Genomic DNA, 57,337 nt, shown 5'->3' on the forward strand with positions numbered 1-57,337 from the left:
TCCATTCAGTGTCCTCCGTCAAAGCGGCCGACGCGACTTGCTTGGCCCGCTGCCTGATCTTATGGGTTACTTGGTTGATCATGTCAGCGAGGTCGGGCCGGTTGGTATGAAGTGGTTCGGGGATGACGGCACGATCGCCGGCTGGCATGCGGGATGAGAAGTTGACGAGCCGGGCGTGCAGAACGGCTGCGACGTCCTTTGCATCGCCGCTTGTTTCCAAAGCGGCGGTCACAGTCCGCTGAGCCCCGGGCCGGCTGGCAGCGGTCGCTCGGCGCCAGGCTGCGACGGCCGCCCCCCACGAGGGGGATTGTTGCAACACCTCATCAATCTCCGAAGTGCGCGCCTTGATGAACCTTGTCAGGTCTTCGGCGGATGCGATTTGTGCGAGGTAGTCGTATTCGGCGCTGAGCCGGTCGAGCGTGTCGGCGCTTGACTGTTCGGCGTCGCGGACTTCGTGAGCGGTTCGTTCGGCGCCTTCGGCAGCGAGCACTTCGGCGAGGATCTCCTGCCATTGCGGCTGCAAGGAGGGGTCCAGCGGCTCGTGGTCGCTGGGGTCGTTTTCGCTGATGTACGCGTAATTGCCGGCACGTCCGCGCGTCATGCTGACGTAGAGAAGTTCGCGTGTGAGACGTCCTTGGGTGACGACGGTGTGGCCGGTGTCGACGGTGATTCCTTGGGCGCGGTGGGCGGTTGTCGCGTATCCCAGTTCCACGGCCGACTCGACATACTCGCGGTGCAGGGTGACGATGGCGCCGGTGTCCTTCCGGACCGCGGAGAGGGAGCCGTCGCGCTTGCCGGCACGTACGACGTCGAGCAGAGTGCCGTTGCGGATGAAGTCACCGTTGCTGTCGGCAACGGTGCGGTCGTTGCGGCGGGCGATGATCGTGTCACCGCGCCCGGCACACAGCGTGTCCGCCAGGAGTGCTGTCTGTTCGGCGTCCACAAGGCCCTGGATCACGCGGTCGGCCTGGGCTCGTTCGTTGAGCATGCTGACGGTGTCGTTGTCCGCGGCGATAAGGATGGACGACCTTCCCACACGGATGTCGGCCTGCCAGTTCAGATATGCCTGACCGACCATGTCCAGATAGGTTCCGTGCCGGATCCGCTGATGCCGGTCGTAGTCAGTAATCGCCGCGACGTCCCCGGCGCGGAGTTTCAGCGAGGCCTCGCGTTCCCAGGCGTTCTCGAAGCGCCAGATGGTGCTCAGCCGGGCGGTCTTGCCTTGCCGGTCCAGCCAGCCCAGGACCCCACCGGCGTCGATGGCATCCAGCTGCCCGGGATCGCCCACCAATAGGATCTTTGCTCCGGCGTCCCGGGCCTGTTCCACAAGCGCGGCGAGCTGAAGGGTCGACACCATCGAGGCCTCATCGACGACAACCAGCTGGTTCGAATGGAACCGCCACCGGTCCTGCTCGGCGGAGAGCCAAGCGGCTTTCTGTGCGAGCAGAGCGGTCTGCGGGCTTGACTTAGCCTCAGGATGGGTGAGCCGCCGCTCTGCATCGAAGAACCGCTCAGCCCGGCGACTGGCCCCCTCACCGGCGGACTCGTACAGCCACTTGGCGACATTCTCCGCGACCATGGACAGCTCCCGCCCCAAAACCTCGGCGCTCGCCGCCGCGGGCGCCAATCCGACTACGCTGCCGGGCCCGAACTCTGCTTCCCAGGCGGCCTTCACCGCGCCGAGGGCGGTGGTCTTACCGGTTCCGGCGGGTCCGACGACGGCGTCGAGCCGGTTTCCGCTTAGCAGGATCTCTGCAGCGGCGGCGCTCTGGTCATCGTGCAGCCCGAATTTGCCGTGGTCCTGGTAGCCGGCGAGTTCATCCATGGCGACCATTGGCCGGACGGCGGGGCCGCCGTCGTCGTTCCTTGCCCCCATGACGGTCTCCTCGCACGCGAGGGTGGTGGCGTCGGTGTAGAGACGGGACCCGTGGAAGTCGAAAATGCTCTGCTTGCCGAGGCGGAGATCGGGCTGCGCGTCCGCGGGGACGCTGTAGCGGTAGGCGTTGAGGGGGACCGATTGGGCTTCGGCGGCGGTGGCGACGGCGTCGATCAAGGCGTTGCGATCGTCCGGTGTGTGGCAGCGGATCGCGGCGCAGACCCGTTCGGCCTCGGCGAGGAGGTTCCAGCGGTTCCAGGTGGCGCGCTTGGTGGCGACCCGCTCCCGGGTGAGCGAGGCGACGGCGTCGACCCAGTCGTGGGTGAAGTCGGAAGATCGGAACGGGTTTGTCCGTGACCGCCGGATGGTGTTGGCCAGAACGAGCCGGGGCTCGAAGCCTTTGGCTGCCGCGCGTGCCCTCCACTGTGCGGAGAGCTCACGGAGCGGCGCAATGATGTCGGCTTTGGGGGTGCGGGTGGAGAGGGTTGCCTGCTGGCGGAGTTTGATGGTGGTGGTCGCCGTTGGGGGAGTGCCGTGGTCTGTGGTCCATGCGGCCACGAGGCGGTCGGTCTCCAGCTCGATGAGGCGGGAGCGGTTTGAGAATTCGCGGATCAGGCTGTCATCGACGCCGGTCAGCTGCGCACTCGGGTTATGCGTGGTGGCTGCGGGCTCGCGGATGTCGGTGTCGGTCCCGAGGCGGCGGTGGAGGGAGTCGAAGAGCAGTCCGTTGTAGTGTTCGCTGGCAGCGACGGCGGCCTTGTAGAGGGTCCGGGAGTCGAGGGTGACCCAGGCGCCGTCGGTGGTCCGTTGGACGCGGTTGGCGATGACCAGATGCGTGTGCAGCTGCGGGTCCCCGGCGCGCGACTCCCAATGATCAAAGGCGGCGGCGATGGCTCCCGTGGTGCCGATGCGGGCAACGCCATTGCGTCCGGATCTTGTGTGGATGACGGACTCTTCCAACCATTCCAGTGTGGCGGTGACGGCGTCGTGGTGGGTTTGAAGGATCTGGTCTTGGAGGGTCCGCGGGCTCAGCGCCCAGAGCACGGACACGGACTTGGGAACGCTGAACGTCAGATCGAATCCGGCGACAGCGCGGCGCGTGCCGGCTTGTCCCTGGCTGTTTTGGACGAGTGTGGGTTGGCCGTGCGGGCGGCCCAGGGGAGCGCCGGTGTCCGGATGGACAGTTTCGTCGAAGATGGCTTTGGCATCGGTTTCGGTGACTGGGTCGCCGCGGGCTCGGGTGATGCCGCCCAGGCCGCTACCGAGCCAGCGCCCCTGCGGTGTCCCGGCCTTCATGTAGTAGCTTGTGGCGTCCGGAGGAGTCGGCGACACATCATCCATCATCGTGGTCTTGAACAGGTACCTCAGACCCGACTGTGCGGAGAGCCTGGCGATGGACATGGTCATGGCCGTCTCCGTGTGCGCCGTCGGCGGTCTCGTTGCCCGTTGCCGCAGCTCGTAGAGCAGAATCGCTGCGAGGTGCGAGACTGTTCGAAGTCTTGACCACATTCACCGCAAGTCTTCCCATTCACGATCCTTCATCGGGGTGGCATTACGTCGCGACATGACGTGCCGTGAGACGATGCTCACGGCGACGACCTTTGGTGCCAGAGGTGTAGACGGCGAAGGGGGCGCTGGTGGCTTTGGGGTCGTTGGCGAGGTAGCCGGCGACGGTGCGTGCGTAGGCGAGTTCGCTGCCGTCGTGCTTTGGCAGGTCCACGCGGAGGGTGGCGCCGATGCGGTTGGTGTCGATCGTGATGCAGACGAGACTCTCGTGGGGCCAGAAGCCCAGGGTGTGGCCGATGAAGCTGAGGACATCGGCGGGTGTTTTGATGGTGAGCGTTTCCACGGTGATTCTCCTTGAATGGGCGGCCGGTTCAGTTTTCGGCGTCGTTCTAATAGCGGAGCCTCCGCTGGGTTGAGGGGCCGGAGTGCAACTTGGGGTACCGGGAGCGGTCCAAAAGTTCGGGAGGAAACAAGCGACGCAGGAGCGCCGAACGAAGTTTTGGACTGCGGACGGCGCGCAGCGCCCTGGTTGCGCAGAGGTCCAGCCCAGCGATGATTGAAGATCAGAATGACAAACAGCGATGATTCTTATGGCTGTCCATGGCGGGGTCGTGGCGGCGCGGCACGCGCCAGGGGTCCTGGGCCGTTTGAGGGGAAGCTAACGTCCGGGGTGGGTGTCCCTGAGCCCCGTTTGTGGCCGAGTTCGGGGTTTTCGACGACTGCTCGGTCGCGGGTACAGAGGCCGGGTTTCGGATAGGTTTGTGAGCGTGACGAACATTTCTGATGCGCCGGAGCCGACGCTGACCACCCAACCGACGTCGTTAGATCTTCTCCTCGGGCGAGCTGCCGCGGCGAGCATCGAGACCGAGGTCCGATCCTTCGAGGAAATGGCCCCTGGCCGTTCGCGCCACTATGTGCTGCTCGGACTGCCGAACGGAAGGCGCACGCGGCAGGTCACAGTATTTCCTCGGGACATGGAAGATTTCCTACGTATAGAATTCGAGAAGTACATCGTGCTCGGCGACTACGTGGCCGTCGTTGATACGGCATCAGGGCGCATCGAGGCTCAGGTAGTCGGAGGCGGGACGCCTGGGCGTCTCAGTAATGGTCGCGTTTTTCAACAACTCCCCGGTGTCGAGATTATTGCCGACGGCGACGCCGAGTTGGAGCAAGAAGCGTTTGAAGATGGGCCAGCGCCACGCCGCTTCCCTGCCGAAAACTGGCGACTTGCAGTCGAGCAGAGCGGAGTTTCCATCGAGATTTCGCCAGCGTCCGCCGAATTCGAGATTCTGCTCGAACGAGGGGTGACAATCAAAGTTGACGGCGTCACTACGTCCACCCATGAGGCGTCGTTGGAAGCACTCGAGCGTTACGCTGCTGCAATGCTCTTCGACCTTGACGTGGTATATGGAGTCCCGGTGCAGTTGGCCAAGCGACGGCGTGCGAACCGAAGGCGTCGTTACGAACGCCCAGATCACCCTCCGAAGTTTCCGCGCAATCGATATGCGGGGCAAGCGCTCGAGCTGTACCAATATGGCCGCGCGGCCGCGGGATTGCCGCTACTCGAATATCTTGCCTACTACCAGTCGCTTGAATACTTCTTCCCGTTCTTCGCCAGGGAGCAGACCGTTCACTCGGTCAGGAGTCAGCTCCTGCATCCGGGATTTGATGCACTGAACGACGTCGCACTGAATCGACTGATTAATCTCGCAGCTCCGGCCGCGAGGGGTGGCATGGCTGAGCGGGAACAGCTTCGGGCAACGATTCGCGCCTGCATGGACGAGGCTGATTTGCGCGAGTTCGTCGAGTCGTTGCCTGAGTACAAGGATCATTTTTGCTCGAAGAATCAGAAAGTGAAAGGTGTCGGGGCCTTCCAGCTGAGCGGCAATCAAGTTGACATACGTGACCAAGCCGCTGACCGTATTTATGCCATCAGATGCCGAATCGTCCATTCCAAACAAGATGGTGGTGGCAACAGCGAAGAAGTATTACTTCCGTCCAGCACTGAAACTGAGTCTTTGCAAGCGGACGTGGAGATGATTCGGCTAGTAGCACAGCGGGCACTTATCGCCCGCGCGGCCCGCGCATGACTCGAATCACTCTGATCCCAGACGCACTTCCCGGCGCGAGCACTTGACACGCCCGCGTGTCGACGGTGATTTGGGTTGTGCCCGCCGGGCGGCTAAGCAGACACGCGGCCAAGTCAATTTTGGGAGGTGTTCAAAGACGAGGTCATTGGTGAGGAAAAAGCCCGCGGTAGGCCACGACAAGGCCCGTCACACCCGTCAGGATAAACGGCCCCACCTACACCCTTGAACCGACGCCAACAGGATGCACCCTGATAATGGGGATCGTTATGGACCTGCCGGCGGGCTTCAAATTTGTTGAAGACCCGAGCCGTGGTGGGAGCCCGTCGCGCGCACCTCGCTGAACCGTTTGAAAGAGGTCCCTTCCGCCCGGCAGGGATGAGTTCCCCGATCGGCGATCTCACGTCTTGCCGTCACATTGACGTTCGGCGCTTCGAAAATCCGCCACTCATCGGTGCGGGTCACAGTCTGTCGCTAGCAAGGACTCAGCTCCATAGCTGAGAGTCCTTGGCTGGGAGTTCTGCCACGATATGGACGAGGAACTTGTCGGCGCGGCGATATGACTCTGTCGGTTCCCTCTGGGATTGTGTTAGCAAGACAAGGGCCAGTCGATCCTGGGGAGGGAGAGCGCATGTCATTTCCAGCCGACCTCACGGCTACGCTTTCGGGCACCTCTTTGCATCAGCTGTATCTATGGCGCAAGTCTGGCCTCCTCATCCCTGAAGTGAGCGCCGGCCGGCCGCCGCTCTATTCTTTCCGGGACGTCACGGCACTTCGCGCTATGGCCTATCTCCGAGCGCGCACGTCACTCCAGAGCATTCGAACGGCATTCGGTACCCTCCGCTCGTTTAACTTCAACGATCATCCCTCGGCATACCGATTCGAGACCGACGGCAGAACGATCGCCGTAACTGACGGTTCGGGCAACATCGTTGACCTTGTCCGGCACAAGGGTCAAATGGCGGCCTTCACTCTAGCTGACATCTTCCGCCCGTTTGAGAACCTCCAGAATCAGACGGTCGCGGATTTCGAGCACCCTCGGCCTCGCCTGAATGTGAACGGCGATCGCCTCGGCGGGTGGCCGACGATCGACGGTACCCGCGTACCCTACGACGTCGTAACCCAGTTCCTCGGCGAGCATCCCGACGAGGAGGACTTCGATGACCTTCACTACTACTATCCCGACGTCAGCCGAGAGGCCGCTGAGGATGCCGTCGATTTTGACGTCGAGGTCACGGCGATCCATCGGGGGTCCGTCGCTTGAAGTTCCTCCTTGATGAGTGTGTTTCGTACCGGCTCATGCCTTCGTTGGAGGCGGCTTTCCGCAATTGCGAATTCCACTCCGTGAAGTCGTTGAATTGGCGCGGCACGCTCGACCCGAAGCTCTTCCGCGCGGCCGCCGAAGAGTCCTTCGACGTCCTAGTCAGCCTGGATCACAAGATCCTTCGCCTCGACGACGAGCGATATGCATTACGAAAGGCGGGGCTACACTTCGCCGCGATCGAGCGCCCTCCTCTGGGCGTCAAGGGACGGGACTTCAACTCCCTCGTTCTCGCACAGCTTGTCTCATGCCTCACGCTTGTCTTGCGGACGTCCCCCGCCGCTCCGACCCTGTTCCGGCTCGGAGGCGTGCCACATGACCACACGAAGAGGCTCACGCTCGAGCGCATCTAGGCAGGTGACGCCGGAGCTCGACAAACTCCGAAGGTTTGAGACGCGGAATCAAGAGCTGCGAAATACAGTGGCGCGATCGGGCGATGAGACGCCGATCGATCGTCACAGAATGCCTCCACTAGGCGGTCAAATCCACAATTCCCGCGGGCCGGGTGGGCGCTAACTTCAACGTTTCTACAGATGTGCGACACTGCGCCTGCTGGGATCCCGGAAGGAGGTGATTCTAGTCAACAGGCTTTTGACTAGAATGTGTGTTGTACTCTTCAAGTCAGCAAGAATCGCCTGAAATTAAAGGAAAGTATGGACGTCGAGAGGTTTCGCGAGAGCCCGATTGGAAGTTTGGTGCCTATCCGAGGAACAGACGGGCTGAAACGTGAGTACGACCATTTCGCGTACGTTCCGCACCCGTTAGGGCCGGAGCCGGAGCTTAGCAATTCCGCTTGGCACGCTGTGAGTCGGGCTAACAGGGCTCTCGGTGCACTAGACAAAGCCAGCCGACAAGTGCCAAACCCAGCCCTCATCCGCATGCCGATGATCAGGCGTGAGGCCCAGAGCACGTCCGCTTTGGAGGGCACTTATGCTCCTCTTGACAGGGTGCTTGCCGTTGATGACACGTCTGATAAGCCGCGAAGTGCGGAGCTAGACGAAATCATGAACTATGTTGAAGTCGCTGATCGGGCCTTTGATTGGGTTCAGGCTGGCCGGCGGATCACCCCTGGCTTGCTTACTGATCTGCATCGAACTCTTGTGAAGGGGACCGCAGCGGACAATGCAGACGCTGGCGCTGTTAGGTCTGTACAGGTCGTTATTGGAAGCCGCGGCGCTGATCTCACGGAGGCTCGGTTCATTCCCCAACCCCCAGGTATTGAGCTGGATGCGGCCATCCGAGACCTGTTGGACTGGATAAACGAAGCCCCTGAAGGTGGGCGAGATCCTGTGATTGCTGCGGCCCTTGCGCATTACCAGTTTGAGACTATCCACCCTTTCAATGACGGGAACGGGCGCTTAGGGCGGCTTCTGATTGTTCTTGGGCTTATGCGAGACGCCGTTGTTTCGGAGCCGCTGCTCAGTGTCTCGCCTTGGTTTGAGGCCAGACGGGATGTTTATCAGGACCAGCTTGCCCGACTAAGTGAGACAGGAGATTGGTCCGGCTGGGTGGAGTTCTTCGCTGAGGGCATTGCCGCGTCGGCCCAAGAGACTGCCGCGCTCGTTGACGATCTTCTGGACGTCAGCCAGAAGCACATGGATACGCTTCGAGAAGCTGGGGCCACCGGCGTGATACTCGATGTGGCGGGATCCCTCTTGGCGAGTCCGATCGTCACAAAGGCAAGGCTGGCCAAGAAGTTCGGAAAGAACTACCAGACCATCAGCAACGCCGTGGTGAAGTTGCAGCAACTCGGGATCCTGGAGGACTATCCTTTCGAGACTTCGCAGAACACTTACATCGCCTCGGACATTTTTGGCATTCTGACGCGGAGATGATTCGCGCTCTAGCTGTAAGCGCTTCCACTAGAACATACGGGGAAGTATTCAAGTGGACTTGAATCAACTGCTCATGGTTCTAGTGAATCGTCTGTCTACTAGAACGGGTAAGAACGGATTCAATAGAAATTGAATGACGTGAAGATCTTTCTCTAGTCAATGGATCACAGAGCGGGAGGGGTGCGCTCCACACGACACAGGAGGCCCTCCACGGAGGACTAACCCGCGTATGTCTCGTTCTGTGGGCTTCCTTTGGCCGCGACGGGGGCTGGTCATGGACTCCCGTACGCCCACCGCAATGAAGGTCCAGACGGGACCGTCAAGGTCCACCCGCGGAAGGGAGGAAGGGAGCTAGACAGACTCTGCCTCCTTTGCAGTGGCCAACAGTAACCCGGCCATTGCAACCGACTCACCTTTAACTCACCTTAATGAACGGCAACCGATGACAAATCATCGTCTGTCGTTGACCACAAAAACCCCGAGAATCCGGGCGAAAACGACCAGAAACGAGGCGCACAGAGGCCTTGGGCCTAAAGCGGGGGTCGTCGGTTCGAATCCGACAGGGGGCTCTTGGTTTATCCCTCCCGTCCCCGGGTCGCCGCCGATCGCACGGAGGTGCTCAGGCAGGTTGGGCGACGGCCGCGGATGGATCACCGGACCGCCGTCGGGAGAGTTCTGTCTCAAGCTCGGTCCACGTCGGTGGGTTGGCTCCGGGGCGGCTCACGGTGATCGCGGCTGCCATGGAGGCGTTGCGGCCTATCCTTTCGATCACGGACGGGGCCAGGCCCTCGCCGGTTCGGTTCAGTAGTCCGTGGATCAGCGCGGACATGTATGAGTCGCCTGCGCCGATGGTATCGGCTACTTGTGTTGCCACCGCGGGGATGCTGAGTTGCGCGGCGGCAGTGGAGAGCAGGGAGCCGGCGGAGCCGGTGGTGATGACCGCCAGTTCGGCGCCAAGGCCCAGCACACGGGCCGCGATGTCTTCCAGCGGCATTCCGGGGTAAAGCCAGTGCGCGTCGTCATCGCTGAGTTTGACGACGTCGGTCAACGGGACGAGTTCTTCGAAGCTGGTTTTCGCTTCGTGGTGGCTGCCCAGTAGCGCGGGTCTGATGTTGGGGTCATAGGTGACGAGGCACGAGTCGTGGCATTGGAGCATCAGGGACCGGACAGCAGCTGCCCCGGGAGCGAGGAATGTTGCGATGGAGCCCGCGTGGAAGACCTTGGGAAGGAAGTTCGGAACGGCCGGGGTCAGGTCCCACCGGATGTCGAACTCATAGCTGGCGGAGCCATCGGCGGCGAGGGTCGCCGTCGCGGTGGCTGTCCTGTCCAGCGAGGTGGATCCGGGCAGCAACTCCACTCCGGCGCTGCTCAGGTGTTCCCTGATGAGCTGGCCGTGCCGGTCCTCGCCGATCGCGGTCCGCAGGCCTGTGCTGACGCCGAGGCGGCCGAGCCCATAGGCGACATTCGCCGGTGACCCGCCCGGATGTTCCACGGTGCCGGTGCCGGACTTGACTATGTCGATGAGTGCCTCGCCGACGACGATGACGTCCAGGACGCGCGGGTGCCCTGGATCCGGTTCAAGGGTGTTCATGGTTTTCCTTCTTCACGTATCCAGGCAGGACGTTTCGGTGTCTGGGATTGGGCGTGGTTCATGCAGGGAAGCGGCGGGGCAGGCTCTGTCTGTGAAGCCCAAGTGGAGGGTTCACGGACAGTGCCTGCCCCGGCCGATACGGCAAGGTCCGATTCCTATGCGGTGGCGGCACCCGTCATGATGGCGACGGCGTCGGTCATGTTGTGGGACTCAGGGGTGATGGTGGCGGCGCATTTTCCGAGGCGTTGGATGTGGATCCGGTCTGCGACATCGAAAACGTGCGGCATGTTGTGGCTGATCAGGATGACGGGCAGGCCGCGGTCGCGCAGGTCCCTGACAAGTTGCAGGACTTGGTTTGATTCGCGGACGCCGAGGGCCGCGGTCGGTTCGTCCAGGACGACGACTTTGGAGCCGAATGCTGCCGCGCGGGCGACGGCGACTGCCTGGCGTTGTCCGCCGGAGAGGTTCTCGACGGCCACCGTGACGTCCTGCAGGGTGGAGATCCCGAGGCGTGTCAGTTCTTCTTTCGCTCGCTTGCGCATCCCGTTGGTGTCCAGGACGCGGAAGAGTTTTCCGAAGATGTTCGGGAGGCGTTCTTCCCTGCCGAGGTAGAGGTTCGAGGCCACGTCCAAGGCCGGGGAGACGGCCAGGTTCTGGTAGACGGTCTCGATGCCGTGGGCGCGAGCGTCCTGGGGGCGCTTGAAATGGACCTGCTCACCTGAGAGCCGGATTTCGCCTTCATCTGGGATTTCCGCTCCGGTGAGGCACTTGATGAGGGTCGATTTTCCGGCGCCGTTGTCGCCGATGATCGCCAGCACTTCCCCCGGGTAGAGGTCCAGGCTGACCCCGTCCAGGCCCACAACCCGGCCGAAGGTCTTGACGAGGTTCCTGGCTTGAAGGATCGGTGTCCTGTTGGGTTCTCCGGACGGCACTGACGGGACTGAGGCTTCTGTGACGGTCATGACTTCACCTTTCGGATCCACTGGTCCACGGAGACGGCGACGATGACGAGGATGCCGACCGCAAGCGTCTGGTACAAGACATCGAGGCCGGCGAGGGACAGGCCATTGCGGAAGACACCGACGATGAGGGCACCGAGCAGTGATCCCCAGATGGAGCCGCGCCCGCCGAAAAGACTGGTGCCACCGATGACGACGGCGGTAATGGAGTCGAGGTTGAGGTCAACCCCGGCGTTGGGGCTCGCGGCGTTCACTCGGCCGATTTGGATCCAGGCACCGATTGCCAGCACCGCTCCGGCTGCCAGATATACGCTCATCAGCACGCGGCTGACGGGGATGCCGGCCAGCCGGGCTGCTTCCTTGTCATCGCCGACGGCGTAGACGTGGCGACCCCAGGCCGTCTTGCCCAGGATGAAGGCCACAACGCCGTAGAGCAGGAGCATCATCACCACGCCCGTGGAGATGCGGACCCCGCCGATGGGGAAGGTGGTGCCGGTCCAGGTCAGCAGCTCAGGCATTTTTGATCCGCGCACGGTGGCTCCGTTGGAGTACAGCAGGGTCAGTGCGATGAAGATGTTCAACGTTCCCAGGGTGACGATGAACGGAGGGAGCTTGAGCCGGGTGACCAAGAGCCCGTTCAGGGCGCCGGCGACCAGGCTCGTGGCGAGTCCTGCGAGGAGGGCAAGGATGGCCGGGACACCATTGTTGACGGCGGTTTGGGCAACCACCATGGAGGCCAGGACCATGACGGCGCCCACCGACAGGTCGATTCCTGCGGTCAGGATGATGAGGGTTTGGGCGATCGCCAGGGTACCGATGACGGCGACCTGCTGGGTAATCAGGGACAGGTTCTCGGGGCGGAGGAACCGGTCGTTGAGGATTCCGAAGACGATGACCGCCACGAGTAGCACGATGGCCGGGCTCAGGGCCGGGTAGCGGTGGAGAACATTCCGGATCCGGCTCAGCGGGGTGCTTCGGTCAAGGAATTCTTCGGCAAGGTCCGCGTGGGCCGGCGGCGGTCCCGCAGTTTGTTGCTGGGTCACATTTGCTCCTGCATTAAGCATTGAGGGTGTATCGGCGGCTGGTTCCGGGGCTGTTGGCCCCGGAACCGGCGCGGGTTGCTTACTTGCCCCAGCAGATCTGGGAAGCAGCGGTGGTGTCGATGCTCGTCAGGCCGGAAACGGCCTTGTCGGTGACGAGTGCGGAGCCGGTGTTGAAGAAGTCCAGTCCTGCGGACGTCGAGGGCTTCTTTCCCGTGGTGGCCAGGTCCTGGATTGCCTGGACACCGAGCTGTGCCATCTTCACCGGGTACTGCTGCGCAGTGGCACCGATTATGCCGGACTTGACGTTGTTCACGCCGGTGCAGCCGCCGTCGATGGAGACCACCAGCACGCCCTTTTCCTTGCCGGCTGCCTTTAGAGCCTCGTAGGCTCCTGCTGCGGCCGGCTCATTGATCGTGTAGACGACGTTGACGTTCGGGTTCTTCGACAGGAGCGTTTCCATCGCCGTGCGGCCGCCATCCTCGGCGCCCTGGGATGCCTGGTTGCCTACGATCTCGTAGTCGCCGCCCTTTCCGCCGGTGTACTTACCGGTCTTGGCCTCATCGCCGTTCTTCGTCTTGTCCGCGGTGTCGATACCCAGGCCGGTCAGGAAACCTTGGTCGCGGTTGTAGTCAACGGACACGACCTTGTCGCTGAACAGGTCAACCAAGGCAATCGTGGCCTTCTTGCCGTCGAGCTGCGCCGCGGTCCACTGACCGATCTGCTTGCCCGCGGCGAAGTTGTCGGTCGCGAAAGTGATGTCCACGGCACTGGCCGGGTCCGGCGGGGTGTCCAGGGCGATCACGAACAGCCCGGCATCGCGGGCCTTCTTGATCGCGTCGACGACGGCCGGACCGTTCGGGGTGATCAGGATGCCCTTGTCGCCCTTGGAGATGGCGTTCTCGATGGCCTGGATCTGGGTGTCCTCGTCGCCGTCGGACTTGCCCGCGGCAAGCTTCAGGTCGATGTTTCCGCCCTCTGCTGCCTTCTTCGCACCGTCCTCCATCGCGACGAAGTACGGGTTCGTGGTCGTCTTGACGATCAGCGAAACACCGACCTTGGCGCCGGAGGAAGCGCCGCCCGAGGCAGGGGCCGAAGAGCCGCCGCCGCAGGCTGTCAGGCTGATGGCACCAAGCGTCAGCACAGCACCGACGGCGAGGAAGCGGTTGACGGCCGGCCCGAAGGCTTTGGAACTCAACATTGAATCTCCTGTTTTGTATTAGGCACTTACCGGTGCCTGACAACGATGTCATGTAAGGTGTAACCCGGATCACAAAGGAGAGTCAATAGTTCTCCGAATAAGAAGGAGCAGGTCGTTGACAACGTTGTCTAACCGTTACCAAGCCGAACCCGCGAAACAGCGCCCCACCATGCGCGACGTGGCAGCGCTTGCGGGCGTGGGGATCAAGACCGTCTCCCGGGTTGTCAATGACGAGCCCGGGGTTTCGGAAGCGAAAAAGGTGCGGGTGCTCCGGGCCGTGGAACAGCTGAACTACCAGGTGGACCTGGCCGCGGGTAGTCTCCGCCGCACCGGCCGCCGGACCCTGTCCATTGGCTTGCTCCTCCCGAGCGTGGCCAACCCGTTCAGCGGGGAAATCCACCGGGCCATCGAAGACGCCTTGGCGGCACGTGGCATAGCCGTGTTTGCCGCGAGCCTGGACGATGATCCCGAACGGGAGAAAGCCCTCGTCGCCGCGTTTCTCCGGCGGCGCGTTGACGGGCTTATCCTTACCCCCATTGCCAAGAGCCAGGCGCACGTCATCCCGGAACATTCCCGGGACCTGCCGGTGGTTTTCATTGACCGCGAACCAAACGGAATCGACGCCGATGCCGTGGTGAGCGACAACGCCACGGGCGGGGTACGGGCGGCTGCTCATCTTCTCAGCCACGGCCATACCAGGCTGGCGTACCTCGGCGACCGGACCGACATCCAGACGGCGCGGGAACGCCGTCGGGGGTTCCTGGAGGAACTAGGTCGCTCCGGCATCGCCGTGTCCGAAGTTCCCGCCATTGAGAACCTTCACGATGAAGATGCAGCCCGCCGGGCAACCCACGAACTGCTCGACTCCCCGAATCCCCCCACCGCCATATTCTCCAGCCAGAACCTGGTCACCTTCGGCGCAATGAGGGCACTGAAGGAATCAGGCGCGAGCCACAAAGTGGCCTTGGTCGGTTTCGACGACTTCGCCCTCGCGGACATGATGGAACCGGGCATCACCGTCATCGCGCAGCACCCCGAACGCATCGGCAAACTCGCCGCCGAAAGGATCCTGGCCAGGATCGACGGCGACCAAAGCCAACCCAGCACCTGGGTTGTCCCCTCGGAGCTGATCGCGCGCGGCTCGGGCGAACTCCCGCCATCTGACTGACCCATCCAACCACTCAAAGAATTTCGTCTGAAAGCAAGGAACCCGCCGTGACCAAAACGTTGTACGCAGAATTCACCGTCAAGCCCGGCTGCGAAGCCAGGGTCGCGGAAATGATGCGCGAGCTCACCGAACACGTCCGCGCCGAGCCTGGAAACGTTGTCTTTTGGCCCTACACCAGGGAATCCCGGCCCAACGAGTACTTCGTGTTCGAGGTCTACCGTGACCAGGCGGCCTTCGAGGAGCACATCGGCGCCCACTACGGACGGAAGTTCAACGAAGAACTCGCAAACCTCATCGAAGGAGACGGATCCGAACTGACCTGGCTCCAAGCGATTCAATAGACGCCGATATGGTCTTCGGAGGGACACGCAGTCTTTTGCCGGAGAAAGGCCCGGTGGATACAACGGAAGCTACCGATACGTCCGTCCTTCAGACCGTCACGTCCGCAAGCACAACACCTGGCTGCAACCTGTCGTCGACCTGCCCTTCTCCGCCCGGAACGAATAGGCAGCTGGGCCACAAGGGCAAGGGTTCATCAAAGCTGTGGAATGTCGGATAGCAGGCCAGTGAGGTCAACGATTTCCCCGTTGACTGCGGCCTCCCGCACGGACCAGATAGCCGCGATTGCCGCGTCCTCGTTCTCAAAGGGCTCCGAGGTGAGCAGTACATGTCCGGCGTCCGTGACGAGCTGAAACCTCAGACAGGCACCCGCGTCGGCATGCAGATTGAATTGTGCGGGCATGGTGGCTCCCTCTTGTCTCCGGCTTTTGGTTCGTTGCTTCCGCCGGGATGTCCGCGCACATCCCGCCACTGTATTAACCCGGATCGGCTTGGATCGTGACGGCCGCTGAAAGTTCCTTGAAGAGAGAAAACTACGGGTCCAGTTCACTTGAACTGGACCCGTAGCGTGTGTGGAACCAGCAAAATTTACGCGGTAACACCACTTGGCTGCCGCGTCGATGTGAGGTCCTCGACGGCTTTCTGCATGTGTCGCTTTATGGCTTGTTGAAGTCCGCTCTGCTCGCGCCCCTCAAGAAGGTCCAGGATGTCTTGGTGTTCCTGCACCAGCAAATCTATGCGGGGATATGCGACTTCCAGGCTGAGGATACACATCCTGGATTCCGCGGCGAGTGTCTCGTAAATCCGGATCAGTCGAGTGTTCCCCGTGCCTGAAACGAAAGCGGTGTGGAATTGCATGTCGAGCCTGGCGATCGCCTGCCAGTCCGACGCCGCAACCTGCTTCGCCATGTTCTTGATGATGCCCTTGAGCTCTCGGCAGGTATCCATGATCTGGTCCTGACCAGAGCCGAGGAGAGTGTTGGCGGCGGCCAGTTCCACTGCCTCGCGTACGGCGTAGATCTCTCTGATGTCTTCGGGTGAAAGCTCCAGCACGAAAACGCCGCGATTACGCTTGCTCACCAGGATGCCTTCCTGGCACAGGCGTTGCAGAGCTTCCCTGAGTGGCCCCCTTGACGTGTTGAGCTGGCTCGCCAGGGCAGATTCGTTTACCTGCTGACCGGGCCTGAAAGCCCCTTGGACGATGAGCTCTCGGAGTTGGTCAGCGATCAGCTGCGCCGTGGGCCGGCCCTCCAATACGAACATTCCCTCCGGTGCCGCCATTGACATCCCCTCATTTCATACTTCGCCAAATTGAATCTATTAGACCGCTATTGCGGTGTACTTGTATTCCAGGAATTCTTCGATCCCGATCTTTCCGCCTTCACGTCCCAGGCCCGACTGCTTGACGCCTCCGAACGGAGCGGCGGGATTGGACACGATGCCGGTGTTGAGGCCGACCATTCCCACCTCCAGCTCCGCTGAGAACCGCATGGCCTTGTCCATGCTTTCGGTAAACACGTAGCCCACCAGGCCCCATGCGGTGTCGTTGGCCATTCGGAGTACTTCGTCCTCACTGTCGAAGGGCGTGATGGCTGCCACCGGTCCGAATATCTCCGTGGTCATCAGCTCGGATTCCAACGCCACATCCGTCAGGACAGTGGGGGAGTAGAAGTAACCGGGACCTTCCGGGCGGCTTCCGCCAGTCAGCACCCGTGCACCCTTGGAAATAGCGTCGGCAACGAGAGACTCCACTTTGTCCAACCCTGCCTGTTCGATGAGTGGACCCACGTCTGTGCCTGCCAAAGCGCCGTTGCCCACCTGCAATTCTGACATCTTTTTGGAGAACTTCTCGCCGAACTCCTCCGCAACGGAGCGGTGGACGAAGAAGCGGTTTGCGGCTGTGCAGGCTTCGCCCATGTTGCGCATCTTTGCCTTCATGGCTCCATCTACTGCCTTCTCTATGTCGGCATCGGCGAGCACAATGAATGGTGCGTTCCCGCCGAGCTCCATGGAAGAGCGCATGACGTTGTCCGCAGCCTGCCTCAAAAGGATTTTGCCCACCCCGGTGGAGCCGGTGAAGCTGATCTTGCGGGCGATTCCGCTGTCCGTCCAGTTTCGTACCACGCTGGAAGCGCTCGACGTCGTCACGACGTTCAGCACGCCGTCGGGAAGTCCGGCTTCCTTGAAAATGGCTACCAAGGCCAAAGAGGTCAACGGCGTCAGCTCGGCCGGCTTGAACACCATGGTGCACCCTGCGGCGACTGCGGGGGCGATTTTGCGCGCTCCCATGGCGAGCGGGAAGTTCCAGGGGGTGACCAATATCGAGGGCCCGACTGGTTCCTTGGTGATGAGGATGCGCGTATTTCCGTCCACGGAGGTTGTGTTGTCACCGCCGATCCTCACGGCCTCTTCCGAGAACCAGCGAAGGAACTCGGCTCCATAGGCTACTTCGCCCTTTGCTTCGGCGAGGGGCTTCCCCATTTCTGCGGTCATGATTGCCGCAAGCCGGTCGGTGTTGGCAATGACCAGATCGAAGGCACGTCGCAGGATGTCGGCCCGTTGACGCGGCGTTGATTTGCTCCACTCCGCTTGTGCGCGACCTGCTGCTTCGATGGCCAGGGCGGCGTCTTCAGGGCCGCCGTCGGCGACGTGGGCGATGACTTCGTTCGTGGCCGGGTTCTCTACCGGGAAGGTGGCGCCGTCAGCGGCGCTTTGCCATTTTCCGTCAATGAACAAGTCTGTTTGGAGAGTGGTGGGATCAAATGAGGGGTTCATGTTCGCTCTTTCAGTGATCAGGGAGACTAGGAAGTGGCCGACTTGAGCGCCTGCGTGAACTTGGACAGGCCTGCCTGGATTTCATCGCTGCTGACGTTCAGCGCGGGGATGAGACGAATGACGTTGCCATGTGGGCCGCAGGTGAGGAGCAGGAGCTCTTCCTTGACGGCAGCCTGCTGGACCGCGAGTGCGGTTGCTGCGTCTGGAATGTTGCCTTCGGCGGTGAATTCGACGCCCTGCATGAGGCCGCGTCCGCGCACGTTGCCGATTCCCGGGAATTCCTCCTGCAGCGCGTCCAGCCCTGCCCGCAGTTCGCCGCCTCGCAGCAAGGCATTTTCCACCAGGTTCTCCCTCTGAATGACCCCCAAGGTGGCGACACCTGCTGCTGCTGCAACCGCGTTTCCGCCATAGGTACCACCTTGGGAACCAGGCCAGGCCTTGCCCATCAAATCCGCCGACGCGGCAATTGCCGAAATCGGGAAGCCGCTTGCGAGGCCCTTTGCGGTGATGACCACGTCGGGGCGTATCCCGGCCCAGTCGTGCCCCCAGAACTTGCCTGTCCGGCCGACGCCGGCCTGGACTTCATCCAGGATGAGCACGATGCCGTGCCGGTCTGCCCGTTCCCGAAGTCCTTGGAGGAAGGCAACAGGCGTGGGGATGTATCCGCCGTCACCGAGGACGGGTTCGATGATGAAGCCTGCCGTATCAGCCGGGGTGCTGACGGTCAGAAGGAGGTGGTCCAGTTCCTTCAGGGCAAACTCAACAGCCGTGGCTTCGTCCCATCCGTACCGGTACCAATGCGGGAAGGGGGCTATGTGCACGCCGCCCATCAGAGGGGAGAATCCTGAGCGGAACTTGGTTCCGGCGGTGGTCAAGGACGCTGCAGCCACCGTCCGCCCGTGAAAGCCTCCCTGGAAGGAGATGATGTTGGGGCGGCCGGTTGCCATACGGGCCAAGCGGATGGATGCTTCCACGGCTTCTGATCCGGAAGTCGCGTAGAAGACACTGTCCAATCCTTCGGGCAGGATGCTGCCAAGGAGTTCCGTCAATTCCAGAAGGGGCTTGTGCATCACGGTCGTGTACTGGGCGTGGACAATCTTGCCCACCTGATCGCGGGCTGCGGCCACCACGTCAGGGTGGCAATGGCCAGTGCTGGTGACACCAATCCCGGTGGTGAAATCGAGGTACTTCTTACCGTCGGTCGCGTGGATCCAGCTCCCGAGTGCGTAGTCGACGACTACGGGAGTTGCCTGCTTCAGGATGGGGCTAAGTGCTGCCATGACTTCATACTTTCTTAGTAACTGTAGATTGTCAACAATACGCGATTCGGAGTCCACCCATGGAACCCATAAGAAATCGCTAGATCTTCTCGAACCTCTGGGGCCGAACGAAGTCCAGCCCGTCAAACGAGCGCTTACCAAGGGCTTCGCTGGCTGCGATCTCGCCGTAGCCGGAAGCCATTTTGAATCCGGCGCCTGAGAATCCAGTTGCGGCGTAGATCCTGCTGGAATTGTCCAAGAAACCCAGCAGAGGCTGGGAGTCCGCGGTGTAGAGGTCCGGGAACGCGTCTGAGCGAACGATGTTAGGAAAAAGGCCGGGGAAGAACTCACGTACCGTCTCGGTGGTTTCCGCGATCTCCGCTGCGGTGAGGTCCCTTGGCACTGAGTCAGCCGCCGGCGTTGGCGCGCCGCGACCATCCAGGGTGGCTTTTACCGTCACTCCGTCAACGCTCGGCGCACCGTACATGGAGCGGTCTCCGGAAATCCTGATGAAGACGGGGAATCTCTCCGGTGAGAACTCCGCCGCGTCCCTGGCCACGAACCAGGACAGGAATATCCGCCGCGTTTCGGTTGCCGCTTTCAGATAGTCGGGCATGAGCTTTTGGGACCAGCCGCCGGACGCGACGATCACGTTTTCGAAGGTCCAGGACTTGTCGCCCGAGGTGACGACCACGCCGTCGTCAGTTTCCCGGATGCTGTCGATCGACGTGTCGGTAACCACTGTTGCCCCGTTTGCCTGTGCGGCGGCAACTGCCGCCGTCACTGCACGGTCAGTGCGCAGGGCGCCGGCATGCGGATCGAACACAGCGCAGTCATCAGGCCGAAGGTTGTGCTGCGGATACCGTTCCGCCATGGCGTCGCGGCTCAGGATCTCATGCTCAGCCCCGTTTATCCGGGTCGTTTCGAGCAGGGCGGCGATATAGGTGCCGTCCACCGTCCCGATCGATAGCCCGCCGCAGCGCGTCAGAATGTCCTGGCCTGATTCCGCCTCGAGTTCGGCCCAGAGGCTGCGGGAACGCTGCAGGAGGGGGTAGTAGTCGGGTCTTCCGCGATAAATCATCCGGAAGAGGCGGGTGTCGCCGCCAACGGCGCTTCGGGCATGACCCGGTGCCTGCGCCTCGAATCCGACGACGGAATCGGTCAAACGGGATGCCTGCCACAAGGCCATGCTTCCGATGCTCCCAAGGCCGATCACGGCCAGTTTTCCGTCCATGGTTTAGAGCACCTGCTTTAAGAAGGCTTGGGTCCGGGGTTCTTTGGGGTTGGAGAGGATTTCCCGGGCGTCGCCACGTTCGACGATGTAGCCGTCGTCCATGAAGATCAGGGAGTCGGCCACTTCGCGGGCGAAGCCCATTTCGTGGGTCACGACCACCATCGTCATGCCTTTTTTGGCGAGGTCCTGCATGACTGCGAGGACTTCGCCGACCTTCTCGGGATCGAGGGCGGACGTGGGTTCGTCGAAGAGCATGATCTCCGGATCCATGGCCAGGGACCGCGCGATGGCTACACGCTGCTGTTGCCCGCCGGAGAGTTGCGCGGGGTAATAGTCCCCGAATCCGGCCAGGCCGACGCTTGCGAGCAGTTCGTGGGCCCGTTTGGCGGCTTGTTTCTTATCCGTGCCCTTGACCAGGACGGGTCCAGCCATGATGTTCTCGTGGGCTGTCATGTTGGGGAAGAGGTTGAACTGCTGGAACACCATGCCAACCCTGGTGCGCTGCTCGGCGAGCTTCTTCGGGGGCAGGGCGTGGTAGGCAGTGTCGGTTTCGTAGTAGCCGAAGTCCTCACCGTTGACTTTCAGGACGCCCGAGTCGACGGTTTCCAGGCCGTTGATACAGCGCAGGATGGTGGATTTTCCGGAGCCGCTGGGTCCGATGATGCAGCAGATTTCACCGCTGGCGATGTCCAGGTCGATGTCTTTGAGGACTGTTTTGGGTCCGAAGGACTTTCGGATCCGCTGGGCGAGGATGGTTCCGTCGGCACTCATCGGGCGATACCTTCCGGTTCTGTCAGCACAACCTTTTTCGCCTTCCGGGGAAGCCTGGAGGTTGCGCGAGAGTATTTTTGCTCGAGCTTGGATTGTGGGTAGCTCAGTAGCAGGGTCATCACGAGATACCACAGGCTGGCGACGATCAGCAGCGGGATGGTTTCGTAAGTGCGCGCGTAGATCAGCTGGGCGCTTTGCAAAAGCTCTGCGACGCCCAGCACGCTGACGAGAGAGGTTTCCTTGAACATGCCGATGACCTGGTTACCTGTCGCCGGGATGATCGAGGGCATCGCCTGGGGAATGATGACCTTGCGCATTTTCGTCGCGGCGCTCATCCCCAGTGAGTCCGCCGCTTCGATCTGGCCCTTGCCGACCGAGGAGAATCCGCCACGGATGATTTCTGCCATGTAGGCGGCTTCGTTCAGGGTCAGGCCGATCAGGGCTGCCGTGATGGGTGCCATCAGGGCGTTCAAGTCGACGGCGGTGCTGATGTCGGTGAAGGGGATGCCGATGGTCAGGTTCGGGTAGAGCGCTGCGATGTTGAACCAGAAGATCAGCTGCACCAGGACCGGTGTGCCGCGGAACAACGTGATGTAGACGCCGGCCGCGACCGCAACGGGTTTGATGCTGGAGGACCTCATGATCGCCAGCGCCAGGCCCAGGAGCGTTCCGAGGACCATGCTTGCTACCGTGAGGAAGATCGTGAGCATCAGCCCGCGGAGGATGGTTTCCTGGGTGAAGTACTTGGCAACCACTCCCCATTTGAAGTTCGGATTGGTCGACACGGAAACGAGGAGGCCCAGGCCAAGCAGGCTGCACACCACCCAGGCGACGTACTCGAAGGTGCTTCGCCGCCGGAGCCTCGGTTTGAGTGCTGAAGGTATCCCACTCATCTTGCTTTCACTTTCTTCGGAGATCAGGGACTGCATGACCTGCCCTCTAGTTCAGTTTGGCGTCAGTGATGGCACCTGATTCCAGACCCCAGTTCGAGAGCGACTGTTTGTAGTTCGGGCTGTTCAGGATCGACTGGACGGCAGCCTGAATAGCGGGTGTCAACGGCGAGCCCTTCTTGAGGCCGACGGATGTAAGGTCGCTTGAGCCGACGTTGATCTGGGGGGTGAGGATGGTGAACGTGCCCGGCTGCTGCTTCGCGGCCCACGCAAGGGAGGTGGTGTCGTAGAGGATGCCGTCGATGCGCTTTGACGCCAGCTGGGTCAGTGCCTCCTGGACGTTGGGAAGCGTCACGGCGTTAATGGCTGGCTGTCCCTTGGAAGTGCAGGTTTGATCCGAGAGGGCCGGGAGGCGCTTGAGCTGGCCTGTCGAACCGGCTGTGACGGCAATGTTCTTACCGCACAGGCTCTCATTGGTGAGCTTCAGCGGATTTCCCGCGCTCACGGCCACTGAGTTGCCAGCCTTGAAGTAGTCGATCATATCCAGAACCTTCAACCGCTCGGGTGTGGGGGACATGGTGGTGACGGTGAAGTCGTAGCGGCCACCGTCGATACCGGGAATGATGGTGTCAAACACGGTGTTCTCGAACTTCAGCTTCAGCCCAAGCTTCTTGGCCACCAGGCGGGCGATGTCCGGGTTCAGGCCGATCGGGGTCTTGTTGTCATCCGAGAGGAAGGTGGTTGGCGGGTAATGAAGGTCCATCGCCACCGTCAGTTCACCCTTGTCCTTATAGGACTGCGGCAGCAGCTTGACCGCAGCTGCATCGGGCTGGACGCCCTCAGAGATATCAGTGGTGTTCGAGGTTTTGCTTGTCTCGGACGGGCCACTGCTCGCTGTGCCACCGCATGCGCTCAGCGCAAGTAGGACGGCGAGTCCGGCTGCCGCAGTTTGTGCCTTGGTTATGGTCTTCATAGTGATTCCCTTCGAGGGTTTCTCAGCTGTGAGTTGGTCGCTGTAACGGGGAAAGATTGATTCAGTGCCTTGCGTCAACGCTTCCGGAGGGGGCTTCGGGGAGCGGTGTCTCTTGCTTGTCCTAGGCTTTAATGTGATCCGGATCTCTCCGCCATCTAATGCAATGCAACCCCCTCAACAGTAGATTGTCAACAATTTACAGAAACTTTTTTGAGTGGCCGGCCGGGGAGAGCTGTGTCAATCTACCGCGGCCAAACTGTTGACAATTTACAATTTGGAAGCCTAGAGTCGAGTCATCGAGCAGGATCTTCCAGCCTGCAGGGAACCCCTTCCCGGCTCACCGCGCTTCCCGAATCCTCGAATACGCAGGGACGGCGACCGCTTCCATTTCCTGACAAAGAACGGAACCGAACATGGCAGAGACCAATTTCCGGCCGAAGTACATCTCTTTTGATATCTACGGCACGCTCATCAACTTCGACATTGACCCCACGACGCGTCGCCTGCTGGATGGCCGCATCTCGGAAGAGCAGTGGCCGACCTTCAAGAAGCAGTTCCGTGGGTACCGGTTCGACGAGGTCCTGGGCGACTACAAGCCTTACGAGCAGATCCTGCAGGATTCCTTTGACCGCGTGTGCAAGCGGTGGGGCATCGGGCCGACCAAAGGTGCCGGCGCAGAGTTCGCTGAGGCCGTACGCGGCTGGGTTGCCCACGAGGACGTGCCCGCTCCGCTGAAGCTCATGGGCGACAACTACAAGCTGGTGGCCCTCTCTAACGCGGACACCAGCTTCCTGGACATCAGCATTCCGAAGCTCGGTGCAGACTTCCACGCCGTGTACACCGCTGAGCAGGCCCAGGCCTACAAGCCGCGCTACCAGGCGTTCGAGTACATGCTGGACACCCTGAACGCCAAGCCGGAGGACTTCCTGCACGTCTCCTCGCACACACGCTACGACATGCACCCAATGCACGACTTGGGCTTCCGGAACCTTCTCCTGCTGGACCGTGGTTATGACCCCGTAACCACGGGCTACGACCTCTTCACTGTTAAGTCCCTGGACGAGCTCAACAAGCACCTCGGTCTCTAGACCGATCCTGAGGCGAAAGGCCCACCGTGAAACTCACCCCGTACTGGCTGGACACGGCCGAACCGTCCGGAGACTACAGGCGTACCCCTGTACCGGAGAACGTCGACGTTGCGATCATTGGCGCCGGATTTACCGGGCTCTCCGCAGCCCTTGAGTTTGCCCAGCAAGGTGCAAGCGTCGCTGTCTTCGAACGCCATACTGTTGGCTGGGGCGCCTCCGGACGTAACGGGGGCATGGCAACCACCGGCCTGGCCATCAGTTTCAACACAGCCGTCAAGCGGTACGGGAGTACCCGTGCCGTGGAGATGTTCCGTGAGTACAACGACGCGATTGACAGCATCGAGAAGCTCGTCCAGGACAACGGCATCGACTGCGACTACAAGCGCTTTGGCAAGCTTTCATTGGCCTTCCACAAGTCCCACTACGAGGGGATGCTGAAGTCCCAGGAGCAATTGGCGAAACTTGCCGACTACCACGTGAAGGTCATTCCCGAGGCGGAGATCCACAGCGAAATCGGTACAGATTTCTACCACGGGGCAATGCTTGATCCGCTGGGGGCCGGCCTCCACGTGGGCAAGTTCGTGCACGGCTTGGCCGGTGCAGCCGCTGCTGCCGGGGCTGACATTTGCGAGAACGCCGGCGTCACCGAGCTGAAGAAAGTCTCCGGCACGATCCATGACGTACACACCACCCGTGGAATCACACGGGCCAAGCAGGTTCTGGTCGCCACAAGCGGATACACAGGCAATGTCACACCGTGGTTGCAGCGCCGCGTGATTCCGGTGGGCAGCTTCATCATTGTCACCGAACCCTTGCCGGAGGACGTGGTGAACCGCATCCTTCCGCACAGGCGGCAAGCCTCGGACAGCAAGATGCTGACTTACTACTTCCGGATCACCCCGGACAACAGGCTCCTTTTCGGTGGACGTGCTCGATTTGCGCTGTCCAGCCCGGATTCAGATGTCAAGAGCGGCGAGATCCTGCACAAGGCGATGACTGAGCTCTTCCCGTATCTTGCCAACGTGAAGGTGGACTACACCTGGGGCGGCTTGGTGGACCTCTCCATGGACCAGATGGTCCATGCCGGCGTGCACGATGGCCTGTTCTACTCCCTCTGTTACAGCGGCCACGGCGTGCAAATGGCCGCCCACATGGGCAAGAAGATGGCCCATTACATGGCCGGAGACAAGCAGGCGAACGTGTGGGAAGACCTTAGGAACCCGCCCGTGCCCGGCCACTTCGGCCCGCCGTGGTTCCTGCCCTTCATTGGCGGAGCTGCGAAGATTATCGACCGTTTCAGCTAGGCAAGAGAAGGTTCCCTATGAGTTCGTCAACAACCGTCGCTGGGGCGCGCCCAAAAACAGCCGAAGAAACGGCTTACAGGCGGGCAAGCATAGCCGCGCTGCCGGGTGGTGCATTCCTGGAAGGCCGTTGGGAGAGAGCCGAGATGATCCTGGAGGTCCGGGACCCCGAAGATGGTGTCCTCCTGGGAAATGTGTGTTCCTCGACCCCACAGGATGTACGGCGGGCCGTAGCCTACATTCATCGGCACCTCCAGGACGGTGAATGGCCCCTCCTGGCCCGCCGCGAGGCTTTGGAACGTGCGGCAGTGCTTCTGGCGGAGCAGTCCGTTCGCTTCGCGGAGATCATTGCCGCAGAAAGCAGCAAGACCATCAACGAGGCCGAACGTGAGGTGCGCCGCTGCACCGAAACGTTGCGGCTCTCCGCTGCTGCGTCCAGCGAACTCAATGGAGAAACCCTCGCTTTTGAGGACAGCATGGCCGGAGCAAACAAGATCGGTTGGTACAACCGCAAACCGGTGGGAATTGTCGCCGCCATCACGCCCTTCAATGATCCGCTCAATCTCGTGGCACACAAGCTGGGGCCAGCGCTCATCGGAGGCAACGGCGTCGTACTTAAACCCTCGGGCCGAACGCCGCTGACCGGGCTGGCCTTCGTCCAGCTGCTGCTGGAAGCCGGTGTCCCTGCCGGACGCATCGCGGCGATTGTCGCCGGACCTGGAGTATCCGAGGCGATCGTGACGGACCCGCAGGTGGACCTCATTTCCTTCACCGGTGGCCCAAAGACGGCGGACCGCATCGCTGCTGCCGCGGGTGCCAAGAAGATCCTCTCGGAACTGGGCGGCAACAACGCCACGATCGTCTGCGCCGACGCTGAACCAGCGAAAGCCGCTGAGGCAATCGTGGCCGGTGCCTTCGGAGTGGCCGGCCAGAACTGCCTTTCGGTCCAGCGCGTCTACGTCCACATTTCGCTGTTCGACGAGGTCCTCGAACACGTGATCACCGGGACCAAGGCGCTCCGCGTCGGGGCGAAGTTCGATCGCGGCACGGACATCGGCCCCCTCATTACCGAAGCGGAGGCACTCCGGGTGGAGGAATGGGTGGACGAGGCCAAGGCTGCGGGCGCCACCGTCCAGGTGGGCGGGCAGCGCTGCAACGCCTTCTACCAACCAACTGTTCTCACCGACGTGCCGGCGGACTGCCGGGTCATCCGCGAGGAAGTGTTCGGCCCGGTGGTCAGCATCATGCCGTTTATCCAAGCCTCCGACGCCATCCGCGCGGCCAACGATTCCGAGTACGGGCTCCAGGCTGGTGTTTTCACGGAATCCATCGATCTGGCCCTGGCGATTGCCGAGAAGCTGCATGTGGGGGCCGTGGTGATCAATGAGACCAGCGACGTCCGGATCGATTCCATGCCGTTCGGTGGTTTCAGGAAATCCGGTGTTGGGCGTGAAGGAGTCAAGCATGCCGTCCGCGAGATGACCGAACCCAAAAGCACCATCATCAAACTGGCCGAGCCGGCCACCGGGTGGCAGCAGCTGAAGGCCGCAGAACGGAATGCATCATGACCACCCATAAAATCGCGGTGATCGCGGGCGACGGCATCGGCAAGGAAGTTGTCCCAGCCGCCATCGATTGCCTTGAGCGGATTGCCCTGATCCATTCGTTGAACCTGGAGTTCACCTATTTCGACTGGGGATCGGACTACTACGCCGAGCACGGGCGCATGATGCCGCTTGACGGGCTCGAACAGCTGTCAGCGCACGAAGCGATCTTCCTGGGCGCTGTGGGCTCGCCGTCCGTCCCGGACGCTGAATCCCTCTGGGGTCTGTTGATTCCCATCCGCCGCGAATTCCAGCAATACATCAACCTCCGTCCAGTGAAAACGCTCGACGGCGTGAAGTCACCCCTCGCGTCCAAGGAACCGATCGATATCCTCATCGTTCGTGAAAACAACGAAGGGGAGTACTCGGAGGTCGGCGGCCGCGCCTACCGCGGGCTGCCCCATGAAACCGCGGTCCAGGAAACCATTTTCACCCGCCTGGGAGTATCGCGGGCCGCGCACTACGCCGCATCGCTCGCATCCTCCCGGAAGGGCCGACTGACCTCGGCAACCAAGAGCAACGGCATCATCCACACCATGCCGTTCTGGGACGAAGTGGTGGAAGAGACAACCCGCCTCTATCCCGACGTGACGCTCACCAGCGAACTTGTGGACGCGTTGGCCGCGCACCTGGTCCTGAAACCCTGGACGTTTGATGTCATTGTTGCCTCCAACCTACTCGGCGACATTCTCTCGGACCTTGGCAGCTCCGTCACCGGCTCCATCGGCGTCGCCCCGAGTGCCAATTTGAATCCCGAAGGTGACTTCCCTTCCCTTTTCGAACCGGTCCACGGATCGGCTCCGGATATCGCGGGCAAGGGCTTGGCAAATCCGGTGGGCCAGATATGGTCGGGGGCCATGATGCTTCAGCACCTTGGACACCCGGAAGCTGCCGAGCACCTCCAATTGGCCTTCGAGTCTGTCCTCCGGCAAGGCCTGGGTACCCGCGATGTCGGAGGACCGTCCTCGACGTCCGAATTCACCGCCGCTGTCCTGGCCGCCATTGACGCCATCGATGCCGTTGGCGCGATGGACGCCACCACGGAAAACAAGCCGGCGGCAGCAGCGGCGTCGTCATGACAGCTACTGAACGCAAGCGGCCCGTCGTCGCAGTCCTGTACCGGGAGGCTTTGCCGCCCCGGCTGCAGGAGATCGAGGAGCTGGCGCAGGTCCGCCTGACCAAGGCCGACGGGCTTGCCAAAGCGTTGGACGGCGCGGACGTGTTGTACCAGTGGCATTCATTCTCACCTGCCTTGAAGGAGAACTGGGCTGCAGCCTCGTCGCTGAAATGGGTTCATGTCTCGGCGGCAGGCGTAAGTCAGCTCCTCTTCGATGACCTGATCCAAAGCGACGTCGTCTACACGAACTCCCGGGGTGTGCTCAGCCGGGCCATCGCCGAATTTGCCCTTGGTTTCGTCCTGGATTTGGCCAAGGATGCGCAGGGCTCGTTCCGACTCCAGCAGCAACAACGCTGGCAGCACAGAACCACGCAAAAGATCCATGGTCAAAGTGCGCTGGTGGTGGGCATCGGATCGATCGGACGTGAAATCGCGCGCCTGCTCCGTGCCGTGGGCATGGAGGTCAGCGGTGCCGGACGCACAGCTCGCCCCGGGGACGATGAGTTCGGCTGGATCTACTCATCCCAAGACCTGCCCGGCATCGTCCATGACTTCGACTATGTTGTTCTCGCCGCTCCGCTGACTGCGGAGACCAGGGGACTGGTGAACGTCGACGTGCTTGCGTCCATGAAACCGTCGGCGCACCTGATCAATGTCGGCCGCGGCGAACTTGTTCACACCGGCGCCCTGACTGAAGCACTGGCATCGGGCTCCATCGCCGGTGCCGCCCTCGATGTGGTGCACCCGGAGCCGTTACCTGGGGGACATGCGCTTTGGAGCATGGAGAACGTCATCATCACCCCTCACATGAGCGGTGACGCTGAAAACTATCTCGACGACCTCAGCAAGCTGTTCTTGGAGAATCTGGGACGGTTCGTCAAAAGCGAACCATTGTTGAACGTGGTGGACAAGGCCCTCGGATTTGTCCCTGTTTCCTGATCCAGAAGGCGCCTAAGGAGCCGGAACATGCCAACTATTGCCAAGGCGTATATCGCCACTTCGGCTACGTCCGCACTGCAGCCCGGCATCATTGAACGCCGCGATCCAGGTGAGTTCGACATCAGAATTGCCATCAAGTTCAGCGGCATCTGTCATTCCGACATCCACACTGCGCGAGGCGACTGGGCAAACGTCAACTTCCCGGTCGTTGTAGGACACGAGATCTCCGGAATTGTTGAAGCTGTCGGAGCCAAGGTGACGCGTCACGCCGTGGGCGACCGGGTAGGTGTGGGCTGTTTCGTAGATTCATGCCGGAACTGCGTCTACTGCCTCGCAGGCGAGGAGCAGCACTGCCTGTCGGGATCGACGAGTACCTACAACTCGGTGGGCAGGGACGGCCGGCCCACTGCAGGCGGCTACAGCAACAGCATTGTTGTGGACGAGAATTACGTTCTGCGGATTCCCGAGGGCATTTCGCTCGAAACAGCCGCACCACTACTGTGCGCCGGGATAACCATGTACTCGCCCCTCCGCAATTGGGGTGCGGGCCCGGGAAAGCGGGTGGCAATTATCGGCATGGGCGGGCTCGGCCACATGGGCGTCAAGATCGCAACGGCACTGGGGGCGCAGGTGACGGTGCTCAGCCAATCGCTCAGGAAGCAGGAGGATGCGCTCCGTTTCGGGGCGGTGGCCTGCCACGCGACGTCGGATCCCGCCACTTTCGCGCGCCACCAAGGCTATTTCGATCTGATCATCAATACCGTCTCTGCGGACATCGACGTCGATCAGTACCTTTCCTTGCTCGCCTTGGACGGCACCCTGGTCATCGTGGGGCTGCCCTCGAAACCACTAACACAACGGGCCTGGTCACTGGCCAGTTTCAGACGAAATCTGGCCGGTTCAAAGATGGGCGGCATCAGGCAGACGCAGGAAATGCTGGACTTCTGCGCCGCCCATGGGCTCGGCGCCGAGGTGGAGGTGATTCCGGCCGGCAAAATAGCCGAGGCTTTTGACCGAGTCATTGACAGCGCGGTGCGGTACCGCTTTGTCATTGACGCCGCGACATTCTGATCTTCCGTAAAGGCTCTAGGCCAGAGGAAGAATCCTCCCTCGGGATTGGTCCATGTCGCCTCTGCGCTTAAATGCCGCTGCAGGGAGGAGGGTTGATGTCGGGCGTGCTGTATGTCTGGTTAGAGTCCGGCCCGGAGCGCGTTTTGGAATTGATTGACCAGCTCCTGGCGAAAGCCATCGATGTCACCCTCTAAAGCAAGTGACGCCAATTTCTCGTGCTCAACAGCGATGTCGTGGAGGTCGTTGTAAGTACGGTGGTCGACCGCGAGGTAGAGACGCAGCTTGTTTTCCCAACCGTTCCAAAGACTTTGCAGGGCGGCGTTACCCGAGAATTCGTAGAAGAGCCTGTGGAAGCGCAGGTGAGCGTCAATGCTGGCCGGGATGTCGTTGGTGTCTGTGGCTCGGTAGAGTTCCTCGATGGTTTGCTTCAAGCGAAGGCGCTCAGGACCGCGTAGCGTTTCTGCAGAGAGCTCAGCAGCGTAAGGCTCGACAAGTCTGCGGATGGATGCGATCTCGGCGACGTCGCGAGCACTTACCTCCACGACAAACGATCCCCGGAAGGGGATCTTTAGACTAGGCCTTCCTCTTCAAGCTTGGTCAGCGCCTCACGTAGTGGGGATCGGCTTATCCCGAGATCAGTAGCAATGTGGGTCTCACGTAGCTGTTCGCCGGGAGCCACAGTTCCGTCCAGGATTGCAGTACGGAGCACGCGGTAGACACCATCAGGCGTCGTGGTCCGCTGTTCTTGCCACTTGAACTTGCGGTCCATCGCCGCCTCCTTTGTCGATTGTCGATTATACAGTCTCCCGGTCTGACCCGGGCGGCCCCACGGTACTGCCGGACCGAGGTTTGTGATGGTCGACAATTACGGTGGTCGTTGCAGAACTCTAGAAGGTCCGAGTCCTGCAACGACCACCAACGGCCCGTCCTCGTGGCGTGTGGAGCCGCTGGCAAGGGAAGTCTTCAGGCATAGATGGGCTTGTCCCGCTGAGTTGCGGTGTTCCTCTACCAGGAGGTCCACCCTTGGACGATTTGTTCACGCAGCTGATCAGCGATCAGTTGCGCGGTGGGTCCTCCTTCCAGGACAAACAGTCCTTCTGGTGCCGCCATTGGCATCCCCCTCATTCAGTGCGCATACTCGATGATCGTCAGACATCCAGTGCGGTGTATTTGATCTCCAGGAATTCTTCGATGCCTACTTTGCCGCCTTCGCGTCCCAGCCCGGACTGCTTGACGCCACCAAAGGGTGCCGCGGGGTTGGAAACCAGTCCGGTGTTGAGGCCGACCATGCCGACCTCCAGTTCCGCAGAGAAGCGCATGGCTTTGTCCATGCTCTCCGTGAACACGTAGCCAACCAGGCCCCAATCGGTATCGTTGGCCTGAGCGAGGACTTCGTCCTCGCTGTCGAACGGTGTGATCGCCGCTACCGGGCCGAAGATTTCCGTGGTCATGAGTGCGGCGTCCGTGGAAACGTCCACCAGGATGGTGGGGGTGTAGAAGTAGCCCGGGCCTTCCGGACGGGTGCCTCCGGTCAGGATACGTGCGCCTTTGTTAAGCGCGTCCGTCACGAGGCTATCGACCTTGTCCAGGCCCTTCTGGTCGATGAGAGGCCCAACGTCGGTACCGGCCAATATGCCGTTGCCTACTTGCAGTTCGGACATCTTCTTGGCGAACTTCTCACTGAATTCCTCCACGACCGAGCGGTGCACGAAGAAACGGTTCGCTGCGGTGCAGGCCTCGCCCATGTTGCGCATCTTGGCCTTCAGCGCGCCCTCAACTGCCTTCTCGATGTCCGCGTCAGCCAGGACGATGAACGGGGCATTCCCGCCCAGTTCCATCGAGGAGCGCATCACGTTGTCGGCCGCCTGGCGCAGCAGCTTCTTGCCGATCTCGGTGGAGCCGGTGAAGCTGACCTTGCGTGCGATGCCGCTGCTCATCCAGGGATCTACCACGTTGGAGGCGCTGGAGGTCGTGACCACGTTCAGGACGCCGGCGGGAAGGCCTGCCTCCCGGAAAATCTCTACCAGAGCGAGGGATGTCAGGGGGGTCAAAGCCGCCGGCTTGAAGACCATGGTGCAGCCAGCAGCGACGGCAGGCGCGATCTTGCGGGCGCCCATGGCCAGCGGGAAGTTCCACGGCGTGACCAGGACGCACGGCCCGACAGGTTCCTTGGTGATCATGACCCGGGTGTTGCCGTCAACGGAGGTGGCATGGTCTCCGCCTATGCGGACAGCTTCCTCCGAGAACCAGCGGAGCATCTCAGCGCCGTAGGCCACTTCGCCCCTTGCTTCTGCAAGGGGCTTGCCCATCTCCGCGGTCATGATTGCCGCGAGCCTGTCAGTGTTGGCAATGACCAGATCAAAGGCGCGCCGCAGAATGTCAGCCCGTTCGCGCGGCGTGGACCTTGCCCATGCGGTCTGGGCGCGGCCGGCGGCCTCGATGGCCAGTGCTGCGTCTTCGGGCCCGCCGTCAGCCACGTGGGCGATGATTTCATTCGTGGCCGGGTTCTCGATTGGGAAGGTAGCTGAACTGGTTGCCATCTGCCAAGCACCGTCGATGAACAGGTCAGTGTGAAGAGGGGTGGGGTCAAATGAAGTGCTCATGTCGCTCTTTCAGTAGTGATGGAAGGAGATTTTTCGCCCCAGTGCGGTCCCGCCGCGCTTGCAACGCTTTGCGATGCCAGACGCATAGTTCTGGCTGACGGAGTGGTCTAGCTCGCCTTGAACCGTTCCGGTCGTACGAAGTCCAGGCCCTCGAAGGTCTGTTTGCCGAGGGCTTCGTTCGCGGCAATGTGGCCGTAGCCGGTGGCATTTTTGAAGCCGCCTCCGGAGAAGCCTGTGGCGCAATAGATCCTGCTTGACTCGCTGAACCGGCCCACCAGCGGGTTCCGGTCCTCGGTGTAGAGGTCCGGGAAGGCGTCAGAGCGCACGATCGTCGGGATGAGACCGGGGAAGAATTCCGAGACCGTTTCGATGGTCTCGGTGATTTCGGCCGTGGTGAGTTCCCTAGGGACGCCGTCGGGGTCGGGTGTTGGTGCGCCCCGGCCGTCCAAGGTGGCTTTGACTGTGACACCGTCGACGGCGGGTGCCCCATACATGGAGCGGTCCTCATAGATCCGGCTGAAGATGGGGAACCTGTCCGGTGTGAACTGCGCGGCGTCGCGGGCGACGAACCAGGTCAGGAAGATCCGCCGGGTCTCCGTCGCGGCCTTCAGGTAGTCGGGCATGAGCCGCTGGGACCAGCCGCCGGAGGAGACAATGACATTCTCGAAGGTCCAGGACTTATCGCCTGAGGTGATGACCACGCCGTCGCCGGTTTCGGTGATGCTGTCGACCGGGGTGTTGGTGCGGACTGTTGCCCCGTTGGCCTGGGCGGCTGCGACTGCCGCGGTGACGGCACGGTCGGTGCGCAGGACCCCGGCGTGGGGGTCGTAGACGGCGATGTCGTCGGGCCGGAGGTTGTGCTGGGGGTAGCGTTCTCCCATTTCCCCGCGGGTGAGGATTTCGTGGGCGGCCCCGTTGGTTCTCGTCGTTTCAAGGAGACTGCGGATGTAGGGTCCGTCGGCGGTGCCGATGGACAGCCCGCCGCAGCGGGTGAGGATGTCCTTTCCGGTTTCCGCCTCCAGTTCGGCCCAGAGATCGCGTGAGCGTTCCAGGATGGGGTAGTAGCTGCCGCTGCCGCGGTAGATCATGCGGAACAGGCGGGTGTCACCGCCGACGGCGCTTCGGGCGTGGGCCGGGGACTGTGCCTCGAATCCGGCCACTGAGTCGGACAGGCGGGAGGCCTGCCAGAGGGCCATGCTTCCGATGCTGCCCAGGCCGATGACTGCGAGTTTTCCATCCATCTCAAAGCACCTGTTCCAGGAACGCCTGGTTTCTGGCTTCTATAGGACGGGCCGGGATGTCCCCGGCGTCACCGCGCTCCACCAGGAAGCCCGCTGTCGCGGTCCGGACTTTGTTAATGGTCTTCATGATGCTTCCCTTCGAAGGGTTCAGGTGCAAGTTTTGGTTGACGGACTATTCGTGAAGTCCGGCGAGTCTGCTGCCGAATTTGGCCAGGAGTGAGGTTTTGGTGGAGTCCCTGCGTTCTTCCCACTGATCGGCAATGCCGAACAGCCGGTACATGCCGTGGACGCCGAGCCACCGGATCGGTTCCGGTTCCCACTTCCGTGCGCGGTACCCGACCCAGGGAAGTGCCGTGCGTTCTGTCTCTTGTTCGAAGGCGAGTTCCACGAGGGTTCGGCCGCCGACATAGGCTGCCGTGACGCCGTGTCCCGCATAGCCGGTGGAAGATCCGATTCCGGACGCCTGGTCCCAGTGCACGCCGCCGTTCCAGTCACGGGTAACGCCCAGGACTCCGGACCAGGCGTGATCCACTTCGAATTGGATGCCAGGGAAGAAGGAGCGAAGCTTTGTGGAGATCAGGTCGACCGTGGACTGGGCTGTTGAACCTGCGCCCCCTGTTCCGGAGCCGTAGCGGTAGGGCCTTCCCCGGCCGCCAATGGCGATGCGGCCGTCCGCTGTCCGCTGCGAATAGATGAAGGTGTGTGCGGAGTCGCTGAGGCACTGGAGCCCGTTCCACCCGATCTGCTGCCAGGCCTCTTCCGAGAGCGGCTTGGTCACGATCATCGAGGAATTGATCGGGATCAGGGTCCTGCTGCCAAGCAACTGTCCGGAATACCCCTCGGTGCAGACAAACGTTTTAGCCGCGGAGACGCGTCCGTTGTCCAGAGTGAGGGTCTTGCCGTCGATGCTGCCTACGCGGCTGCCTTCGTAGATGTTCACCCCCATGGCGGTCAGGGTGTCGGCGAGGCCGTAGACGAGTTTCGCCGGATGCATCCGGGCGCAGTGTTTGTAGAAGAGCCCGCCATGGACGGTGGAGATGTTGATCTGGCTCTGGAACTCGTTCCGGTCGAGCAAATGGACATCGTCTACCGTCAGCCCGTACTTCCAGTCGGCGTCACGCCTGGCTACCAGCCGGCCCAGCCCCGCCTTGGTGTGGGCAGCGACGAGGGCGCCGCCCTTGTTCTGATCCGCATTAATCCCCTCGACCTGAAGGATGTTCAAGACGGAATCGACGCCGGCGACAAACTCCTTCTGCAATGCCCGGCTGGCGTCCAGCCCTCCCCCGGATGCGCGGGCGAAGGTGGCCCGGTTTCCTGGGGGCATTGCTGAGAGCCAGCCACCGTTTCGTCCGGAGGCGCCGTAGCCGATCTGTTCAGCTTCAAAAACCGCGACCTTGAGTGAGGGTTCGAGCTTCTTCGCGAAATACGCGGCCCACAGGCCGGTGTAGCCGCCACCGATAATTGCCAGGTCTACAAAGTCCTGGCCGGTGAAGCGGGGGTAGGCGGGCCTGGTGGCCGCGAGTCCGGCCATCCAGAAGCCGAGCCCTCCGTTTCGGGGTGTTGCCGCAAGGGCTGTCATGGTTGTCCTTCGTGTCTGTGAAGCGTTGAGGTGTTCAGGCGGCGGTGTATCCGCCGTCGACGGGCAGGACCGCTCCCGTGATGTAGGACGATTCCGAGGACGCCATGAAAAGGATGGCATCGGCGATCTCTTCAGGGGTGGCCAGGCGCTGGAGCGGGATCTGGCCCTCGCGCTGGGCGCGGTAGGCCCCTGGGTCTTCCCTGCGTTGGAACGACGCTTCAATGACCGGGGTGACGGTCAACCCGGGTGCGACGACGTTGACCCGGATGTTGCGTGGCGCCCATTCAATCGCCGCGCCCTTCGCGAGCATGATCAGGCCACCCTTGGCCGCGGAGTACAGGACTTCATCGGGCTTGCCGACCATGCCGAGCCGGGAACTGACGAGGACGAACGAGCCACCGGTAGCGGGCATCAGCGGCGCGAAGTGCTTCATCACCAGGAACGAGCTGAGCAGGTTGCTGTGGAGCACGTTCTTCGCGTCCTCGTAGGCCATCTCCGTGAGCGGGCCGCTGACCTGGAGGCCGTGGTTGAGGACGACTACGTCGACGGTGCCGAAGGACTCGGCGGCCTGCCGGGCCAGGCTTTCGACGAACGCCTCGTCGTTAAGGTCTCCCGGGACGTATACGTCGTCGGGCTGGGCGCTGTCGATGTGCTCCCTGCGGCCGGTGAGCAGCAGGCTCGCGCCCTCGCGGCGGAAGTGGGAACATATTGCTTCCCCGATTCCGCTGTTGGCACCGGTGACCAGGGCCGTGGTCTTATCAAGTCTCATGTCAGTCACTCCATCGTGAGGTTGGTTGCTTTTGTTGCAGGCTGGGGGACGGACTTCCCGTCCGGGGTCTGTCAGTGAGGGGTCGGTCAGTTGAGGAATCCGCGGGCGTCGACCGGCCACCGTTCCAGCGTCGAGCCTGTGCTGTCGGTGACGATGTACTCCTCGAAATTGACCACCACCGGGCAGACGTGGTTGGGGACCACCGGAAGCACGGTCCCGACGCCCGGGCGGAACCCTCCGGGGGCAGGGGGAGGAATCCGTGGTATTCGTTGAGTTTGGACAGGGCGGCCGTGGTTCCGGCGATGCCGCCGAAGCCGATCTCCGGGTTGCCTTCGCGGCCGAGGGCTTTGGTGCCGATATCGAGGATGACCTGATCCGGAACCTGATCGCTGACCACCGTGCCGGCGACGAATAGCGCGATCTGATCCTCGGTGCAGGCGCCGAGCCGGGTGTTGTTGAGGTCGTTAAAGACGTACTCGCCGGGACGGATCTCGGTGATGACGCTGCTGGTGGAGAACTCCACGGTGGGTGTGGAGCCGGCGCTGACCACCTCCGGGGTGATCCCGGCTGCGGTGAGGCTGCGGACCGCGGTGGTGAGCGCGGCGTCCTGGTCTTCCGCGGCACGCTTGCGGGCGTCCGGCCCGGCGCTGCCCTGGCCCGGGTAGGTGAAGACACCCACTGGGACCAGGCCGCGGTTGCGTGCGGCCAGAGCGAGGTCGCCCGCGGCCTCGGCAGGAGCCCCGGAACGGCGGGCACCGCAGTCGACCTCAATCACGACCTGCAGCCGGTCAGGCTCTGGGCCCATCGCGTCGGCGAGGGCATTGATCGCCGCGACGTTATCGACGCCGACCCGCAGCCGGATGGTTTCGGCCAGTTTGCGGATCCGCGGCCCTTTCGTTCCCGAGGGCCAGATCGGGTAGGCGAGGAAGATATCGTCGAACCCGGCCGCGGCGAAGACCTCGGCCTCACCCACGTTGCCTGCGGAGATTCCGACCGCCCCCGCCTTAATCTGGTGCCGGCCGATTTCCACGCACTTGTGCGTCTTGACGTGTGGCCGGACATCGAGGTTGTGCCGGGCGGCGAAGGCCTGCATGCGGTCGATGTTCTCCTGCATCACGTCGGCCAGCACGATCGGCGCGGGAGTATCAATCCGATCGACGAGAGCCTCGAGTGCTCGCTGAATGCGGTTCACGATGTACTCCTCATGATTCTGTCTATGAATGATCGAGGGTAGCGATGCTGACTTCCTCGAGTGCTGAAGGTGCGGGACCCGCATCAGCGGGCCCCGCACACCGCCGCCTTGGAACAGCACCGCCAGCGTGCCCGTGCCTAAACGGCCGTGCAGACCATCTGGATCTCTAGCGGAGTGTTCAGCGGCAGCCCGGCGACACCAATCGCGGTCCGGGCGTGCCGTCCGTTCTCGCCCAATACCTCGATGAGCAATTCACTGGCCGCGTTGGCGACCTGCGACTGCAGACCGAAGTCCGGTGCGCTGGCCACGAAGACCAGCATCTGCACGATCCGGACCTGGTCCAGATCCCCCACGGCCTGCACAGCGGCGGCGAGGCAGTTCAGCGCGGCATGGCGCGCGAGTTCCTGCGCTGTCTCCAGGTCCACGTCCCGGCCGACAACGCCCTGACCCAGCAGCTCACCGTTCTTGAAAGGCAGTTGGCCCGAGATGTGGATGCTGGAGCCCACCGCACGGTGGTCCACGAAGTACGCGTTACTGGCGAGGACGGGTAGCTCCAGACCGAGGGTTCGGAGCCGTCCCGATGCCGAGTCGCCCTTTACGGTTTGAGGTAGTGGGAGACTCATGCCGCCCACCGTTTTGCTGTGGATCACGATCTCAATTCTCCGCTCAGGAAGCAGGACGCGGCAGGCCGAAGAGGACGGGGAGGTCGGCGATGTCGGTAATCCGCTCATAGCCAAGCCAGTGCTCGTCATGCTCGAAGCCGCGGTCCACGTACGCCTTGTTCTTGATGCCCATCACGGCCGCAGGTCGCAGGTCGTACATCGGGCTCGCGGAAACGTGCACGATCTCGTCGGGTACCGCGCCGAGCTTGTCGAACATGTACTCAAACGCCTGGAGCCGTGGCTTGTAGACGCCCATCTGCTCGGCGCTGATAACGACTTCGAACGGTGCCTGCAGGTTCTCCGAGAGGCGCACAGCATGCGCGGTGTCGCTGTTGGTGATGATGACCAGCGGGACTGCCTCGGCCAGGCGGTTCAGTGCCTCGGTGACACCCGGGTACGGGCCCCAGGTGGGGATGTGCTCGTAGACTGCCCGCGCGTCGCCCGCACGGAACTCGAGGCCGAGCCGGCGCGAGGCGCGTTCCATGGAGTCGGCGACAATCTGGTGGAACGGCTTGTACTCGCCGGTGCACTCGTCGATCCGGTACGCCTTGCAGGCCTGCAGGAAATCATCGGCGATCTCGGCGGGCAGACGGTCGCCCAAGACCTCACGGATCGCGTCGTTGATACGGAACTTGATCAGCGTTCCGTTCATGTCGAACGTAACGAACTTCGGCCTGGTTTCGAATGCCATGAATCCTCCAATAAATCGTTTCGTCGATTGTCGACGAAACAAGGGTGGTTGTTGCTGTCGATTGTCGACGATACTCTTCACTTTTGTTGATTGTCAACGATTTTAGGCAACGTATCCTCATACATTGCTGCGATGAGTATGACGAGGCTGCCCATCAGGCCTCCGAGTTGACGGATGCGGGATGGCCATCATGCCCTGCTCCCGCCACAGCCTCCTGGGCAGGTGCAGGCAGTGTCATGATGAGCAACTCCGCCGTCGGCAAGGTTCACCACTAGGCTCCGTCGCGCAGCCCGGCTTCAGAAATCCGCAGGCCGGCCTGTGCCACCAGTTCGGTCAGCCATGGCCGATGCCCTCGATAAAAGACCATCCCAGGTGGAAGGCCCTGCACGGTGGGAACGGAATCTGCAATGTCGATGGTTACCCGGCCGCCCGCCATTGGCGCGTTGGTGATATGCAGGTCGCCGTAGGAAGGCGGCAGCTTCGGGTCCATCCAGAAGCCGCCGCGGGAAACATGGGCGTCGTATCTCATCAGGCTAGTCACTAGTTGGATGGGTGAAGTTGCTGCCCACGCCTGGGGCGAGCATGCAGTCGGATAGGGCACGGGTTCGCTGTACTGGTCCCGGCTGAATCCGCAAAAAAGCTCCGGAAGGCGGCCTTCCGAGTAGTCGGCAGCTTCAAACAGGGCGGACGCAATCCGTTGAGCCTCCTCGACGAATCCGTAGCGCATCAGACCGGCGGCAATGACGGCGTTATCGTGAGGCCAGACGGAGCCGTTGTGGTAGCTGGCAGGATTGTAGGCGCCCATGTCGCTGGCCAGGGTTCGCACGCCCCAGCCGCTGAACATCTCAGGGGACATCAACCGTTCGGCGACCAGCGGCGCTTTGTCCTCGTCTACGAGGCCGACCCAAAGGCAGTGCCCCATGTTCGAGGCGCAGGCATCCACCTGCCGTTTGTTGCCGTCCAAAGCTATGGCGTAGTACCCACGATCGGGCATCCAGAACTGCTCATTGAACCGTGCCTTCAACTGGGCAGCCCGATCGGCGAGTTCGGTCGCCAAAGCTGCGTCTCCGTCGTCGTAGGCAATCCAAGCTCGTGCCATGTACGCGTCATAGACGTAAGCCTGAACTTCGCAGAGCGCGATTGGCGGTTCTGCGAGGGTTCCGTCAGCGAAGTTGATCCCGTCCCAGGAGTCCTTCCAGCCTTGGTTGATCAAACCCCGGTCGTTGAGGCGCTCGTACTCGACGAAGCCGTCGCCGTCCCTGTCTCCGTAGTTCCGGATCCAGTCCAAAGCCCTGTCCGCGTGGGGGAGCAGGGCGGCGATGGTGTCCTTGGCAAAGCCCCAACGGCTGACCGAGCCCAAGACCGTCACGAACAGCGGTGTCGCATCGATGCTGCCGTAGTAGATGGACTTGCCTCCCAGGGCCAGGCTGCTGGAGACGTCCAACCTCACCTCGTGCAGGATCTTGCCCGGTTCCTCCTCTGTCACCGGGTCGACCACCGCCCCCTGCCGGTCCGCCAATGTCTGCAGTGTGCCAAGTGCCAAGGATGGATCAACGGACATGGCCATCTCCGAGGCCCACAACGAGTCACGGCCGAACAGCGTCATGAACCATGGAGCACCGGCTGCCACGACGATCCTCTCCGGGTGGGTGGGGTCCTCGATTCGAAGGGCGCCAAGATCGTCGTAACTTCGCCGCAGCGTCCGTTCGATGGAGTGGTTGCCCATATGGAGAACGGGAATCTTGGCCACCCATTCCTGTCGGCGGCGGTCGCTGCGTGAGAGTTCGCCGACGGCGGGATGGACAACAGCTGCCGCCGGCACCATTCCGTCATGCACCGGAGCCACGGTGAGCACCGTTTTCCATTGGCCACGTGGCGGGATGGTGGTTCGATACGTCAGCGCCTCCGGGGCGACATCCGCACCTTCGGATTTGATGACGACGGCCTTCCGGATGTCCTGCCAACTTGCACGGATGGTGAGTTCATGTTCGCCCAGCTCGCGTGATTCGCTCCATTGGCGCTGGATCCGGGCTTCCTTCACCTCGAATACGTCCGCGAAATCGGAACCTACCCTGAACGAGATCAAGCATTCTGTTGGCTCCGTGGAGTGGTTGTGCACCGTGACGTGCTCCAGGATTCCAACCCCGACTTCACGAACGCGCTCCACGATGAGGGGACTGTCCCCATATCCGTCCGACCGGATAATTCGGCCTGCAAAAACGGCCCGGTAAGGCTCCTTGGCCTGGGCCGCCAGTGGCTCCAGTGACTGGCCGTTGATGGTCAGGTTCCAGCGTGACAGGATGCGTGTGTCCTGGACGAACACCCCGTGCGGTGAATCCGGGTGGATGTCCCCGTTGGGCAACGAGATGCAGAACGACGTACCTTCCACGAGGGTGACCGTCCCGGCGCCGAGCGGGCCGGCCGCCGTGTCAGCATTCCATCCAGCCATTGTTGGCTCCTTCAAGAACCCCATGCCAGGCAGTCCCGGCCTTTCATCAGGCGCCGACCGTCCCTGCTGCATCCTCACACCGACGCTACTCCTGCGCGCGGATGCGGGCCAGAGAGGTCGGGGCATGCGCCGCGCCTGACCGGGAGATTTTCCATCTCAGCCCTATCGTCGATTGTTGACAATTGCTAAGGTTAGGTTTGTGCTCTTCCGAAGACGGGAGGCACTTTCGAGGGGCGCAGTCCCAGAAGGAGTAACAATGGTCAAGGCCACTGTCATGAGCGATGCAAACACAACGAACCCGGGCGAGCACAGCCCCAAGGCAACCTCCAGCACCCCGGGACAGACGGAGGTGTCGTTGCGTCTTTGGGCCCGCGAAGGGCTGAAGACGGGCATCTGGGAGGTCACTCCAGGAACGTTCGCGAGCACCCGGCCGGGCTATGACGAGATCTGCCAGATCCTGAGCGGCACAGCGACCATCACGGAAGAAGACGGAAGCAGTTTCGAAGTCGGTCCGGGTTCCCTGTTCGTAACGCCTGCAGGGTGGCAAGGCACCTGGACGATCCACGAGACCCTCCGGAAGATGTGGGTTGTGATCGATCTTCCCGCCCAGTAGCCGCGGTCGGATCGGACGAAAAGCACCGGCCCCGGGACAGAAGCGACTGTTCCGGGGGCGCGAAGGACGGGCCAAGGCGCCCCGCCCGTTACGTGTCCGCCTGAGTTCGGGGGATGCTGGTCGAACCCCGTGTGATGAGCCGGGTCGCGAGCTCAATCCTGGGCCCGTCCGCATTTGCGTCGATGCCATCTCGCTGATTCGTCAAGCGCAGGAGCATGCGAAAGGCGGTCGCCCCCATTTCCTGAATGGGCTGCCTGACCGTTGTCAGTTGTGGTGTCGCCCAAGTCGCCTCGGGAACGTCATCGAATCCGACGACGCTGACGTCACCGGGGATGTCGAGCCCGAGGTAGCGCACCGCGTCGTAGACGCCGAGGGCCATCATGTCCGATGCAGCGAAGATGGCCGTAGGCCTGTCCTTGCGGCTCAGGACGTCGACGGCGAAATCGCGTGCCTCGTCACGGTTCCAGTCGGCAGCGCCAACCAATCCAGGCTCGACATGCAGGTCCGTGGCCGACAGGGCCGAGCGAAAACCGTCGAGGCGCGCTCGACTATAGAGGTGGTTCTTCACTCCTCCGATGAGGGCGAAATGTTTGTGCCCGAGGCTCAGTAGGTGCTCGGCCGCAATCCGTCCGCCTTCCCAGTTCGCCACGCCCACGCTGGCGGCACTACGCGGAGCAGGGCTCATGGGGTCGATGAGGACGACCGGTATGCCAGCCGCGTCGAGGGCGCTCAGCTGCGTCGACGTGGGATCGACCAGGACGACGATGGCTCCGGTTGAGGGGCGGCGCAGGAGGCGGCCCACCCAGTCGCGGCCCGCGCGGGCGATCGTGAGGACCACGTCGCAGTCTGCGACCGCAGCGGCTTCTTCGACGCCGGTGAGGATGCTGTTGGGCCAGGAGCCACCGATGTTGCTCACCACAAGGTCGACAAGGCGAGGCGCGTTCGCGGGCAGCCGCCCCACAGCTTGTGATCGCTTGGTCTTCGCGTAACCCATCTCTTGGGCGATACGGACCACGCGCTCACGCGTTACAAAGGACACGTCTGTTGCTCCGCGGAGAACCTTTGACACTGTCGGTGTGCTGACCCCAGCTGCGGCTGCTACGTCGGCCAAGGTCGGGTTCTTGCCATCCGCCGCTGGACTGATGTTTTTGCGCAAAAAAATTATCCTTTGATCTCCGAATCGCGATATGTATACTCACTCTGCGCAAAACGATAATCGAAAATTGCGCAACTTTTCAAATTGCTATGACCCGGTGGCGGGTCAAGGAGGAAAGTCGATGGAGACTTCACGTCTTACTACATCAAGGCGGGGCTTCTTGGGCCTCGTCGGAACCGGCGCGGCCGTCGCCGCTCTTGCGGCTTGCTCGACCGGGGGTGGTGGCGGTGGGGCAAGTGCCAGCTTGAAGTTCTGGAACATGCCTTGGGGTACTCCGGCGTTCAACACGCTCGACAGCAAGATCACCCTTGGCTACAAGCCGGAGTCGGGGCTTCCTGCTGCGTCGTATCAGTCAATCCAGTGGGCAAACTTCAACCAGACTTTCTCGTCTGCACTCGCATCGAAGACCGGGCCCGCCGTCTCCTCGGGCGGCGGAACCCAGGCGTTCCAGTTCGCTAAACAAGGCTTTATCGCTCCCGCGGACGGCCTCATCGAAAGCTGGAGATCCAATGGCATCTACGATGACTTCCTGCCCGGAGTCCTCGACACGATGAAGACCGAAGCCGGATACGTCGCCGTTCCGTACAACCTCGACATGCGGGTGAACTGGTACAACAAGGAGCTCCTCGAAAAGGCAGGCGCGACCCCTCCCACCGACTGGCAGTCCTACCTCGACGCGGCGGCCGCTCTGAAAAAGATCGACGTGTACGGGTTCGCGGCCAATGGCAACGCCAGTGGCGGCAACGCCTTCCAGATGATCGTGGGCCTGATGATCAACAACGGTGGCGGCATTTTTGACGAGGAGCACAAGCCGAATTTGGTGACGCCCGCGAACATCGAAGCGCTCGAGTTCGTGCGCGAGAACATCAGCAAGGGCTACATGGACCCTGCCGCCATCAGCTACACGGCGACCAACGCGAACTCGCAGTGGAAGGCCGAGAAGTTCGGCATGGGCTTCGACGTCCCCAACCTCGCGGCCAACGTCGGTGGAGCGGCTGCATCCAAGTTGGTGGTCGGCGATCCGCTCACTAGCGCCAGCGGCAAAAAGGGCGCCCTGTATTTCCCGAACAACATCATGATGTACAAGAACACGCCCAGCCAGAAGGGCTCGGAGGCGTTCATGACCTATTACTACCAGAACATGAAGTCCCTATGGACCCAGAACACCGGCATCGGCCTCCCGGTTCTGAAATCCATCGCGGCGACCCCGGAATTCCAGTCGGACCCAAACGCAGTCAAGATCGTCAAGATGTGGCAGCCCATCGCCAAGACCTGGGCAGCGCCCGGCGGAACCGCCCTTTTCTCGAACATTTCTTACGTCGACAGCACGCCCGCCATCTCCGACTTCGGCCAGAACGTTCTCTCAGGTAAGTCTCCGAAGGACGCCCTGACGACATTCCAGTCCACGTTGACGTCGCTCATCAAGGACTGATCCATGACATCCACGAGCATCGCCGAGAGCGTCAAACGTGCACGCCGTGGCGTCGGACCGGCCGGGGCGGGACGCAAACCCGGTCCGGAGCCCGCCGGTCGGGCCAGGAAACGGTTTACACCGCGCACCTGGACACTCATAGCATTCGCGGCACCATCGCTCATCCTCCTTCTGCTCCTGAACGTCTACCCGCTCGTCTATGCCTTGATTCAAGCACTCCATGACGGCACCCTTCTCGAAACCGGGCCCTTCGTCGGATTGAAGAATTTCGGCGACGTACTCGCTCAGCCCTCGTTCTGGTCGGCGACGTCATTCACAGTCGTCTTCACGGTCGTTGGCGTGTTCGGTTCCTGGCTCGTCGGACTCGCGCTGAGCCTGCTGCTTCGCACCCACATCCCGGCCGGCGGACTGTTCAAGGTACTGCTTCTCCTGCCGTGGATCGTCCCCACGGTTGTCTCCGCGACCTCGTGGAACTGGCTGGTTGCAACACCCCAGAGCCCGCTTCCGGTGCTCGCGGAGCATCTAGGCTTCGGAAACGTGCTCTTCCTGGCGGACCCGGTGCTCGCGCAGGTCGTCGTCTGCCTCTTCAAAGTGTGGATTTCGTTCCCGTTCATGATGATGATGATGTCGTCGGCTCTCGCCTCAGTCGACACGAACGTCTACGAGGCGGCGAAGGTCGACGGGGCGACAGGGTGGCAGTCGTTCCGGCTCATAACACTCCCGCTGATTGCGCGCACGACGTTTGTGTCGTGGATTCTGATGACGATCTTCTGCGTGAACGACTTCCCGACGATCTTCCTGCTCACCGGCGGGGGTCCGGCACATGCGACGACGTCGCTGGTCCTCCTCGCCTATCTCACCGTATTCCAGAACTTCCAGACCGGGCCCGGCGTCGCCATCGCGTTCCTGATGACGTTCGTCCTCGTGGTGATCTCGGTCGTTCTTTACCGCCAGATCCGAAAGGTCAACGTCGAATGATTACGACCACTGCTCCTCAAGAAGAAGTCAGAACGGGACTCAGGGACAGGGCCGGGACTGCGGCCGACCGCCAGACCTCTCAGGACATCCGTGAGAGAGGCAAGTGGCCCCGCTTCGTCTTGATCCTGCTCATGACCGCCGTCGTCCTGGTCCCGATCGTCGCCGTCTTCGGACTGTCGCTGACACCGTCACTCGGCTCGAATGCGGAAGGTCTCACCTTCGAGAACTTCGGGAACATCTTCACGCAGACGGCCGTCCTGACCTGGCTCGGCAACAGCCTTGTCATCACCGCCTTCACCGTTGTTGTCGCCGTCGCGGTCGCGGCTCCCGCCGGTTACGTTCTGTCCAGGGCCCGCAACCGGCTCGTGTCGGGATATTCGCTCATCCTGTTCGTCGTGCAGTCCCTGCCTGTCGTCACCTCGGCGATCCCGCTCTTCATCTTGTTCGCGAACCTTGGGTTGGTCGACAGCCTCTTTGGCGTCGTGATCATCTACGTCGGTGCCACGATGTCTGTCGCCATCTGGATGATGGCCGCCTACTACGACTCGATCCCCATCGCTCTCGAAGAAGCCGCCTGGATAGACGGTGCCTCGATCTTCGGTTCGTTCACCCGCATCGTCCTCCGGAACTCCCTGCCGGGCCTCCTCTCAACCGCGATCTTCTCGTTCCTCCTGGCGTGGAACGACTACCTCATCGCCGTCGTGTTCCTCCGGTCCGACCCGAATTACACCCTTCCGGTCGGCTTGGAATCCTTCTTCCAGCAGAACGCCACCAACTGGGGCCTCGTCATGGCGGTCGCCGTCGTGATGATGCTCCCGCCGATCATCCTGTTCGCGTTCCTCAACAAGCACTTCTCGGTCGGCGGAATCGGCGGGTCGCTTTCCAGTCGCTGAGTGACGCCCGCAAGAACGCATTAACGAAAATTTGTCGCATGGCGGCAGCAAGGAAAACATGAGTACCCCTGATCCACGATTCACGACCAAAACCGCACTTGTCGTTCGCGGCGGTTGGGACGGGCACCAACCCGTCGAGGCCACCAACCTCTTCATCCCGTTCCTCGAGGCGCGCGGCTACACGGTGCGTGTGGAGGAATCACCCGCCGTCTATGCTGACAGCTCCTACATGCCCTCGGTAGACCTCATCGTCCAGTCAAACACGATGACCTCGATCGAGAAGGAAGAGTTCGAAGGTCTCCGATCCGCCGTCGAAGCGGGAACGGGACTCGCAGGCTGGCATGGCGGCATCGCCGACTCCTACCGCAACAACTCCGACTATCTGCAGTTGATCGGAGGCCAGTTTGCTGCGCACCCCGGCAAAGCGCCGGAAGAGCTCACCGGCGATCAGGCTGACAACTATCGCCCTCACACCATCAACATGACCGAAGCTGCAGCCTCGCACCCCATCACCGAAGGCATCGTCGACTTCGAGCTGACCACTGAGCAGTACTGGGTACTCCACGACCACTACAACGATGTGCTCGCGACCACCACTCAAGCCGTCCGGCCCTGGGATCCGTGGAACCGCGAAATCACCTCACCTGCCATCTGGACCAGGCAGTGGGGCAAGGGCCGCATCTTCGTCTCTACGCCCGGTCACCGTGTCGACATCCTCGAGAATCCGAACGTCAAAACCATCATCGAAAGGGGACTGCTGTGGGCGTCCCGCTAACCGTCGGCGTCATCGGCGTCGGAAAGATCAGCGAACAGTACTTCGAAAGCCTCCCGAAGCTGCCTGGCCTCAAGCTCGTCGCTGTCGCAGACATCAACGAAGAACGTGCGCGCGAGGTCGCGGCCGAGCAGGGTGTCGAAGCCCTGACAGTCGATGAGCTCCTCGCCGACGACCGAATCGACTCGATCATCAACCTGACGATCCCCGCCGCGCACGTCGAAGTCGGGACGCGGGCGCTCCACGCCGGCAAGCACGTCTTTGCCGAGAAGCCCCTTGCGCTGTCCCCGGAAGAAGCCCTCCCCATGCTGGAGCTTGCTGACTCTTTGGGACTTCGGGTCGGTAGCGCGCCCGATACCGTCCTCGGCACCGGCGTCCAAACTGCCCTGCAGTTGCTCAATGCAGGTACCATCGGCGCGCCGGTAGCGGCGCAAGTTCACTGGTCCGCGCCCGGACACGAACGCTGGCACCCTTCACCACTCTTCTACTACCAACCCGGCGGCGGCCCGCTATTCGATATGGGACCCTACTACCTGACCAGCCTCGTCATGTTCTTCGGACCCGTCGTCCGCGTATCGGGAGTGGCCACAAGGTCCGACCGTGCGCGAACCGTCGAGACCGGCCCCCTGGCCGGCACGCCGATTCCAGTCGAGATCGACACCCATGTCAGCGCGATCCTCGAGCATGCGAACGGGGTGACCACCACGATCACGGTCAGCTTCGAAGTCTGGGCCACCCGGACACCGCTCTTCGAGATCTATGGCACCGATGGCACCATCGCCGTCCCCGACCCGAACCGGTTCTCTGACCCCGTCGAACTGATGACCCGGGAAGAACCGGAACGGCGTGAGGCGCCAACCGCTGCTGGTTACGAGGATGCCGGGCGAGGTTACGGTCTCGCAGACATGGCCAGGGCCATCGAGACAGACCGCCCACATCGGGCCTCCGGACGGGTAGCGTTCCACATCCTTGAGGTCATGGACGCCATCACGCGTGCGAGTCAAGAGCGCCGGGTCATTGAAGTCGAAAGCACCGTCGACAGGCCAGCCGTTGTGCCCTTTGGTGCGGCACCTGACACTTGGTAGCCGCGCGGATCGCGCATGATGCCCCTCGCGTGCCCAGCCTCCACGCAAGGGTCAGGACCGGCCCCTTTCCGGCTGATCGTCCGGGAATCAACTGGCTGAATCTACTCATAGACTTTGGAGAATTTTGACCATGGCTTCTTCGCCCCGGCTCGTCGTCAACCTGGACATCGCGGGCCCTGTTATCAGCCGTCACGTCTACGGCCATTTCGCTGAACACCTGGGCCGTTGCGTTTACGGCGGTTTCTGGGTGGGGGAGGACAGCGGGATCCCGAACACCCGGGGGATCCGCAACGACGTCGTGGAGGCCCTGCGCGAACTCCGGATCCCGAATCTGCGCTGGCCGGGCGGCTGTTTCGCCGATGAATACCATTGGCGTGAGGGCGTGGGCCCGCGTGAGCTGCGCCCGCGCATGGTCAATTCCCATTGGGGCGATGTCGTGGAGGACAACTCCTTTGGTACTCATGAGTTCATGGACCTCTGCGAGATGCTCGGCGCGGACGCCTACGTCAACGGCAATGTGGGTTCGGGCACCGTCCAAGAGATGGGCGAGTGGATCGAATACCTCACCCGCGCCGATGATTCACCCATGGCCGCACTCCGCCGGCAGAACGGCCGGGACGAGCCCTGGAAGGTCCCCTTCTTCGGCATCGGCAACGAGCCTTGGGGGTGCGGCGGCCACTTCCGTGCGGAGGCCTATGCGGATGTGGCCCGGCAGTACAGCACGTTCGTCCGTTCCCACAACGGCAACGAGGTGTACCGGATCGCGGCCGGCGCCAACGCCGATGACGTGGCCTGGACCAAGGCCCTGATGGAGGCGCTGCATGACACGGGCGGCCCGGACCGCAAGGGGTCCCCGTACCAGGGCATTTCCCTGCATTACTACACCATGTCCGGGCAGTGGGACGCGAAGGGCTCCGCCACTGAATTCAGCGAGGAAGAGTACTGGAAGACCGTCCGGGCGGCCCACCATATCGAGACCCTGCTCAGCGCCCACTCCACCATGATGGACGTCTACGACCCGCACAAGGCGGTGGGCCTGGTCCTGGATGAGTGGGGTACATGGTGGGACGTGGAGCCCGGCACCAATCCCGGTTTCCTGTACCAGCAGAACACCGTCCGGGACGCCCTAGTGGCGGCCATCCACTTCGACTCCTTCCACCGCCACGCGGACCGCCTGGTCATGGCCAACATCGCCCAAACCGTGAACGTCCTGCAGGCCATGCTGCTCACCGACCCGGAGAGCGGCGCCCTGGTCAAGACCCCCACCTTCCACGTCTTCGCCATGAACGCCGGCCACCAGGACGCCGCGGTACTGCACACGCACCTGGACCCCGGCGCCCCGCACGAGCTGGACGGCGCCCAGCTCCCGACATTCACTGCCTCTGCCAGCACCAAGGACGGCCAGGTGCTCATCTCCGTGGCCAATCTCGGGCTGGAGGACGAGAGCGAGGTGGTCCTGGATCTGCGCGGCGGCCGCCTGGAGCAGGTGCAGGCCCTAGTGCTCGGCGGGGAGAGCGTCGCGGCGTTCAACGCGCCGGCGCACCCTAACGCCGTCGCCCCCCGTCCGCTGGAGGTCAAGGAACGCGACGGCCAGCTGGTGCTCCGCCTGCCGGCCCACTCGTTCGCGACCGTCCGCGGCACACTGGCCGGCCAGGCGCCCGGGACCGTTGCTTCCGCTGCCGTAGCCACCGCGCCCGCCATGGGCAGCAAGCCCTGCCTCAATTGCTGAACACTCAAAACCGCCGCGGGTACCCCATCGCGTCAGCTTCGATGGGGTACCTGTAACCGCGGCGAGTATCCGAATGGAGGCGTATGAAGCGCGCCTATCTGCGCGTTACTCAGAGGTAGTTCGGAGAACGCAGCCCCTTGCGCGCGCTGAGTGCGTGACGCTTGTGAAGTGGAAGACCCCGAACCGGTCCTGCTCCTCCTACGAAGACGAGCAGGCCAGACATCGACTCGACAGCCGTGAAGGGCCTGGTCGATCCGCCGTCGACGCGCTTCCAGACCGCGACGAAGGCGCCCGGCCTGTCCTCACTAAGTGACACTTAGCGCTGTTATCCAGCCGACCTGCAGCCCGACGTCGCCGTTGTAACTATGGTCGGCTGACGGCGTCGACCTTGCGCTTGAGCGCCGCGCGTTCCGCGGCGTTCCCGCACAGCTCAATGGCCTGCAGTAGCGCGGACCGCGCTTCGTCGCGACGACCGAGCCGGGTGAGCATCTCGCCGCGGATCGCGGGGAGCAGATGCGAGCCGCTCAGTTCGCCCCGTGACGCGATCGCGTCCACCAGCTCAAGACCCTCCGCGGGACCGGAGGCCATCGCGACGGCGACCGCTCGGTTGAGTTCGATGACGGGCGAAGGCGTTAGCCGTCCGAGTGCCTCGTAGAGGATGACGATCCGCTGCCAGTCCGTTTCGGCGACCGAGCGAGCCACCGCGTGACACTCCGCGATGGCGGCTTGGAGGCCGTATGCGCCCAGTCCACGTCCGGCCCCCGCGGCCCGCGCCAGCGCCGCACGTCCGCGCCGGATCGCCGACTGGTCCCACAGCCGCCGGTCCTGGTCCTCCAGAAGCACCGGGCCGCCGGACGCATCGAGTCGGGCCGGGAAGCGGGCTGCCGTGAGTTCCAGCAGCGCGAGCAGCCCGAATACCTCGGGCGCGGGGGCGATGCGCGCCAGGACGCGGGCCAGCCGGCGGGCCTCGCCGGCCAGATCCGTGCGTATCCACTCGTCGCCGCCCGATGCGAACGAGCCCTCCGTGAAGATCAGGTAGACGACCTGAAGGACCGAGCCGAGCCGTTCGGCCAACTCCCGCCGTTCGGGCAGGGCGAACGGCACCTGCGCGGCGGCCAGCGTCTTCTTGGCCCGCGTGATGCGTGCCTGGATCGTCGCCACCGGAACCAGGAACACCTTGGCGATCTCGTCGGTGCCCAGTCCACCGACCACCCGCAGCGTCAAGGCGATCCGTGCCTCCTTCGACAGCACGGGATGGCACGAGATAAACATCAACCCGAGCACATCGTCATCAATCGCGTCGGGATCGAACAGCGCGTCCGCCCCGGGCGTCGAGTCGTCGAGGCCTCGGGCGAGGAGGGCGTACCGTTCGTCGCGTCCGGCGCGCCGCCGGAAGGCGTCAATGGCACGACGGCGGCCGGTGGTGAGCAGCCACCCTGCCGGTTCGGCAGGCACGCCGTTTACGGACCAGGAGACCAGCGCCTCGGCGAGGGCTTCCTGCGCGAGATCCTCGGCCAGTGAGAAGTCGCCCATATAGCGGGCGAGGGCGCCTACGATGCGGGCGGATTCCATCCGCCATACCGCCTCGACGGCGCCCCGCGCCTCTGCGGTGCTCACCGTCCGGTCAGAGCTGCCCGGTCAGCTCGCGCCAGGCGCGCTCCTTTTGGATCCACGGGTTGTCCTGGGGGAACTCGTCGATCGTCGTCACTCGGCGTATCTCGGTCTTGCTACCCGCCGTGAGCGGCGCCCGCTTGGCCCACTCGACGGCTTCCTGCTTGGACGCGACATCGAGGATGTAGTAGCCGCCGAACAGTTCCTTGGTCTCCCCGTACGGGCCGTCGGTGACTACCGGGTTCTCGCCGGTGAAGTCGACCACTACGCCCTCGTTCGGATCGTCGGGGCCCTCGGCCGCCAACAAGACACCGGCACGAATCAACTCGTCGTTGAACTTTCCCATGGCATCCATGATTTCGGCGAAGTCCGTGTTCGCGAACGCCGCGAAGGACTCGTCCGTGGGACGCATGATCAGCATGTACTTGGCCATGATGTTCTCCTAGGTTCCGGAAGGTCGCCTTCCGACCTTCTCACCCATAGGTCGAACGGCACCAGAGCAGATCGACACAAACCGAAGAATCTTTTGCATGGTTCAGCGGGACCGCCTGACCATTGATCTGGGGGTCAGGGATCCCGAGGATCGCTCAGGCGGCCATCACAGCGTCGGCAGAGGATCGGACGGACATGTTCACATCTGACTGCTGGGGATCAATAAGCACGGGAAGGCGGCGGGCCTGCGAGCAGCGGCGGAGCGCCTCCATGGCCGCGGGTTCGACGTTGGCCCCGGTGACGTCGATTTCAAGGGCCAGACCATGCATGAGCGCGTTGGCCCGCCTCGCGACGACATAAAGGGCGTGGAGGCTCCGGGAGGTTAGGCGCCCATGGGCTGTGATGCGGACCTGGGCACCGTCGATGTCCATTTTTACGAGAAGCCGGATTTTTTCGGTCATCAGTCCTCTTCCGATCAGGAACCGCGACGCTGCGGCCCGCAACAAAGACTAAACCGAGGATGTGACGCAGGCAACAGTTTCCTCTGGCGACTGCATAACTGAGTGCGAACCATCTTTTCTGGCTTGCCCATGGCCCCTCAGCGAATCCTGACATAGGGTTTGACCCACTACCCGCTGGATGCCCCGTTGGGTTCATACGCACGACATGGGCGTTCAGGCGTGAACTTTGAACGCGGGATCCGGCCGACGCCGATTCCAGACTGATGAAGACGTGAGGGAGAACCATGACACTTGCTCGTGCTGGACATCGATTGGCCACTCATCGTCCCTGTGTACCCGCGGCGCTGCCCAGGGTGCCGGCTTGTGGGCGGTGCGGCCCAGGATTTCCTTTGATATTCCACGAGTATGTTCCGGCGGTCTATGCGATCGACGGCAGCGGATTGCGGCCGCCGTCGGCAAGCTACAGCTGTGCCAGATGCGGTACAGGGGACAACCATCAGGTTCCGTCGGGCTGGGCCCCGCCCGAGTGGCAGTGGTATTCCTGAGCCGCTAGTCGTCTTGGACAAAAGACAACTGGGCCGCGGTGACCGGGTTTCATAGCGCTCAACCACCGGCCACCGCGGCCCCTCGAAGGGCTATGCCGTTACGGGGTGCAGGCCGCGTCAGACGGTCGCGGCGACGGATCGAATCCCGGAGCAATGGCCGAGGAATGACCGAACACCCGCATCTCCGCTGCTGCGGCGAAGGGCTGGCCGTTGATGGAGCTATTCGCCTGGAACTTCACGAACTTCGCCTGGACCGTCGGGAAGGTGATGTTCTGCATCGCCGTCGTATCGACCAGGTTGCCCGTGGCCGCCTGGGTCCAGGTGGTGCCGTCCATGGAGGTGAAGATCGTGTAGCCCTTCACCTTGCCGTTCTGGCCGCCCGTCTGGCGTCCCTGGTACGCGAAGCCGTTGACGGTGTATTCGCCGTCGAGCTTGAGCTGAACCCAGTGCGGGTAGTTGGTGATGGTGGGGTCATACTGCGTGTGCCAGATGCTGCCCGCGTCACCGTCCAGCACGTTGCCCACTGGTCCCTCGCCTGCCCCTGACGTCAGGTTCTCCGAATCCGCCGTTGCCGTCATTGACGACGTCGACACGGTCGGCTGAGTGCCCACCCGCAAGTTCGAGTCTGAGTCCACGGTCTTGGTGGCACAGTTGTTGAAGTAGGTGGCCGCCGGGTGGATCAACGCCGCGCCCCCGGCCGCGGCGGCCGGCGTCGTGATGATCCACGTGGTCTTGGCCGTTTCGCCCGGCTTCACCGTGCCCACCAGGTTACCGTCATTGGCGGAAACCTGGGCGCTCCAGCCTGCCGGCAGTGTTCCCAGCGACATCGCGACATTGGTGGCGTCGCTCTTCTCGTTGTTGGTGAACGTGGTGACATAGCTGGTTGTGGTGCCGGGGCTGAGGTCAGCACTGCCCGGGCCGGCCACACTTGCACAGGCCGCACCCCCGCTGACAGCGCCGAGGTCGGTCACGGTGAAGTCGTCGAGCACAAAGTCCGCGCCGTTGGCTCCTCCGGTTTTGCGCAGGCCCACCCAGTTGTCACCGCATCCGGCCGTGAACGTCCGGGAGTAGGTGGTGGTGTTCAGGGCAGGGGCCATGGCCTCGTCCTTCAAGTCGCGCGAAGTCACGGTGCCATCGGCCATAATGTCTGCACCGGTCACCCACTGCCACTGACCGGCAACGTTCGTTTGGTATTTGAACTGCACCTTGTAAGAGTGGCCGGCCGTGAACGGCACCGTGGCCGGCACTGTCCGGTACACCAGGCCGCTGTTTTCCTCGTGCGACTTCAGGGAGTAGTTGCCGTCCAGTACATCGTCCACGGCGTGGCCGTTGAGTGCGCCGGAATTGTAGGGGCTGTGGGTGTTTTTCCAATCTTTCTGCGAGTAAGGGGCGTTGAGGTCGCTGATGCTGGTGCGGGGATCGGTGCTGCCGCCCGCGTCGCCCTTCACAAACGGGCCCCAGCCGGGCTGGTTGCCTTCAAAGTTGGCACTGGCCACGAGCGTTCCGGGACCTGCCTGCGCGCCGGCCACCGGCGTCGTCGTGTCCTCCATGATGCGCACATCGTCGAGGGTCACTGCGGCCGATCCGGCCACGGCGCTGATGGACACGTCCACTTTTTGGTTGACGGGAGCGGTGAATTGCACCGAGGCGCGCTGCGAGTAGGTGCCCTGTTTCGCGTCGGCGGCCACCTGGTTCTTGGCTGGCGTGATGTCGAAGGTATTGGAAGTGCTCAAGTCCTTGCCCGAGACGCCCAGCGTGACGGTGCGGCGGTTGCCTTCCGCGATCTCCACATTGGCGCTCAGCGTGTAGTTCCTACCCTTCTCCAGCGACTTCACTGATTGGGAAATGGACGACGCCGGGGTCCCCAGCACCGCGACATTGTCGCCTGTCGCGGTGCGCAAGATTGCCGCTCCGCCGGTTGGGTTCCAAGCGTCCAGGTTGCCTGCATTGAAGCCTGGGTCTGCCAGCGGGGTGCCGGCTCCGTAATTGGCATCCCTGTTGACAGGTTGGTCACCGCTCGGGGAGAGCACATAGGGGATGCCTTTATCGCCCGTGAGGGTGACCTGTCCGTTGACGGCGGTCACGTCGGAAACCTTGACCCGGCCTTGATCGGTGAGCCTGTACAGCGTGAAATTGCGCTTGCTGGCGAACTGGCTGGTCAGTGTGAACGCAGTGGTGCCGCCGTCGGCAGTGTAGAAGTACATCTTGTCTGCGGTGGTGGGCGAGGTGGTCCTGCTGTTGTCCGTCGCGTCCTGCCACGGCAGGAGATAGGTGCCGCCCTGCAGGACGACGGCGTCGCCCATCGTGATCTGGCGCTGGCCGTTCACCATGTTGATGGCGACCCCGCCGGTCAGCTGGGCCGACTGGCCGAAGTTCCACTTGGTGACGTCGAAATGCTGGATGAACTTGGTGGGCAAGTTGGAAGTGAAGATGTTGTTGTAGAAGGTGTTCCAGTCATCCTGGCCGGTCCAGCCTTCGAATTCCTTGACCTGGGAACCGCCCAGCAGGGGATCGGTGTTCCAGACATCGCGCTGGGCGTTGCTGATGAACCGGACGATGTTGGAGTTGATCCCCTTGTTTGTGGCGCCACCGTAGTTCTTGTCATTGGCCCAGTGCGACCAGACGGAGTTGCCCTCAAACTTGTAGGCCCATTCGGAGGCAACCTCAAAGCCCATCTTGTGCAGTTGCGTGGCGAGCTGGTCGGCCAGCCAGCCACTGGAATAGTAGGCGTCAATGTAGACGGTCTTGATGCCGGGAGCTTCCTTGCGGAGCTGGGCGAAGCGGTCTAGGATGGCGCCCGAGCCCAGGTCCGTGCGCTGGTCAATGTGGTACGACTGGTTCAGCCAGTCCCAGCCGTTGACTTGCCCGGCGATCATGCCATCGCTGAAGCTCTTGGCCTGCGGATAGGCCTCGGTGACGTTCACGTGAACGGCAATGTCGGCGTTGAACTGCGCGCCGCCGGTCGTTAGCGCGTTCAGGTCGGCCAGGCCGCCGGCGCGTGTGTTGTAGTCCCCGCCGTAGTCCGGGTGGCCGGAGTCGTGGCCTTCACTTGCGTAACCCTTTTCCAACACCCACTGGCCGAGGTCGTCCGTGGACATGGAGATCCGCTTGAGATTGTCCAGGGTCTTCAGGAACGGGTTGGTGGCCTGCGAGGCGAAATTGAACGGAATGTGCTGGACAACGCGCTCGGGTACGCGGCTGGCGCCCAACGGTGCGGTCATGGTGTTCCGGAAAGCGATCGCGCCATCCTCCCATGTCACCTTCCCATCGGCGTTGGCGTCGGCGGAGAGAACCACGGTGGTTTTCGGAAGCGTGTAGAACTGCGCGCGGGGATCGGTAGCCCCGGCCGCCGCATAGGTGTAGTTGCCCACGGACAGCCCGGCGCGCTTCGCCCCGTTGCCGGCGTCCACGATTTGCGACTGCAGCCGTGTGTTCCAGTTGCCGTTGGAGTCCTGGCCGGAATCGTCGGTGGCATTGGTCATGAGGCCCGCCGATAGCTGTGAGTTGCTGACAAATCCGTAGGGCGTTCCTACCGGAGCAGCGTCGGTCTTGGCACCGGCGGTGACGGAGACGAACTGGTCGGCCGTAGTGGTGGAATCGGTGGAGATCTTGGTTCGGGCCAGCTGGGACTGGCCATCACCGGAGTCGACCGATACAAGGGACTGGTTGGGGATGGATAGCTGGTCCACTGTCGGAGCGGCACTGCCGGAGATCTTGGTGACAGCAAAGTCCACCGTGTTCTTCGGCGTAACCGTTAGCGAGGACTCGATAGTCAGGTTCGGCAGGTCGGCGAACGTCGATGCGTAGGCGACCGAATCGGGTCCCGCCGTGGACGTGGTGGTGGCGGCATAGTTCTTGCCATTGATGGCGAAGTCCTTCAGCAGGTTTGCCTGGCCGGAGAGATGCTTGCCGTTCAGCGAGTAGGAGATGGCTTGCGGGAATTCCTTGCCCACCTGCACGTCGAGGCCCTTGCCGTTGCTGATGGTTACAGGCGTGGCGGGGTCGGCGGGCGGGGCCGGAGGGACTGGCTGCGGAGTTGTGTCTCCGACGGCGCGCACCCGCAGCTCGGATGCTGACACGTTGTTGCTTCCGTTGATGGCTCTGTCAGCCTCGAACTTCACGTAACGGGCCTTGACTGGGCTGTTGAACAGTACGGTCTGTACTTGGGTGTTGCTGCTCGGTTGGGTGAAGCTGCCAGTTGCCACGGGGGCACCCCAGTTGCCGGCCGGGTCTGTTGCCACGGCACGGTTGTCGGTGGCGAAAACCTTGAAATCCTTGACCGGGCCGTTGGACTGATTCTTGACGGAGTAGTCCAGGCCGGTCAAAGTGAACGATCCGCCGACGTCCCAGGAAATCCAATGTGGCATCGGGTCGGCTACGCCTACTCCGTCAACCACCTTGTAGGCGACGGTCCACTGCGACGAGTAGTCGTTATCGAAGGCGCCGGCGGCCGTACCGTCCATTGCTGGCGGTGCCGGATAGGCCGGAGACTGGGAATC

50 protein-coding genes (2 of these 50 cut by a window edge) are annotated in these 57,337 nt (G+C 62.4%); 19 read left to right on the forward strand and 31 right to left on the reverse strand.

The features are described from left to right. Positions 1-3,283: the 5' portion of a MobF family relaxase gene (mobF, locus tag ACX5I4_RS03130; RefSeq protein WP_461835357.1), read on the reverse strand. 290 nt of this gene lie to the left of the window's left edge; 3,283 of the gene's 3,573 nt are visible here — the first part of the coding sequence; its start codon is at positions 3,281-3,283; its stop codon lies beyond the left edge, outside the window. 145 nt (positions 3,284-3,428) lie between these two features. Continuing rightward, positions 3,429-3,725: a DUF4192 family protein gene (locus tag ACX5I4_RS03135; RefSeq protein ID WP_461835358.1), complete on the reverse strand. Its 297-nt coding sequence runs from the start codon at positions 3,723-3,725 to the stop codon at positions 3,429-3,431. Positions 3,726-4,149: 424 nt separating this feature from the next. Here ACX5I4_RS03135 and ACX5I4_RS03140 point away from each other — a divergent pair, with 424 nt between their 5' ends. After that, entirely contained in the window at positions 4,150-5,472 is a 1,323-nt protein-coding gene (locus ACX5I4_RS03140; RefSeq protein ID WP_461835359.1) for a hypothetical protein, read from the forward strand. A 285-nt stretch (positions 5,473-5,757) separates the two neighbouring features. Here ACX5I4_RS03140 and ACX5I4_RS03145 read toward each other — a convergent pair whose 3' ends face one another. Continuing rightward, the gene (locus tag ACX5I4_RS03145; protein ID WP_461835360.1) at positions 5,758-5,934 is read right to left on the reverse strand and encodes a hypothetical protein; all 177 of its coding nucleotides are present in this window, start codon (positions 5,932-5,934) and stop codon (positions 5,758-5,760) included. Positions 5,935-6,100: 166 nt separating this feature from the next. On the opposite strand from ACX5I4_RS03145, the gene ACX5I4_RS03150 reads away from it, so the two are divergent. The 3 genes from ACX5I4_RS03150 (at position 6,101) to ACX5I4_RS03160 (ending at position 8,625) form a co-directional block, all read left to right on the forward strand. Then, positions 6,101-6,733 carry a DUF433 domain-containing protein gene (locus ACX5I4_RS03150; RefSeq protein WP_461835361.1) on the forward strand — a complete coding sequence of 211 codons (633 nt, stop codon included), beginning with the start codon at positions 6,101-6,103 and terminating at the stop codon, positions 6,731-6,733. Further along, a complete protein-coding gene (locus ACX5I4_RS03155; RefSeq protein ID WP_461835362.1) occupies positions 6,730-7,143 on the forward strand; it encodes a PIN-like domain-containing protein in 414 nt (137 codons plus the stop codon). Before ACX5I4_RS03150 ends, ACX5I4_RS03155 begins: the two co-directional genes overlap by 4 nt. A gap of 300 nt (positions 7,144-7,443) precedes the next feature. Continuing rightward, the gene (locus ACX5I4_RS03160) at positions 7,444-8,625 is read left to right on the forward strand and encodes a Fic family protein (protein WP_461835363.1); all 1,182 of its coding nucleotides are present in this window, start codon (positions 7,444-7,446) and stop codon (positions 8,623-8,625) included. 619 nt (positions 8,626-9,244) lie between these two features. On the opposite strand, the gene ACX5I4_RS03165 is transcribed toward ACX5I4_RS03160, so the two are convergent. The 4 genes from ACX5I4_RS03165 to ACX5I4_RS03180 form a co-directional block, all read right to left on the reverse strand. Next, on the reverse strand, positions 9,245-10,216 hold the full coding sequence (locus ACX5I4_RS03165; protein WP_461835364.1) for a carbohydrate kinase family protein: 972 nt from the start codon (positions 10,214-10,216) through the stop codon (positions 9,245-9,247). 155 nt (positions 10,217-10,371) lie between these two features. After that, on the reverse strand, positions 10,372-11,178 hold the full coding sequence (locus ACX5I4_RS03170; protein WP_461835365.1) for an ATP-binding cassette domain-containing protein: 807 nt from the start codon (positions 11,176-11,178) through the stop codon (positions 10,372-10,374). Further along, complete coding sequence (locus ACX5I4_RS03175; protein WP_461835366.1) at positions 11,175-12,218, reverse strand: ABC transporter permease; 1,044 nt, start codon at positions 12,216-12,218, stop codon at positions 11,175-11,177. Before ACX5I4_RS03175 ends, ACX5I4_RS03170 begins: the two co-directional genes overlap by 4 nt. A 79-nt stretch (positions 12,219-12,297) precedes the next feature. Then, positions 12,298-13,416, reverse strand: a complete 1,119-nt coding sequence (locus ACX5I4_RS03180; RefSeq protein WP_461835367.1) for a substrate-binding domain-containing protein — start codon at positions 13,414-13,416, stop codon at positions 12,298-12,300. Positions 13,417-13,585: 169 nt separating this feature from the next. Here ACX5I4_RS03180 and ACX5I4_RS03185 point away from each other — a divergent pair, with 169 nt between their 5' ends. After that, positions 13,586-14,584 carry a LacI family DNA-binding transcriptional regulator gene (locus ACX5I4_RS03185; protein ID WP_461838635.1) on the forward strand — a complete coding sequence of 333 codons (999 nt, stop codon included), beginning with the start codon at positions 13,586-13,588 and terminating at the stop codon, positions 14,582-14,584. 47 nt (positions 14,585-14,631) lie between these two features. Then, positions 14,632-14,925 carry a putative quinol monooxygenase gene (locus ACX5I4_RS03190; protein WP_461835368.1) on the forward strand — a complete coding sequence of 98 codons (294 nt, stop codon included), beginning with the start codon at positions 14,632-14,634 and terminating at the stop codon, positions 14,923-14,925. A gap of 194 nt (positions 14,926-15,119) precedes the next feature. Here ACX5I4_RS03190 and ACX5I4_RS03195 read toward each other — a convergent pair whose 3' ends face one another. The 8 genes from ACX5I4_RS03195 to ACX5I4_RS03230 form a co-directional block, all read right to left on the reverse strand. Beyond that, a complete protein-coding gene (locus tag ACX5I4_RS03195; RefSeq protein WP_461835369.1) occupies positions 15,120-15,326 on the reverse strand; it encodes a YegP family protein in 207 nt (68 codons plus the stop codon). Positions 15,327-15,511: 185 nt separating this feature from the next. Then, positions 15,512-16,210 (reverse strand): GntR family transcriptional regulator, encoded by a 699-nt coding sequence (locus ACX5I4_RS03200; protein ID WP_461835370.1) that lies wholly within the window; start codon positions 16,208-16,210, stop codon positions 15,512-15,514. 33 nt (positions 16,211-16,243) lie between these two features. Beyond that, positions 16,244-17,698 carry an NAD-dependent succinate-semialdehyde dehydrogenase gene (locus ACX5I4_RS03205; RefSeq protein WP_461835371.1) on the reverse strand — a complete coding sequence of 485 codons (1,455 nt, stop codon included), beginning with the start codon at positions 17,696-17,698 and terminating at the stop codon, positions 16,244-16,246. A 26-nt stretch (positions 17,699-17,724) separates the two neighbouring features. After that, positions 17,725-18,978: an aspartate aminotransferase family protein gene (locus ACX5I4_RS03210; RefSeq protein ID WP_461835372.1), complete on the reverse strand. Its 1,254-nt coding sequence runs from the start codon at positions 18,976-18,978 to the stop codon at positions 17,725-17,727. Positions 18,979-19,057: 79 nt separating this feature from the next. Continuing rightward, entirely contained in the window at positions 19,058-20,191 is a 1,134-nt protein-coding gene (gene solA, locus ACX5I4_RS03215; RefSeq protein WP_461835373.1) for an N-methyl-L-tryptophan oxidase, read from the reverse strand. A 3-nt stretch (positions 20,192-20,194) separates the two neighbouring features. Continuing rightward, the gene (locus ACX5I4_RS03220; protein ID WP_461835374.1) at positions 20,195-20,962 is read right to left on the reverse strand and encodes an amino acid ABC transporter ATP-binding protein; all 768 of its coding nucleotides are present in this window, start codon (positions 20,960-20,962) and stop codon (positions 20,195-20,197) included. Continuing rightward, positions 20,959-21,891 carry an amino acid ABC transporter permease gene (locus ACX5I4_RS03225; RefSeq protein ID WP_461835375.1) on the reverse strand — a complete coding sequence of 311 codons (933 nt, stop codon included), beginning with the start codon at positions 21,889-21,891 and terminating at the stop codon, positions 20,959-20,961. Before ACX5I4_RS03225 ends, ACX5I4_RS03220 begins: the two co-directional genes overlap by 4 nt. 10 nt (positions 21,892-21,901) lie before the next feature. Then, positions 21,902-22,825, reverse strand: a complete 924-nt coding sequence (locus ACX5I4_RS03230; RefSeq protein ID WP_461835376.1) for an ABC transporter substrate-binding protein — start codon at positions 22,823-22,825, stop codon at positions 21,902-21,904. A gap of 413 nt (positions 22,826-23,238) precedes the next feature. Here ACX5I4_RS03230 and ACX5I4_RS03235 point away from each other — a divergent pair, with 413 nt between their 5' ends. From ACX5I4_RS03235 to ACX5I4_RS03260, 6 genes are read left to right on the forward strand one after another with little or no spacing between them, the layout of a single operon-like run. Next, positions 23,239-23,913: a haloacid dehalogenase type II gene (locus ACX5I4_RS03235; protein ID WP_461835377.1), complete on the forward strand. Its 675-nt coding sequence runs from the start codon at positions 23,239-23,241 to the stop codon at positions 23,911-23,913. A gap of 26 nt (positions 23,914-23,939) precedes the next feature. Beyond that, positions 23,940-25,217, forward strand: a complete 1,278-nt coding sequence (locus tag ACX5I4_RS03240) for an NAD(P)/FAD-dependent oxidoreductase (protein WP_461835378.1) — start codon at positions 23,940-23,942, stop codon at positions 25,215-25,217. Between the two features lie 17 nt (positions 25,218-25,234). Continuing rightward, the gene (locus ACX5I4_RS03245; protein WP_461835379.1) at positions 25,235-26,782 is read left to right on the forward strand and encodes an aldehyde dehydrogenase family protein; all 1,548 of its coding nucleotides are present in this window, start codon (positions 25,235-25,237) and stop codon (positions 26,780-26,782) included. After that, positions 26,779-27,897 (forward strand): tartrate dehydrogenase, encoded by a 1,119-nt coding sequence (locus ACX5I4_RS03250; protein ID WP_461835380.1) that lies wholly within the window; start codon positions 26,779-26,781, stop codon positions 27,895-27,897. Before ACX5I4_RS03245 ends, ACX5I4_RS03250 begins: the two co-directional genes overlap by 4 nt. Beyond that, entirely contained in the window at positions 27,894-28,874 is a 981-nt protein-coding gene (locus ACX5I4_RS03255; protein WP_461835381.1) for a D-2-hydroxyacid dehydrogenase, read from the forward strand. The genes ACX5I4_RS03250 and ACX5I4_RS03255 overlap by 4 nt, the downstream gene beginning before the upstream one ends. 27 nt (positions 28,875-28,901) lie before the next feature. Continuing rightward, positions 28,902-29,945, forward strand: a complete 1,044-nt coding sequence (locus tag ACX5I4_RS03260; RefSeq protein ID WP_461835382.1) for an NAD(P)-dependent alcohol dehydrogenase — start codon at positions 28,902-28,904, stop codon at positions 29,943-29,945. A 119-nt stretch (positions 29,946-30,064) separates the two neighbouring features. Here ACX5I4_RS03260 and ACX5I4_RS03265 read toward each other — a convergent pair whose 3' ends face one another. The 11 genes from ACX5I4_RS03265 to ACX5I4_RS03315 all read right to left on the reverse strand — a co-directional run bounded on the left by ACX5I4_RS03265 (position 30,065) and on the right by ACX5I4_RS03315 (position 41,131). Beyond that, positions 30,065-30,487 (reverse strand): GntR family transcriptional regulator, encoded by a 423-nt coding sequence (locus ACX5I4_RS03265; protein ID WP_461835383.1) that lies wholly within the window; start codon positions 30,485-30,487, stop codon positions 30,065-30,067. 26 nt (positions 30,488-30,513) lie between these two features. Continuing rightward, a complete protein-coding gene (locus ACX5I4_RS03270) occupies positions 30,514-30,714 on the reverse strand; it encodes a GntR family transcriptional regulator (protein ID WP_461835384.1) in 201 nt (66 codons plus the stop codon). Between the two features lie 379 nt (positions 30,715-31,093). Next, the gene (locus tag ACX5I4_RS03275) at positions 31,094-32,548 is read right to left on the reverse strand and encodes an NAD-dependent succinate-semialdehyde dehydrogenase (protein WP_461835385.1); all 1,455 of its coding nucleotides are present in this window, start codon (positions 32,546-32,548) and stop codon (positions 31,094-31,096) included. A gap of 107 nt (positions 32,549-32,655) precedes the next feature. Beyond that, a complete protein-coding gene (solA, locus tag ACX5I4_RS03280) occupies positions 32,656-33,789 on the reverse strand; it encodes an N-methyl-L-tryptophan oxidase (RefSeq protein WP_461835386.1) in 1,134 nt (377 codons plus the stop codon). Between the two features lies 1 nt (position 33,790). Further along, positions 33,791-33,916, reverse strand: a complete 126-nt coding sequence (locus ACX5I4_RS03285) for a hypothetical protein (RefSeq protein WP_461835387.1) — start codon at positions 33,914-33,916, stop codon at positions 33,791-33,793. A 45-nt stretch (positions 33,917-33,961) separates the two neighbouring features. Further along, a complete protein-coding gene (locus ACX5I4_RS03290; protein ID WP_461835388.1) occupies positions 33,962-35,368 on the reverse strand; it encodes an NAD(P)/FAD-dependent oxidoreductase in 1,407 nt (468 codons plus the stop codon). Between the two features lie 34 nt (positions 35,369-35,402). Further along, positions 35,403-36,137: an SDR family NAD(P)-dependent oxidoreductase gene (locus ACX5I4_RS03295; protein WP_461835389.1), complete on the reverse strand. Its 735-nt coding sequence runs from the start codon at positions 36,135-36,137 to the stop codon at positions 35,403-35,405. Position 36,138: 1 nt separating this feature from the next. Further along, positions 36,139-37,329 (reverse strand): alanine racemase, encoded by a 1,191-nt coding sequence (locus ACX5I4_RS03300; RefSeq protein ID WP_461835390.1) that lies wholly within the window; start codon positions 37,327-37,329, stop codon positions 36,139-36,141. Between the two features lie 137 nt (positions 37,330-37,466). After that, positions 37,467-37,952, reverse strand: a complete 486-nt coding sequence (locus tag ACX5I4_RS03305; RefSeq protein WP_461835391.1) for a RidA family protein — start codon at positions 37,950-37,952, stop codon at positions 37,467-37,469. 43 nt (positions 37,953-37,995) lie between these two features. Further along, positions 37,996-38,682, reverse strand: coding sequence for a haloacid dehalogenase type II (locus tag ACX5I4_RS03310; RefSeq protein WP_461835392.1), 687 nt, complete (start codon positions 38,680-38,682; stop codon positions 37,996-37,998). Between the two features lie 271 nt (positions 38,683-38,953). Further along, complete coding sequence (locus ACX5I4_RS03315) at positions 38,954-41,131, reverse strand: amylo-alpha-1,6-glucosidase (protein WP_461835393.1); 2,178 nt, start codon at positions 41,129-41,131, stop codon at positions 38,954-38,956. A gap of 256 nt (positions 41,132-41,387) precedes the next feature. On the opposite strand from ACX5I4_RS03315, the gene ACX5I4_RS03320 reads away from it, so the two are divergent. Continuing rightward, entirely contained in the window at positions 41,388-41,744 is a 357-nt protein-coding gene (locus ACX5I4_RS03320) for a cupin domain-containing protein (protein ID WP_461835394.1), read from the forward strand. A gap of 88 nt (positions 41,745-41,832) precedes the next feature. On the opposite strand, the gene ACX5I4_RS03325 is transcribed toward ACX5I4_RS03320, so the two are convergent. Further along, complete coding sequence (locus tag ACX5I4_RS03325) at positions 41,833-42,900, reverse strand: LacI family DNA-binding transcriptional regulator (RefSeq protein WP_461835395.1); 1,068 nt, start codon at positions 42,898-42,900, stop codon at positions 41,833-41,835. A gap of 121 nt (positions 42,901-43,021) precedes the next feature. Between ACX5I4_RS03325 and ACX5I4_RS03330 the strand changes: the two genes are divergently transcribed. The 6 genes from ACX5I4_RS03330 (at position 43,022) to ACX5I4_RS03355 (ending at position 49,789) form a co-directional block, all read left to right on the forward strand. After that, on the forward strand, positions 43,022-44,332 hold the full coding sequence (locus tag ACX5I4_RS03330; RefSeq protein ID WP_461835396.1) for an ABC transporter substrate-binding protein: 1,311 nt from the start codon (positions 43,022-43,024) through the stop codon (positions 44,330-44,332). 3 nt (positions 44,333-44,335) lie between these two features. Further along, complete coding sequence (locus ACX5I4_RS03335; RefSeq protein WP_461835397.1) at positions 44,336-45,310, forward strand: carbohydrate ABC transporter permease; 975 nt, start codon at positions 44,336-44,338, stop codon at positions 45,308-45,310. Next, positions 45,307-46,203: a carbohydrate ABC transporter permease gene (locus ACX5I4_RS03340; protein WP_461835398.1), complete on the forward strand. Its 897-nt coding sequence runs from the start codon at positions 45,307-45,309 to the stop codon at positions 46,201-46,203. Before ACX5I4_RS03335 ends, ACX5I4_RS03340 begins: the two co-directional genes overlap by 4 nt. A 58-nt stretch (positions 46,204-46,261) precedes the next feature. Next, a complete protein-coding gene (locus tag ACX5I4_RS03345) occupies positions 46,262-46,978 on the forward strand; it encodes a ThuA domain-containing protein (protein WP_461835399.1) in 717 nt (238 codons plus the stop codon). Continuing rightward, positions 46,963-48,060, forward strand: a complete 1,098-nt coding sequence (locus ACX5I4_RS03350) for a Gfo/Idh/MocA family protein (protein ID WP_461835400.1) — start codon at positions 46,963-46,965, stop codon at positions 48,058-48,060. The genes ACX5I4_RS03345 and ACX5I4_RS03350 overlap by 16 nt, the downstream gene beginning before the upstream one ends. Positions 48,061-48,190: 130 nt before the next feature. Further along, positions 48,191-49,789 carry an alpha-N-arabinofuranosidase gene (locus ACX5I4_RS03355; protein ID WP_461835401.1) on the forward strand — a complete coding sequence of 533 codons (1,599 nt, stop codon included), beginning with the start codon at positions 48,191-48,193 and terminating at the stop codon, positions 49,787-49,789. Between the two features lie 363 nt (positions 49,790-50,152). Here the strand turns inward: ACX5I4_RS03355 and ACX5I4_RS03360 are convergent, their stop codons facing one another. The 4 genes from ACX5I4_RS03360 to ACX5I4_RS03375 form a co-directional block, all read right to left on the reverse strand. Further along, positions 50,153-51,406: an RNA polymerase sigma factor gene (locus tag ACX5I4_RS03360; RefSeq protein WP_461835402.1), complete on the reverse strand. Its 1,254-nt coding sequence runs from the start codon at positions 51,404-51,406 to the stop codon at positions 50,153-50,155. Between the two features lie 7 nt (positions 51,407-51,413). Further along, complete coding sequence (locus tag ACX5I4_RS03365) at positions 51,414-51,833, reverse strand: YciI family protein (RefSeq protein ID WP_461835403.1); 420 nt, start codon at positions 51,831-51,833, stop codon at positions 51,414-51,416. 154 nt (positions 51,834-51,987) lie between these two features. Beyond that, on the reverse strand, positions 51,988-52,293 hold the full coding sequence (locus ACX5I4_RS03370) for a hypothetical protein (RefSeq protein ID WP_461835404.1): 306 nt from the start codon (positions 52,291-52,293) through the stop codon (positions 51,988-51,990). A gap of 643 nt (positions 52,294-52,936) precedes the next feature. After that, positions 52,937-57,337, reverse strand: partial view of an endo-alpha-N-acetylgalactosaminidase family protein gene (locus ACX5I4_RS03375; protein ID WP_461835405.1) — the 3' portion only. Its footprint extends 186 nt past the window's final position; only the last 4,401 of its 4,587 coding nucleotides appear in the window; the start codon falls outside the window, past its right edge; the stop codon is at positions 52,937-52,939.

This window comes from Arthrobacter sp. MMS24-S77 (assembly GCF_054888235.1).

Excerpts from the sequence above, each read along its gene's own strand:
- ACX5I4_RS03150 (WP_461835361.1), top strand. The coding sequence starts at position 6,101 with ATGTCATTTCCAGCCGACCTCACGGCTACGCTTTCGGGCACCTCTTTG.
- ACX5I4_RS03160 (WP_461835363.1), top strand. The coding sequence starts at position 7,444 with ATGGACGTCGAGAGGTTTCGCGAGAGCCCGATTGGAAGTTTGGTGCCT.
- ACX5I4_RS03165 (WP_461835364.1), bottom strand. The coding sequence starts at position 10,216 with ATGAACACCCTTGAACCGGATCCAGGGCACCCGCGCGTCCTGGACGTC.
- ACX5I4_RS03170 (WP_461835365.1), bottom strand. The coding sequence starts at position 11,178 with ATGACCGTCACAGAAGCCTCAGTCCCGTCAGTGCCGTCCGGAGAACCC.
- ACX5I4_RS03180 (WP_461835367.1), bottom strand. The coding sequence starts at position 13,416 with ATGTTGAGTTCCAAAGCCTTCGGGCCGGCCGTCAACCGCTTCCTCGCC.
- ACX5I4_RS03185 (WP_461838635.1), top strand. The coding sequence starts at position 13,586 with ATGCGCGACGTGGCAGCGCTTGCGGGCGTGGGGATCAAGACCGTCTCC.
- ACX5I4_RS03195 (WP_461835369.1), bottom strand. The coding sequence starts at position 15,326 with ATGCCCGCACAATTCAATCTGCATGCCGACGCGGGTGCCTGTCTGAGG.
- ACX5I4_RS03200 (WP_461835370.1), bottom strand. The coding sequence starts at position 16,210 with ATGTCAATGGCGGCACCGGAGGGAATGTTCGTATTGGAGGGCCGGCCC.
- ACX5I4_RS03205 (WP_461835371.1), bottom strand. The coding sequence starts at position 17,698 with ATGAACCCCTCATTTGATCCCACCACTCTCCAAACAGACTTGTTCATT.
- ACX5I4_RS03210 (WP_461835372.1), bottom strand. The coding sequence starts at position 18,978 with ATGGCAGCACTTAGCCCCATCCTGAAGCAGGCAACTCCCGTAGTCGTC.
- solA (WP_461835373.1), bottom strand. The coding sequence starts at position 20,191 with ATGGACGGAAAACTGGCCGTGATCGGCCTTGGGAGCATCGGAAGCATG.
- ACX5I4_RS03220 (WP_461835374.1), bottom strand. The coding sequence starts at position 20,962 with ATGAGTGCCGACGGAACCATCCTCGCCCAGCGGATCCGAAAGTCCTTC.
- ACX5I4_RS03225 (WP_461835375.1), bottom strand. The coding sequence starts at position 21,891 with ATGCAGTCCCTGATCTCCGAAGAAAGTGAAAGCAAGATGAGTGGGATA.
- ACX5I4_RS03230 (WP_461835376.1), bottom strand. The coding sequence starts at position 22,825 with ATGAAGACCATAACCAAGGCACAAACTGCGGCAGCCGGACTCGCCGTC.
- ACX5I4_RS03235 (WP_461835377.1), top strand. The coding sequence starts at position 23,239 with ATGGCAGAGACCAATTTCCGGCCGAAGTACATCTCTTTTGATATCTAC.
- ACX5I4_RS03245 (WP_461835379.1), top strand. The coding sequence starts at position 25,235 with ATGAGTTCGTCAACAACCGTCGCTGGGGCGCGCCCAAAAACAGCCGAA.
- ACX5I4_RS03250 (WP_461835380.1), top strand. The coding sequence starts at position 26,779 with ATGACCACCCATAAAATCGCGGTGATCGCGGGCGACGGCATCGGCAAG.
- ACX5I4_RS03255 (WP_461835381.1), top strand. The coding sequence starts at position 27,894 with ATGACAGCTACTGAACGCAAGCGGCCCGTCGTCGCAGTCCTGTACCGG.
- ACX5I4_RS03260 (WP_461835382.1), top strand. The coding sequence starts at position 28,902 with ATGCCAACTATTGCCAAGGCGTATATCGCCACTTCGGCTACGTCCGCA.
- ACX5I4_RS03270 (WP_461835384.1), bottom strand. The coding sequence starts at position 30,714 with ATGGACCGCAAGTTCAAGTGGCAAGAACAGCGGACCACGACGCCTGAT.
- ACX5I4_RS03275 (WP_461835385.1), bottom strand. The coding sequence starts at position 32,548 with ATGAGCACTTCATTTGACCCCACCCCTCTTCACACTGACCTGTTCATC.
- solA (WP_461835386.1), bottom strand. The coding sequence starts at position 33,789 with ATGGATGGAAAACTCGCAGTCATCGGCCTGGGCAGCATCGGAAGCATG.
- ACX5I4_RS03285 (WP_461835387.1), bottom strand. The coding sequence starts at position 33,916 with ATGAAGACCATTAACAAAGTCCGGACCGCGACAGCGGGCTTCCTGGTG.
- ACX5I4_RS03290 (WP_461835388.1), bottom strand. The coding sequence starts at position 35,368 with ATGACAGCCCTTGCGGCAACACCCCGAAACGGAGGGCTCGGCTTCTGG.
- ACX5I4_RS03295 (WP_461835389.1), bottom strand. The coding sequence starts at position 36,137 with ATGAGACTTGATAAGACCACGGCCCTGGTCACCGGTGCCAACAGCGGA.
- ACX5I4_RS03305 (WP_461835391.1), bottom strand. The coding sequence starts at position 37,952 with ATGAGTCTCCCACTACCTCAAACCGTAAAGGGCGACTCGGCATCGGGA.
- ACX5I4_RS03310 (WP_461835392.1), bottom strand. The coding sequence starts at position 38,682 with ATGGCATTCGAAACCAGGCCGAAGTTCGTTACGTTCGACATGAACGGA.
- ACX5I4_RS03315 (WP_461835393.1), bottom strand. The coding sequence starts at position 41,131 with ATGGCTGGATGGAATGCTGACACGGCGGCCGGCCCGCTCGGCGCCGGG.
- ACX5I4_RS03320 (WP_461835394.1), top strand. The coding sequence starts at position 41,388 with ATGGTCAAGGCCACTGTCATGAGCGATGCAAACACAACGAACCCGGGC.
- ACX5I4_RS03330 (WP_461835396.1), top strand. The coding sequence starts at position 43,022 with ATGGAGACTTCACGTCTTACTACATCAAGGCGGGGCTTCTTGGGCCTC.
- ACX5I4_RS03335 (WP_461835397.1), top strand. The coding sequence starts at position 44,336 with ATGACATCCACGAGCATCGCCGAGAGCGTCAAACGTGCACGCCGTGGC.
- ACX5I4_RS03340 (WP_461835398.1), top strand. The coding sequence starts at position 45,307 with ATGATTACGACCACTGCTCCTCAAGAAGAAGTCAGAACGGGACTCAGG.
- ACX5I4_RS03345 (WP_461835399.1), top strand. The coding sequence starts at position 46,262 with ATGAGTACCCCTGATCCACGATTCACGACCAAAACCGCACTTGTCGTT.
- ACX5I4_RS03355 (WP_461835401.1), top strand. The coding sequence starts at position 48,191 with ATGGCTTCTTCGCCCCGGCTCGTCGTCAACCTGGACATCGCGGGCCCT.
- ACX5I4_RS03365 (WP_461835403.1), bottom strand. The coding sequence starts at position 51,833 with ATGGCCAAGTACATGCTGATCATGCGTCCCACGGACGAGTCCTTCGCG.
- ACX5I4_RS03370 (WP_461835404.1), bottom strand. The coding sequence starts at position 52,293 with ATGACCGAAAAAATCCGGCTTCTCGTAAAAATGGACATCGACGGTGCC.